Annotated in this window: 48 protein-coding genes and 3 pseudogenes (2 of these 51 cut by a window edge); 29 read left to right on the plus strand and 22 right to left on the minus strand. The window is 63.7% G+C overall.

Features of this window, described 5'->3' with window-relative positions:
* The 4 genes in view from EA798_RS10290 to EA798_RS10305 are tightly spaced (at most 37 nt apart) and all read right to left on the minus strand, a layout consistent with a single transcriptional unit that may run on beyond the window.
* Positions 1-238, minus strand: partial view of an acyl-CoA thioesterase gene (locus EA798_RS10290; protein ID WP_106156253.1) — the 5' portion only. 194 nt of this gene lie to the left of the window's left edge; the window shows 238 of its 432 coding nt (coding positions 1-238); the start codon lies at positions 236-238; the stop codon falls past the left edge of the window.
* Positions 239-275: 37 nt separating this feature from the next.
* Complete coding sequence (locus tag EA798_RS10295) at positions 276-1,439, minus strand: iron-containing alcohol dehydrogenase (RefSeq protein ID WP_122098876.1); 1,164 nt, start codon at positions 1,437-1,439, stop codon at positions 276-278.
* Between the two features lie 24 nt (positions 1,440-1,463).
* The gene (locus EA798_RS10300) at positions 1,464-3,254 is read right to left on the minus strand and encodes an acyl-CoA dehydrogenase C-terminal domain-containing protein (protein WP_122098877.1); all 1,791 of its coding nucleotides are present in this window, start codon (positions 3,252-3,254) and stop codon (positions 1,464-1,466) included.
* A gap of 2 nt (positions 3,255-3,256) precedes the next feature.
* Positions 3,257-4,495: a 3-hydroxyacyl-CoA dehydrogenase gene (locus tag EA798_RS10305; protein WP_122098878.1), complete on the minus strand. Its 1,239-nt coding sequence runs from the start codon at positions 4,493-4,495 to the stop codon at positions 3,257-3,259.
* Positions 4,496-4,597: 102 nt separating this feature from the next.
* Between EA798_RS10305 and EA798_RS10310 the strand changes: the two genes are divergently transcribed.
* From EA798_RS10310 to EA798_RS10345, 8 genes are all read left to right on the plus strand, one after another.
* Complete coding sequence (locus EA798_RS10310) at positions 4,598-5,497, plus strand: LysR family transcriptional regulator (RefSeq protein ID WP_122098879.1); 900 nt, start codon at positions 4,598-4,600, stop codon at positions 5,495-5,497.
* A 187-nt stretch (positions 5,498-5,684) separates the two neighbouring features.
* Complete coding sequence (locus tag EA798_RS10315) at positions 5,685-6,533, plus strand: STAS domain-containing protein (RefSeq protein ID WP_106156263.1); 849 nt, start codon at positions 5,685-5,687, stop codon at positions 6,531-6,533.
* Positions 6,533-6,895, plus strand: a complete 363-nt coding sequence (locus tag EA798_RS10320) for an STAS domain-containing protein (RefSeq protein WP_041015300.1) — start codon at positions 6,533-6,535, stop codon at positions 6,893-6,895. Before EA798_RS10315 ends, EA798_RS10320 begins: the two co-directional genes overlap by 1 nt.
* A complete protein-coding gene (locus EA798_RS10325; RefSeq protein WP_038664278.1) occupies positions 6,892-7,296 on the plus strand; it encodes an ATP-binding protein in 405 nt (134 codons plus the stop codon). The genes EA798_RS10320 and EA798_RS10325 overlap by 4 nt, the downstream gene beginning before the upstream one ends.
* Positions 7,293-8,303: an ATP-binding protein gene (locus tag EA798_RS10330; protein ID WP_122098880.1), complete on the plus strand. Its 1,011-nt coding sequence runs from the start codon at positions 7,293-7,295 to the stop codon at positions 8,301-8,303. Before EA798_RS10325 ends, EA798_RS10330 begins: the two co-directional genes overlap by 4 nt.
* A 4-nt stretch (positions 8,304-8,307) precedes the next feature.
* Positions 8,308-9,168 (plus strand): ATP-binding protein, encoded by an 861-nt coding sequence (locus EA798_RS10335; protein ID WP_276539257.1) that lies wholly within the window; start codon positions 8,308-8,310, stop codon positions 9,166-9,168.
* Complete coding sequence (locus EA798_RS10340; RefSeq protein ID WP_122098881.1) at positions 9,158-11,107, plus strand: response regulator; 1,950 nt, start codon at positions 9,158-9,160, stop codon at positions 11,105-11,107. The genes EA798_RS10335 and EA798_RS10340 overlap by 11 nt, the downstream gene beginning before the upstream one ends.
* A 646-nt stretch (positions 11,108-11,753) precedes the next feature.
* Positions 11,754-11,966 carry a cold-shock protein gene (locus EA798_RS10345; RefSeq protein WP_106156271.1) on the plus strand — a complete coding sequence of 71 codons (213 nt, stop codon included), beginning with the start codon at positions 11,754-11,756 and terminating at the stop codon, positions 11,964-11,966.
* Positions 11,967-12,463: 497 nt separating this feature from the next.
* Here EA798_RS10345 and EA798_RS10350 read toward each other — a convergent pair whose 3' ends face one another.
* The 6 genes from EA798_RS10350 to EA798_RS10375 all read right to left on the minus strand — a co-directional run bounded on the left by EA798_RS10350 (position 12,464) and on the right by EA798_RS10375 (position 17,920).
* The gene (locus EA798_RS10350) at positions 12,464-13,675 is read right to left on the minus strand and encodes an aldose 1-epimerase family protein (protein WP_122098882.1); all 1,212 of its coding nucleotides are present in this window, start codon (positions 13,673-13,675) and stop codon (positions 12,464-12,466) included.
* 128 nt (positions 13,676-13,803) lie between these two features.
* Positions 13,804-14,364 (minus strand): histidine phosphatase family protein, encoded by a 561-nt coding sequence (locus EA798_RS10355; RefSeq protein WP_122098883.1) that lies wholly within the window; start codon positions 14,362-14,364, stop codon positions 13,804-13,806.
* A 119-nt stretch (positions 14,365-14,483) separates the two neighbouring features.
* Entirely contained in the window at positions 14,484-14,906 is a 423-nt protein-coding gene (locus EA798_RS10360) for an HPF/RaiA family ribosome-associated protein (protein WP_003281097.1), read from the minus strand.
* Between the two features lie 128 nt (positions 14,907-15,034).
* On the minus strand, positions 15,035-15,613 hold the full coding sequence (locus EA798_RS10365) for an Sbal_3080 family lipoprotein (RefSeq protein WP_122098884.1): 579 nt from the start codon (positions 15,611-15,613) through the stop codon (positions 15,035-15,037).
* Between the two features lie 41 nt (positions 15,614-15,654).
* Positions 15,655-16,965, minus strand: a complete 1,311-nt coding sequence (locus tag EA798_RS10370) for an NTP/NDP exchange transporter (protein WP_122098885.1) — start codon at positions 16,963-16,965, stop codon at positions 15,655-15,657.
* Between the two features lie 37 nt (positions 16,966-17,002).
* A complete protein-coding gene (locus EA798_RS10375) occupies positions 17,003-17,920 on the minus strand; it encodes an aldo/keto reductase (protein ID WP_122098886.1) in 918 nt (305 codons plus the stop codon).
* Positions 17,921-18,142: 222 nt separating this feature from the next.
* On the opposite strand from EA798_RS10375, the gene EA798_RS10380 reads away from it, so the two are divergent.
* On the plus strand, positions 18,143-18,337 hold the full coding sequence (locus EA798_RS10380; RefSeq protein WP_122099125.1) for a hypothetical protein: 195 nt from the start codon (positions 18,143-18,145) through the stop codon (positions 18,335-18,337).
* A 17-nt stretch (positions 18,338-18,354) separates the two neighbouring features.
* On the opposite strand, the gene EA798_RS20940 is transcribed toward EA798_RS10380, so the two are convergent.
* Positions 18,355-19,143, minus strand: a complete 789-nt coding sequence (locus EA798_RS20940; RefSeq protein WP_420849545.1) for a methyl-accepting chemotaxis protein — start codon at positions 19,141-19,143, stop codon at positions 18,355-18,357.
* Positions 19,144-19,212: 69 nt separating this feature from the next.
* A pseudogene (locus EA798_RS20945) lies at positions 19,213-19,995 on the minus strand (MCP four helix bundle domain-containing protein); the annotation flags it as partial.
* A gap of 529 nt (positions 19,996-20,524) precedes the next feature.
* Here EA798_RS20945 and EA798_RS10390 point away from each other — a divergent pair.
* The gene (locus EA798_RS10390) at positions 20,525-20,872 is read left to right on the plus strand and encodes a hypothetical protein (RefSeq protein WP_147456781.1); all 348 of its coding nucleotides are present in this window, start codon (positions 20,525-20,527) and stop codon (positions 20,870-20,872) included.
* Between the two features lie 54 nt (positions 20,873-20,926).
* Here the strand turns inward: EA798_RS10390 and EA798_RS10395 are convergent, their stop codons facing one another.
* Positions 20,927-22,483 (minus strand): ABC transporter substrate-binding protein, encoded by a 1,557-nt coding sequence (locus EA798_RS10395; protein WP_122098889.1) that lies wholly within the window; start codon positions 22,481-22,483, stop codon positions 20,927-20,929.
* Between the two features lie 231 nt (positions 22,484-22,714).
* On the opposite strand from EA798_RS10395, the gene EA798_RS10400 reads away from it, so the two are divergent.
* The 4 genes from EA798_RS10400 to EA798_RS10415 are packed head-to-tail and all read left to right on the plus strand — an operon-like array spanning position 22,715 to position 27,700.
* Positions 22,715-23,008, plus strand: a complete 294-nt coding sequence (locus EA798_RS10400; protein WP_106156293.1) for a PqqD family protein — start codon at positions 22,715-22,717, stop codon at positions 23,006-23,008.
* Positions 23,005-24,078: an ATP-grasp domain-containing protein gene (locus EA798_RS10405; protein WP_106156295.1), complete on the plus strand. Its 1,074-nt coding sequence runs from the start codon at positions 23,005-23,007 to the stop codon at positions 24,076-24,078. The genes EA798_RS10400 and EA798_RS10405 overlap by 4 nt, the downstream gene beginning before the upstream one ends.
* Before the next feature lie 5 nt (positions 24,079-24,083).
* Positions 24,084-25,514 (plus strand): type III PLP-dependent enzyme domain-containing protein, encoded by a 1,431-nt coding sequence (locus EA798_RS10410; RefSeq protein ID WP_147456782.1) that lies wholly within the window; start codon positions 24,084-24,086, stop codon positions 25,512-25,514.
* A complete protein-coding gene (locus EA798_RS10415; RefSeq protein ID WP_122098891.1) occupies positions 25,514-27,700 on the plus strand; it encodes an urea transporter in 2,187 nt (728 codons plus the stop codon). The genes EA798_RS10410 and EA798_RS10415 overlap by 1 nt, the downstream gene beginning before the upstream one ends.
* Positions 27,701-27,714: 14 nt before the next feature.
* Here the strand turns inward: EA798_RS10415 and EA798_RS10420 are convergent, their stop codons facing one another.
* Complete coding sequence (locus tag EA798_RS10420) at positions 27,715-28,596, minus strand: dienelactone hydrolase family protein (protein ID WP_167462935.1); 882 nt, start codon at positions 28,594-28,596, stop codon at positions 27,715-27,717.
* A gap of 376 nt (positions 28,597-28,972) precedes the next feature.
* On the opposite strand from EA798_RS10420, the pseudogene EA798_RS20950 reads away from it, so the two are divergent.
* Both EA798_RS20950 and EA798_RS20955 read left to right on the plus strand, forming a co-directional pair.
* Positions 28,973-30,127, plus strand: a pseudogene (locus EA798_RS20950) (FIST signal transduction protein); the annotation flags it as partial.
* A 492-nt stretch (positions 30,128-30,619) separates the two neighbouring features.
* A pseudogene (locus tag EA798_RS20955) lies at positions 30,620-30,994 on the plus strand (methyl-accepting chemotaxis protein); the annotation flags it as partial.
* Here the strand turns inward: EA798_RS20955 and EA798_RS10430 are convergent.
* Positions 30,991-32,916 (minus strand): RecQ family ATP-dependent DNA helicase, encoded by a 1,926-nt coding sequence (locus tag EA798_RS10430; RefSeq protein WP_122098893.1) that lies wholly within the window; start codon positions 32,914-32,916, stop codon positions 30,991-30,993. The pseudogene EA798_RS20955 and the gene EA798_RS10430 overlap by 4 nt on opposite strands.
* Positions 32,917-33,222: 306 nt before the next feature.
* On the opposite strand from EA798_RS10430, the gene EA798_RS10435 reads away from it, so the two are divergent.
* Positions 33,223-33,465, plus strand: a complete 243-nt coding sequence (locus tag EA798_RS10435) for a DUF2790 domain-containing protein (RefSeq protein ID WP_122098894.1) — start codon at positions 33,223-33,225, stop codon at positions 33,463-33,465.
* Between the two features lie 75 nt (positions 33,466-33,540).
* Here the strand turns inward: EA798_RS10435 and EA798_RS10440 are convergent, their stop codons facing one another.
* The 3 genes from EA798_RS10440 to hslO all read right to left on the minus strand — a co-directional run bounded on the left by EA798_RS10440 (position 33,541) and on the right by hslO (position 36,958).
* The gene (locus tag EA798_RS10440; protein ID WP_122098895.1) at positions 33,541-34,143 is read right to left on the minus strand and encodes a nitroreductase family protein; all 603 of its coding nucleotides are present in this window, start codon (positions 34,141-34,143) and stop codon (positions 33,541-33,543) included.
* Between the two features lie 164 nt (positions 34,144-34,307).
* Positions 34,308-35,852: a phosphoenolpyruvate carboxykinase gene (locus EA798_RS10445; protein WP_122098896.1), complete on the minus strand. Its 1,545-nt coding sequence runs from the start codon at positions 35,850-35,852 to the stop codon at positions 34,308-34,310.
* A gap of 218 nt (positions 35,853-36,070) precedes the next feature.
* Positions 36,071-36,958 carry an Hsp33 family molecular chaperone HslO gene (gene hslO / locus EA798_RS10450; RefSeq protein ID WP_122098897.1) on the minus strand — a complete coding sequence of 296 codons (888 nt, stop codon included), beginning with the start codon at positions 36,956-36,958 and terminating at the stop codon, positions 36,071-36,073.
* Positions 36,959-37,154: 196 nt separating this feature from the next.
* Here hslO and EA798_RS10455 point away from each other — a divergent pair, with 196 nt between their 5' ends.
* A complete protein-coding gene (locus EA798_RS10455) occupies positions 37,155-37,946 on the plus strand; it encodes a phosphatase PAP2 family protein (protein ID WP_122099127.1) in 792 nt (263 codons plus the stop codon).
* Here EA798_RS10455 and EA798_RS10460 read toward each other — a convergent pair.
* On the minus strand, positions 37,943-38,341 hold the full coding sequence (locus tag EA798_RS10460; RefSeq protein ID WP_122098898.1) for an RNA-binding S4 domain-containing protein: 399 nt from the start codon (positions 38,339-38,341) through the stop codon (positions 37,943-37,945). The two genes, EA798_RS10455 and EA798_RS10460, sit on opposite strands and share 4 nt — an antisense overlap.
* A 101-nt stretch (positions 38,342-38,442) precedes the next feature.
* Between EA798_RS10460 and rimB the strand changes: the two genes are divergently transcribed.
* The gene (gene rimB / locus EA798_RS10465; protein ID WP_106156316.1) at positions 38,443-38,910 is read left to right on the plus strand and encodes a retropepsin-like aspartic endopeptidase RimB; all 468 of its coding nucleotides are present in this window, start codon (positions 38,443-38,445) and stop codon (positions 38,908-38,910) included.
* Positions 38,907-39,812, plus strand: a complete 906-nt coding sequence (gene rimK / locus EA798_RS10470) for a 30S ribosomal protein S6--L-glutamate ligase (RefSeq protein WP_015278644.1) — start codon at positions 38,907-38,909, stop codon at positions 39,810-39,812. Before rimB ends, rimK begins: the two co-directional genes overlap by 4 nt.
* Positions 39,813-39,833: 21 nt before the next feature.
* Here rimK and EA798_RS10475 read toward each other — a convergent pair whose 3' ends face one another.
* From EA798_RS10475 to EA798_RS10485, 3 genes are all read right to left on the minus strand, one after another.
* Positions 39,834-41,165, minus strand: a complete 1,332-nt coding sequence (locus EA798_RS10475; protein ID WP_106156319.1) for an ATP-binding protein — start codon at positions 41,163-41,165, stop codon at positions 39,834-39,836.
* Between the two features lie 76 nt (positions 41,166-41,241).
* On the minus strand, positions 41,242-41,976 hold the full coding sequence (gene ompR / locus EA798_RS10480) for an osmolarity response regulator transcription factor OmpR (RefSeq protein WP_053527126.1): 735 nt from the start codon (positions 41,974-41,976) through the stop codon (positions 41,242-41,244).
* A gap of 114 nt (positions 41,977-42,090) precedes the next feature.
* Positions 42,091-42,477 carry a diacylglycerol kinase gene (locus tag EA798_RS10485; protein ID WP_122098899.1) on the minus strand — a complete coding sequence of 129 codons (387 nt, stop codon included), beginning with the start codon at positions 42,475-42,477 and terminating at the stop codon, positions 42,091-42,093.
* A 215-nt stretch (positions 42,478-42,692) separates the two neighbouring features.
* Between EA798_RS10485 and bcsE the strand changes: the two genes are divergently transcribed.
* From bcsE to EA798_RS10530, 9 genes are all read left to right on the plus strand, one after another.
* Positions 42,693-44,228, plus strand: a complete 1,536-nt coding sequence (gene bcsE, locus EA798_RS10490; RefSeq protein ID WP_122098900.1) for a cellulose biosynthesis protein BcsE — start codon at positions 42,693-42,695, stop codon at positions 44,226-44,228.
* Entirely contained in the window at positions 44,225-44,407 is a 183-nt protein-coding gene (gene bcsF, locus EA798_RS10495; RefSeq protein WP_122098901.1) for a cellulose biosynthesis protein BcsF, read from the plus strand. The genes bcsE and bcsF overlap by 4 nt, the downstream gene beginning before the upstream one ends.
* Complete coding sequence (gene bcsG, locus EA798_RS10500) at positions 44,404-46,029, plus strand: cellulose biosynthesis protein BcsG (RefSeq protein ID WP_122098902.1); 1,626 nt, start codon at positions 44,404-44,406, stop codon at positions 46,027-46,029. Before bcsF ends, bcsG begins: the two co-directional genes overlap by 4 nt.
* A gap of 7 nt (positions 46,030-46,036) precedes the next feature.
* Positions 46,037-46,270, plus strand: coding sequence for a cellulose biosynthesis protein BcsR (gene bcsR, locus EA798_RS10505; protein ID WP_122098903.1), 234 nt, complete (start codon positions 46,037-46,039; stop codon positions 46,268-46,270).
* Entirely contained in the window at positions 46,267-47,001 is a 735-nt protein-coding gene (bcsQ, locus tag EA798_RS10510; protein WP_122098904.1) for a cellulose biosynthesis protein BcsQ, read from the plus strand. Before bcsR ends, bcsQ begins: the two co-directional genes overlap by 4 nt.
* Position 47,002: 1 nt before the next feature.
* Positions 47,003-49,600 carry a UDP-forming cellulose synthase catalytic subunit gene (gene bcsA, locus EA798_RS10515; RefSeq protein ID WP_122098905.1) on the plus strand — a complete coding sequence of 866 codons (2,598 nt, stop codon included), beginning with the start codon at positions 47,003-47,005 and terminating at the stop codon, positions 49,598-49,600.
* Positions 49,597-51,819 carry a cellulose biosynthesis cyclic di-GMP-binding regulatory protein BcsB gene (gene bcsB, locus EA798_RS10520; protein ID WP_122098906.1) on the plus strand — a complete coding sequence of 741 codons (2,223 nt, stop codon included), beginning with the start codon at positions 49,597-49,599 and terminating at the stop codon, positions 51,817-51,819. Before bcsA ends, bcsB begins: the two co-directional genes overlap by 4 nt.
* 6 nt (positions 51,820-51,825) lie before the next feature.
* The gene (gene bcsC / locus EA798_RS10525; RefSeq protein ID WP_122098907.1) at positions 51,826-55,287 is read left to right on the plus strand and encodes a cellulose synthase complex outer membrane protein BcsC; all 3,462 of its coding nucleotides are present in this window, start codon (positions 51,826-51,828) and stop codon (positions 55,285-55,287) included.
* A gap of 97 nt (positions 55,288-55,384) precedes the next feature.
* A protein-coding gene (locus tag EA798_RS10530) for a Tex family protein (protein ID WP_122098908.1) crosses the window boundary here: on the plus strand, positions 55,385-57,671 show its 5' portion. 47 nt of this gene lie beyond the right edge of the window; the window shows 2,287 of its 2,334 coding nt (coding positions 1-2,287); its start codon is at positions 55,385-55,387; its stop codon lies beyond the right edge, outside the window.

Here is a 57,671-nt window from a genome sequence, read left to right on the forward strand (position 1 = left end):
CCGGGTAGGCGATTGACGCAAAGTAATCGCAGGCCGAACTGACCACGAAACCGACAATCTCGCCGCTCTGGATATCCAACCCGCCGTGCCGGATCAGGTAGTTGTTCACCGCCGTATCGAAGAATCCGTAATAGACGACGTTGTTCACGTGGCCGTAGATATCGTTGTCATGCCAGCGCGTGGTGATCGGCTGGAAATGCTGGTAATCACGGCGCAGGTGCTTGGGCTGCTCGGGCATGGTGGCCTCCACGGTGCACAGATTGATGGACGTTCGCTCAATAGGCGGCCTGGTAGATCGCCAGCGCATCGGCCTCGGTCACTTCCCGCGGGTTGTTGACCAACAGGCGCTGCTGCAGCATCGCCTCCTTGGCCAGCTGCGGCAGCATGTCCTCGGGCACACCGGCATCGCGCAGGCGGGTGGGCAGGCCGACACGGGCACTCATCTGCTCGAACTCCTCGATCAGCTGCTCGGCGTAGGTGGACGGATCACCTTTGCACAGCCGGTCGCCGAGGATGATCGGTGCCAGTTCGCCGTAATGCGTGGCCGCCGCGCTGACGTTAAAACGCAGCACCTGCGGCAACACCAGCGCGTTGGACAGGCCGTGAGGAATATGGAAATTGCCCCCCAGCGGATAGGCCAGCGCGTGCACGGCGGCGACCGGCGCGTTGGCGAACGCCTGCCCGGCCAGGCAGGCGCCGAGCAGCATCGCCTGGCGCGCCTCGCGGTTGCTGCCGTTGTGCACCGCCTCGTCCAGATTGGCCGCCAAGAGGCGCAGCGCCTCGCGGGCCAGCAGGTCGGACATCGGGTTCTTCTTCAGCGCACTGGTGTAGGCCTCGATGGCATGCACCATGGCGTCGATACCGGTGGCCGCGGTCACCGCGGGCGGCAAGCCGAGGGTGAGGTCGGCATCGAGCAGCGCCAGATCCGGCAGCAGCAGGGGCGAAACCACGCCCATCTTCGTCGTCTCGCCGGTGGTGATGATGGCGATCTGCGTGACTTCCGAGCCGGTGCCCGCCGTGGTCGGCACCTGGATCAGCGGCAGGCGCTGGCCCTTGGCGTTGCCGACCCCATAGATGTCCTGCAGCGATTGACCGCATTCAGGATGCGCCAGCAATGCCACCAGCTTCGCTACATCCATCGAGCTGCCGCCACCGAAGCCGATCACCAGATCGGCACCGCACGCTTTCGCCTGCTCGACTGCAGCCATCACGATATTTTCTGGCGGATCAGCGATGACCTGATCGTAGACGGCGACCTGCAGCCCTTCCGTCTCGAAGCCCGGCAGGACTTCGTCGAGCAGGCCGAAACGGGTGATGCCCGGGTCGGTCACCACCAGCACCGAGCGCGCCCCGCGCTCCTTGCAGAGGCTGGCCAGCCGGCGCGACGAGCCGGGCTCGCAGATCAATTGAGCGGTTGTGGCAAAGCTGAACGGATGCATCGGTGCCTCCTGTGATCGATTAGCTCAAAACGCGAAGTCGCTTTCCGGCAGCGCCATCAAACATTCGGCCCCACCCTGAATGGCTTCCCGATGCGCACTCGCCCGCGGCAATACCCGGCGCAGGTAGAAATCCGCACTGGCCAGCTTGGCCTGATAGAACGCTTCTTCACCGCTGCCTTGCTCCATCGCATCCTGGGCGCGCGCCGCGGCCTGCAGCCACAAGCCCGCCAGCAGGACATACGCCGAGTACTGCAGGAAATCCACCGACACCGCGCCAATCTCCTGCGGATCGCGGCCGGTCGCGGCGATGATCTCGGCCGTCAGCTCGCGCCATTCGCCGATGCGTGCCTGCACCTTGCTGGCCATGTCGTGCAGCGCCGGCCGGTCGATCTGCCGGTCGCAGACCTCGCTGAATTCTGCCTGCAACGCCGACAACTCCGCGCCGCCATCGCCGAGCAGCTTGCGGCGGATGTAATCCAGCGCCTGAATGCCATTGGTGCCCTCGTAGAGCTGGGTGATGCGGCTGTCGCGCATCAGCTGCTCCATGCCCCATTCGCGGATATAGCCGTGGCCGCCGTAGACCTGCACGCCGAGGCTGGCGACTTCCTGACCCATGTCGGTGAAGAACGCCTTGACGATGGGGATCAGCAACGCAGCGCGCCTGCTCGCCGCCTTGCGATAGCTCGGCTCGGGGTGGCCGTGCTCGAGGTCCAGCTGCCGGGCGCAGTAGGCGGCCAGCATGCGGCTACCTTCGACCAACGTTTTCTGCGTTAGCAGCATGCGGCGCACGTCCGGGTGGACGATAATCGGGTCGGCGACCTTGTCCGGGTGCTGCACGCCAGCGAGTCCGCGCGATTGCAGGCGCTCGCGGGCATAGGTCAGCGAGCCCTGATAAGCCTGTTCGGCAATGCCAAGCCCCTGCAAGCCGACCTGAAAGCGCGCGTCGTTCATCATGGTGAACATGCACGCCAGGCCCTGATTGGGCTCGCCGACGATCCAGCCGGTGGCGCCATCGAAGTTCATCACGCAGGTGGCCGCGCCCTTGATGCCCATCTTGTGCTCGATGGCGCCGCAGCTCAGCGCGTTGCGCTCGCCCGGCGTGCCATCGGCATTGGCAATGAACTTGGGCACCAGCAGCAGGCTGATGCCCTTCACCCCAGCAGGCGCATCCGGCAGGCGCGCCAGCACCAGGTGGACGATGTTCTCGCTCATGTCGTGCTCGCCGCCGGAGATGAAGATCTTGCTGCCGCTGACCTTGTAGCTGCCGTTCGCCTGGGGCTCGGCCCGGGTGCGCAGCAGCGCCAGGTCGGTGCCGGCCTGCGGCTCGGTGAGGCACATGGTGCCGCTCCAACTGCCGCTGACCAGCTTCTCCAGATAGGCATTCTTCAATTCATCGCTGCCGTGCTTGTACAGCGCCAGCACCGCGCCTTCGGTCAGGCCGGAATAGATGCGAAAGGACAGCGACGCACCCATCAGCATCTCGTGGAAGTTGCAGGCCACCAGCTGCGGGAAGCCTTGACCGCCATACTCGGTCGGCCCGGTCATGCTCGCCCAGCCGTTGTCGACGTACTGCTTGTAGGCCTCGACGAAGCCCTGCGGCGTGCGGACTTCGCCGTTTTCCAGGGTCACGCCCTCTTCGTCGCTGTTGCGATTGAGCGGCGCGATCTCGCCGCCGGTGTAGCGCGCGGCTTCTTCCAGCACGCCGTCGATCAGCTCGCGGTCCAGGCCGTTGCCGAGCAACTCGCAATGGCCAGTGGCGTCGAACAGCTCGTGCAGCACGAAGCGCATGTCACGCAGGGGGGCCTTGTATTCCATGCTCAAGCCTCCTTCTTGTAGTCGGCGAAACGCCCGCCAAGAGTGGCCAGGCTGTCGATCAGCTCGGCCGGCTGCCAGTGGGCGCCGTGGCGCTCGGCCAATGCGTTGAGGCGATCACGAATGGCCGGCAGGCCCTGACGATCGGCCCAGGTCATCGGCCCACCGACTTCGGCTGGGAAGCCGTAACCATAGAGGTAGACGGTGTCGATGTCGGCGCTGGATTCAGCCATGCCTTCCTCGAGAATCTTCGCGCCTTCGTTAACCAGCGCCAGCAGGCAGCGCTCGAGAATCTCCTCGCTGCCAATTTCGCGACGCTGGAAGCCGAGGCGCTCGGACTCGCGCTGCACCAAGGCGTCCACTTCCGGATCGTGCTCGGCCTGGCGACTGCCCTCGGCATAGCGGTAGTAGCCCATGCGCGACTTCTGGCCGAAGCGGCCCAGTTCGCAGAGACGGTTATCCACCTGCACCTCGGATTCATCCTGGCCCTTGCCGGCCAGTTCGCGGGCGCGCCATTCCAGGTCGATACCGACCACGTCATACATGCGGAACGGGCCCATGGCGAAGCCGAAGCCCTGCAGCGCGGCGTCCACCTGATGGGGATAGGCACCTTCGAGCAGCATCATCCGCGCCTCGCGCACGTAGGTGGCGAGCATGCGGTTGCCGATGAAGCCCGGGCAGTTGCCGGCGACCACGCTGACCTTGCCCATGCGCTTTCCCAGTTCGGTAGAGGCATCGAGCACGGCTTTGGAGGTCTTCGCGCCGCGGACGATTTCCAGCAGCTTCATGATGTGCGCCGGGCTGAAGAAGTGCAGGCCCACGACCTGCTCCGGGCGCCCGGTGACGGCGGCGATGGCGTCGATATCCAGCGCCGAGGTGTTGCTGGCAAGAATGCCGGCCGGCTTCACGATGCCGTCCAGCTCGCGGAAGATCTGCTGCTTGAGTTCGAGGTTTTCGTAGACCGCCTCGATCACCAGATCCACATCGGCCAGCGCCTGGTAATCCGCGGCCTTGCTGATGCAGGCCCGGCGCGCAGCCGCTTGAGTCTCGTCGATCCGCCCCTGGCGCACGTTGTGCGCGTAGGTGTCGGCCACCACGGACAGCGCCTGTTCCAGCATCTCGGGGTTGTTGTCCAGCCAGCGCACCTGCACGCCGGCGTTGGCCAGGCTCATGACGATACCGCGGCCCATGGTGCCCGCGCCGATCACGGCGGCGGTCTGGATATCGAAGCGGGTTTGGCTCATTGCAGCTGTCCTCGTTGCAAGGCTGGAAAAACTGGAGACCAACCATAGACGAAGACGCTACTATTTTTGAAATTTAGTCTTGTGATGTTTCGGATTCACCGAATGAATATCTACAATTTCGACCTCAACCTGCTTCGCGTGCTCGACGCCCTGCTGCGTGAGCGCAACGTCTCCCGCGCCGCCGAGCGCCTTTCTCTCAGCCAGCCGGCGGTCAGCAATGCACTCAACCGCTTGCGCGAACTGCTCGACGACCCGCTGCTGGTGCGTGCCGGCCGGGCCATGCAGCCGACGCCAAGGGCGCTGGCACTGGAGGCGCCGATCCGCCATGCGCTGCAGCAGATCGAGCACAGCCTGATCGCCGGAGAAGCCTTCGATCCGGCGCGCAGCCATCAGCGTTTCCGCATCGCGGTGACCGACTATGTCGAGCTGGTCTGCATGCCGGCGCTGATGCGGCGCCTGGCCGAGCATGCACCCGGCATCCAGCTGGCGATCCAGCACCTGACGCCGACGCTGCCGGTCGAGGCGCTGGACAATGGCGAAGTGGACCTGGTGCTCGGGCGCTTTCTCGACGTGCCCTCGCGCTTTCACGTCCGTCACTGGGCCAGCGAGACCCTGCAGGTGGCGGTGCGCCGCGACCATCCGCTGCTCACGGCGGGGCTGGATCTGGAGGCCTTTCTACGCCTGCGCCACCTGTGGGTGCACGGCGGCCAGACCCGCGGCATGGTCGATCAGTGGCTGGAAGCCCAGAGCCTCGAGCGCGAAGTCGTCTACACCACGCCGAATTACCTGCAGGCCGCCCATATCGTCGCCAGCAGCGACCTCGCCGCAGTCTTGCCAACGCAGCTGGCCCGCTATTTCGCCACCCTGCTACCGCTGCAACTGTTCGACCTGCCGTTCGACCTGGGCACCTTCGCCCTGGATATCGTCAGCGTCGCCCAGCGGCAGAACGATTCGGCGCTGCAATGGCTGATCGAGCAGATCGCTGCCGTGGCGCCCGCCTGAGCGACTGCACCGAAACCATGCTGCCGTTAGTGCCTATTTGCTACCATTCCCCAGCTTCTTTGTCGGAAATACCTGCAAAGCAACCGAGCTTCGCCCGCTGCGCGGAACATCGCGGCAAGGCGGATATCTACTCTTGCTAATGCGCCATGGTGAACATGGACGATCAAATCAATCTGGAGCTAGACCTATGGCGGCCCTGCTGCAACGCACCATCGACACCATCACTCGCAATCAGGCCGAACTGCTCAGCAGCTGGAAATCCGACCTGCAGAATCTGGGTGGCTACCACAACGTCAAGTCCGAAGAACTGGCCCAGCAGACCGTCGACCTCATCCGTCAGCTGATCAGCGGAACGGCAGATGGCTCTGCCGACATCAATGGTCCGGCCTGGGATGGCATGCGCCTGTATCTGGAGAAGCTCTCGCGCAGCCGCGCACTGCTAGGCATGGATTCGCAGCAGACCGCCGGTTTCATCTTTGCCATCAAGCGCCCGCTGATGACCCTTCTGCAGAGCGAATACGCCAACGAGCCGGCGGTATTCGCCGAGCAGCTGTGGGCAGTATCCGAGCTGATCGACAGCCTGGGGCTTTACACCGTACGCACCTTCCAGAAGACCCGCGAAGAGGTGATCAAGCGCCAGCAGGAAGAACTGCTGGAGCTCTCGACTCCGGTGGTCAAGCTGTGGGACGGCGTGCTGGCTCTGCCGATGATCGGCACCCTCGACTCGCAGCGCACCCAGGTGGTGATGGAATCGCTGCTGCAGCGCATCGTCGATACCGGTTCTGAAATCGCCATCATCGATATCACCGGCGTACCGACGGTCGACACCCTGGTCGCCCAGCACCTGCTGAAGACGGTCACCGCGATTCGCCTGATGGGTGCCGACTGCATCATCAGCGGCGTGCGTCCGCAGATCGCGCAGACCATCGTGCACCTCGGTCTGGATCTGCAAGGCATCGTCACCAAGGCCAGCCTGGCCGACGCCCTGGCCCTGGCCCTGCGCCGTTCCGGCCTCACCGTGACGAAGGCCGTCTAATGGACCGCATACCCATTCTGCGGATGGGCGAGTTTCTGCTCGTCACCATCCAGGTCGACATGCACGACCAACTGGCGATGACCCTGCAGGACGATCTGGCCGAGCGCATCAGTGCGACGTCGGCAAAGGCCGTACTGATCGATATCTCCGCACTGGACATGGTCGACTCCTTCATCGGTCGCATGATCGGCACCATCTCCGGCCTGTCGCGGATCATGGATGCCGAGACCGTGGTGGTCGGCATGCAGCCCGCCGTGGCCATTACCCTAGTCGAACTCGGCCTCGAGCTGCCTGGTGTCAGCACTGCGCTGAACGTCGAGCGTGGCATGCAGTTGCTGCGTGCCCGCGTGGCCGCGCAATGATCGTGCGCAGCAGCGGCAGCCAGCCGGTGCGCCTCGAGCAGGACGTCGTGCTGGCACGGCAGACCGTGCGCAAGCTGACCCAGGAATGCGCCATGCGCCTGATCGACCAGACCAAGCTGGTCACCGCGGTCAGCGAGCTGGCGCGCAATACCGTGGTCTACGGTGGCGGCGGCGACATGGACTGGCAGCTGATCGAGGATGGCGCGCGGGTCGGCGTGCGCCTGACCTTCCGCGACGAAGGCCCTGGCATCGCCGACATCAAGCTGGCCATGACCGATGGCTGGACGTCGGGCAGCGGGCTTGGCCTCGGCCTGACGGGGGCCAAGCGGCTGGTCGACGAGTTCGAACTCGACAGCACGGTTGGTGTGGGCACCCGAATCACCATCACGCGGTGGACATGAACGTTCAGGGAAGCGTTACCCAGGTCCTGCTGATCGAAGACAACAGCCAGATCGGCCATGCCCGCCGGGTCGCCCAGCGCCTGGCCGAACAACACGGCTTCGATGCCACCGATGCCGGGCGCGTTGCGCTGCTGGCCACCGAGCTGGCAAGCAACGTGCTCAAGCATGCCGGACGTGGTGAACTGCATCTGCGCGCGATCCAGGGCCAGGATGGTCCCGGGGTCGAGATCATCGCAGTGGATCGCGGGCCCGGCTTCGACCTCAATCAATGCCTGGCCGACGGCTATTCCAGCTGTGGCACCCAAGGCATCGGCCTCGGCGCCCTGGCACGACAGGCCCAGGTGTTCGACGCCTATTCCGATGGCCGCGGCTCGGTTGTGCTGGCCCAGCTGTTCCCACGCACGGTGCAACCACCGCGGTGGCGCTACGGTGTCAGCCAGCAACCCTTTCCTGGCGAAAGCGCATGTGGCGACGATTGGCACCTGGCCTTCGACGAGCAGCGCTGCAGCGTGCTGGTGGTCGATGGCATCGGCCATGGAGAGCTTGCACAACAGGCGGCACGCGCCGGTGCAACGGCATTTGCCGAGCATCCATTCGACTCTCCGTCCGCGCTGTTCGACAGCATGCATCGCGGCATGAATGGCAGCCGCGGTGGCGCTGCGGCCATCGCGCAGTTCGACAGCCAGCGGCAGGCACTCAGTTTCGCCGGCATCGGCAATATCGGCGCCAGCCTGATCGGCAACGACGGCTCACGCGGCCTGGCTTCGCACCCCGGCATTGTCGGCGTGCGCTTTCGCAAGGCGCATGTCTTCGAGTACCCGCGGGGCGATGCGCGGCTGTTGGTGCTATACAGCGACGGCCTGCAGTCGCGCTGGAACCTGCGCGATTATCCGGGCCTGGTACACCGTCATCCGGCCATCATCGCCACGCTGTTGCAGCGCGACTTCTGCCGCGGCCGCGACGACGTGACCGTACTGGCTCTCAACCTGGAGGCTGCTCGTGACTGACCCTATGCTGCCGGAAAGCGGCGATGCAGACCGCATCGAACTGTTGCGTCAGGAAAACGAGCTGCTGCGTGCCGAGCTCGAAGAAACCAACCAGGGCGTACTGGCGCTCTATGCCGAGCTGGACACCCAGGCCGAGCAACTGCGCCAGGCCTCGGAACTGAAAAGCCGTTTCCTCTCGTACATGAGCCACGAGTTCCGCACGCCACTGGGTTCGATACTCAGCATCACCCGCCTGCTCAGCGACGAGCTGGACGGCCCCCTGAGCCCGGAGCAGCACAAACAGGTGCGCTTCGTCAGCTCGGCCGCCAGCGAGCTGAGCGAGATGGTCGACGATCTGCTCGACCTGGCGAAGATCGAAGCCGGTCGCGTGAGCATCTCGCCGGCCTGGTTCGACATGCTCGACCTGTTCTCGGCACTGCGCGGAATGTTTCGCCCGATCGTCGAAGGCTCGCCGGTGGACCTCATCTTCGAGGAGCCGGTAGGCCTGCCGCGCTTCTACACAGACGACAAGAAGCTTGCGCAGATCCTGCGTAACTTCATCTCCAATGCGCTGAAATTCACGCCGCAGGGCGAGGTGCGCGTATCGGCGCGAATGGAGAACCCGCAGCAGGTGCGATTCGCCGTCAGCGACACCGGCATCGGTATCGCCGCCGAACTGCACGACCGTCTCTTCGAAGACTTTGCCCAGGTCGACTCGCCGCTGCAGAAGCGCCTGCGCGGCACGGGCCTTGGCCTCGCGCTGTGCAAACGCTTTGCCGAACTGCTCGGCGGCCGGGTCGGTGTGGAAAGCGCGCCGGGCAAGGGCTCCGAGTTCTATGTGATCATCCCGTTTGCGATCCAGGCGGAGGAGCCCGATGGAGCGTGACAGCCGCCTGCTGATCGTCGATGACAACGCCACCACGCGCTATGCGATGCGCCGGGTGCTGGAACGCCACGGCTATCAGGTCCTGGAGGCGGGTACCGGCAGCGAAGGCCTGGCGCTGGTCGCCGGTGCCGCGCCCGATGCGCTGATTCTCGACGTCAACCTGCCGGACATGAGTGGCTTCGACATTGCGCGCCAGCTGCGTGCCGATGCGAACACCGCGCTGCTGCCGCTGATTCACGTCTCCGCCGCCTCCATCGAGACCAACGACATCATCACCGGCCTCGATGCCGGCGGCGATGCCTACCTGATCCACCCGGTTGACCCCGATGTGCTGCTGGCGACACTGCGCACCCTGTTGCGGGTGCGCGACACCGAGCGCGCACTGCGCGACAGCGAAGCGCGCTTCCGGGAAATCTTCTTCCATGTCGCCGCCCCCATCGCGGTGCTCGACGCCGACCTGCAGCTGCACGAATGCAATCACGCATTCGAACTGCTGATCGGCGCGGTCAGCCCATCCGCCCCCCTGTCGGCAAGCTTCGCTCCCGGCCAGGAGACGATGCTCGCCGAATTGCGTGCGCACCTGCAGGCGGGCGAACGCTGGCACACGCCACTGCAGATGCAGGTCAACGGCGAGACGCGCGAAACCGAATGGCAGATCTCCCCATACCGCACCCAGGGCGTTGGCCTGGTGTTCGTCGAAGACGTAACCGAACAGCGTCACCGCGAGCGCGCCCAGCGACAGGAGATCGCGACGACCACCAGCCAGCTCGCCCATGAGGTCGCCGAACGGGCACGCACCGAAGAGCAGTTGCTGCAGGCGCAGAAGATGGATGCCCTGGGCAAGCTCACCGGCGGCATCGCCCACGACTTCAACAACCTGCTCACCGGCATCATCACCGGCATCGAGCTGATGAAGCAGCGCATCATCGAAGGCCGTGCGGACAGCGTGCTGCGCTTCGCCGATGCCTCGCTCAGCTCGGCGCGCAGTGCGGCGTCGCTGACCAATCGCCTGCTGGCGTTCGCCCGCAAACAGCCGCTCGATGCGCGGGCGCTGGACCTCAACGAGCGCATCCGCTCACTGGAAGACCTGTTGCGACGCACCATCGGCGAACGCATCACGCTCATTTTCGATTTCACCGACGAGCCCGCCGTGGCACGCGTGGACGTCAGCCAGTTCGAAAGTGCGCTGCTCAACCTGGTGATCAACGCGCGGGATGCACTGCCGGATGGCGGCCATATCCGTATCAGCACGTTCCCATCGGATGGCAGCCAGAAGCCGGAGCTTGCCGCCGGGCGTTATATCGGCCTGTGCGTGAGCGACGATGGCACGGGCATCGAGCCCGGCGTGCTGGACAAGGTTTTCGATCCCTTCTTCACCACCAAGCCCCAGGGCCGTGGCACAGGGCTGGGCCTGTCGAGCATCTACGGTTTCGCCTTGCAGTCAGGCGGCGATGCAAGCATTCGCAGCACGCTTGGCGAGGGAACCGAGGTGACCCTGCTGCTGCCCGCCGCCAACGGCGAACAGGCTGCGACACCCACGACTGCACCCGACGGCGCAACGCGCCTGGTCGGCCATGAGCACGTGCTGGTGGTGGAAGACATGCCCAGCGTGCGCATGCTGATCGCCGAAACGCTTATCGAGGCCGGCTACCGTTGCAGCCAGGCAGGTGACGTGGAGACTGCTCAATCGTTGCTGGAGGCCGACCCGTCGATCGACCTGCTGCTGACCGATGTCGGGTTGCCCCGCCTCTCCGGGCGCCAGCTGGCCGAATGGGCACGCCGCGAGCGCCCGACACTGCCGGTGGTGCTGATGACCGGCTATGCGGAGAACGCATCCAGTCGCGAGGGTTTCGTCGATGAACGCATGGAACTGGTCCTCAAGCCGTTCGAAGGCGCAGACCTGCTGATCAAGATCCGCGCCCTGCTCGACGAAGCCTGATGTTGTCGAGCGGCCATCCGCCGCCGTATCTCGACCTGTCCTTGGCGCATCGCGCGGACAACAAAAAACCCGCCGAAGCGGGTTCTTTCTGACCATTCCGAATCCTTCCGGCTGCCTTCCTGGCGTGGTCGATCATCCTGATCCTGAGCGCGTCCTGCACATCAGAGTGGGGCTAGATTAATCACATCGATGCAGACGCCAAAGAGCCGAAAACTGGGATTCCTGTAAGCCTTTTGCCATAGCGACTCCAGACGGGTCCGGACATCGGCTGGCCGATGCGGCGGGAGTCGACCGGTGGGGCGCTCCGCGCTTGAGATTGTTGTCCGGCAGGCCCTGATCCAGATGCTGATAATTATCAGGCTATCTGCCTGCGGAATAATTATTTCCGCGCCAACAATATATTGATAAATAACAGCTAATTAAGCTCAAGCGCCTTAAAAAACAGATCCACAGCCGTTTAATTCCGAGAAAAGCCTGTACATATAATTATATACGCGTATATTCGCCCCACTGCTTCGCAATTAACACTTCGACACCCGGCATGATGTTTCTCTGTTTCATCTCCTCGGTTCGTTTTGATTCTCGCTTCTCAGTCTCGGCCCTGAATGCTTCAGTGCTGCAGCCTTAAAACACCCTGGAGATACTCATGTCTACTCGTCAAAATGGCACAGTTAAGTGGTTCAACGATGAAAAAGGTTTCGGCTTTATTACGCCGACCAATGGTAGCGAAGATCTTTTCGTCCATTATCGTTCAATCGAAAGCACAGGCTTCAAAAGCCTGAGCGAAGGCCAAGCGGTTTCTTTCATGGCTACCAAAGGCCAGAAAGGAATGCAGGCCGATCAGGTTCAAGTCTGCTAAGACGCCTGATATAAAAAAGCCCCGCTTCGGCGGGGCTTTTTTTCGTCCGTGATAAATGGCACGGCGCTGAATTCGGCTGATTGAAAGGATGACAAGTGGCCGAACAACAGCGGGAACCGGACAAGCCCAGCCGCGCTTACACACGTGACACGGCCAAAAAGCAAAAACCCGCCGAAGCGGGTTTTTTCTGACCTTTCCGAAGTCCCTTCGAGTGCCGTCCTGGCAATGGTCGATCTTCCTGATCCTGAGCGCTTCCTGCGCTTCAGAGTGGGTGTAGATTAATTACATGCCATGCTTGGCAGAAGTGGAGAACGTCGCAGCTTCTTGTAAGCCTTTCGCTATACCTGTGCACCAGGATCCCTTGCGCACTGACTATCGGCCCTTCAGCAGCGCCGGGGCCCCTTAAGCAGAGCCATCGACAGCCATTCACGTAGATTTTCCTGGCGCCCGATCCCCTGACGGGGGACCGGCAGGATAAAGGTCCGGCTGATGGCGTATTAGTCCTTGTTGAGATCAACCAGCGGGGTCTTGCGTGTCTCCGTATCGCGCCCGCCCTGCAACGCTTCGATCTGTTTGCGTGCCTTGTCTACCGCGGCGCTATCGGCCAACAGTTCGTAGTGCACGCGGAAATGCTTCTGCTCGCCCGGTTCGATCTTCGGCACCAGCCCGAGCGGCCGCTGATAACGGCGGTTGTAGGAATAGCTGGTGCCCGGCTCCAGCCCGGTCACGTAGCCCTGCTTCTCGGTATCGGTGTTCTTCCACAGCGAGAACACCGGCAATTCGCCGGTATTGAAGCCCACACTGACGCCAAGATTGCCGGCCTGGTTGTGCAGCATGGTCAGGGTATCGCCCTGCTCGTCCGCATAGGGCACCACGTTGAAGACCGTCTCGTCATAATCCTTGGTCGGGCCGCCGTAGCGCTGCCAGTCATTCAGCTCTTTCGCGGCACGGGCATTGAAGGGTGAGACCTGTTTGACCGGCGCAACGAAGCGTGCGCCCTCCTCCAGCAGCGGCGTGCCGAAGTTGGTGTGGTACAGCGCCTGATATTCCTTGGCGTAGTCACCCTGGTTGGTCAGCGTGTCGTGCAGCGAGAAACCGGCACGACCCGGCTCGGTGCTGAGCTCGGTGAGAATCGCGAAGTCGAGTTTCTTGAACGCCTTTTCCTGCAGCTCGCCCCGCAAGCGAATGGCATGGGGGGGCTTTTCATCGATCTGCAGCACCACCCGCGAGGCCGGAATATTGGCCGCACGGCCATGCAGCGTGAGCAGTTCGCCATTGTCTTCGCCCGGATGACCGACCCACTCGAAGCCGCAGCGCGTGACCAGCTCGTTGAAACCCTCCAGCCAGCCCAGCCCGCCACGCCCATTGAGCTCGATAAAGGCCGGATTGACCACTTCATCCACCGGGGAATCCCAGCCCAGGCGAACGTCGCCCGCGACGGCTTCCAGGACGTTCATGCCCCGCGTGGGCACAACGGTCATGCGCATGCTGCCATTGTCGATCTCGATCAGACTGACGCCTTCCTGCCGGCCGCCATGCAAGGTCCGCATGCTGACCGAAAACGGCTTTGGCGCATCGATACCCAGCTGCTCGCTGGTGACGCGCCAGTTTTCCGCGGGTTTGTCGTGGTCGATCAGCACCTGTTCCCAGGCCATGGCAGGGGTGGCCAGGCAGATGCCCAGGCCGAGGAGAAGCTGCAAACGCATCATGGATATTCCTTTGTTGTTTTGACTCCTGCTCAAGGTAGCTGAAACGTTTCATCTGGCAAGCCAAAGCGCTTTCCGATGACGAAAGGTGATTACAGGCGGGTGCGACGCGGGAGCTCAGGGGCCAGGCCTTACGCCTTGGTGTAGCGACTCGGCTGCCAGTAGCCGGTCAGCAGCGGCAGCGCGGGACCACGCCAGCCGCGCTGACGGAGCTGCCGGGCGATCAGCGCATTCATGATCTTGTGCCCCATCAGCAGCACGCTGTCATTGGCCTCGGCCAGCTCGATCAAGCGATCAGCCGCTGCGCTGGCACGCCGGGTGGATTCCCGGATGTGCTCGGTATGGCTGGCGAAGCCCATGAACCAGGCTGCACGAAACGCCAGGCGCCAGAAGCGCGACGGCAACAATGGCAGGCCCCAGTCCGGATACGGCAGGTGCGGTTCGGCGAACAGCGGATCGGGCAGCTCACAGCAGTCGCAGTCCAGATACGAGCGTGATTCGATGCAGCGCTGCAGGGAGCTGCAGACGACGATACCGACCGACTCTGCCAGCGCGACCAGGCTGTCCGGGCGCTCGGCGGCGACGACATCGGCAGCGTTGTAGCGCTCGACCCAGGTCTTCATGCCTTTGGGCGTGCTCCAGCGCGCGGCGCCATGGTCGGGTCTGCCGTGCCGCACAAGAATGATCTGCATGAGCGTCAACCGAATAGGAAACGGACAGGCCAGGCGGGCTTGCTTCCGCTACGGCTTGGAGAGGATGTAGCCAGGAAATTTGAAATGAATCGCCCCGGCAAACAGCCGGGGCGACGGCATCACTTGTCCAGCTCGTCCTGCTTTTCCAGGAATTCCTCCTCGAGCATCGCATCCTTGACGGCCTGCGGCTGTTCATCGAGCAGTGGATCATTCAACTCACCGCTGGACAGTACGCGGGTGTCCAGCTTGCCCATCAGATTTGCCAGCGCATGCTGCATCTTGTCCGCCGCTCCATCGACCGCAAGCTGCAACGATTCGGCCTTGTGCGTCACGGACACGGCCTGATGGCCCTTGGGCCGCGCCTCGATCTGGCAACGCTTGTCATCGGCGCCTGCCTTCTGCGCGTTTTCATCACTGATGTGGACTTCGACACGGGTGAGGAAGTCGTCGAAACGCTCGAGACGATCCTCTACGGTCGAGCCGACCCACTCGTGCAGCTCGACACTGCCGGGAATATGGTTGCTATTGACCTGAACATGCATACGACTACTCCTGATAGATGACGTACCTACTAGGGTTCGAGGCATACGCGGCTTCGAGGTTCAGGTGCTTCGTCCGGTTACGAGCGAGTCGGGCTGCAGGTCGCAAAAAAGCGGGTTCTTCAGGTCGCTCAATCCTGCATCAGTTCGTGGTAGCGCTGGCGGTACTGATCGTATGGCAGGTTCTCACTCATCAGCTGCTTGAGTTGATGCTGGCGATAAGCAACTTTGCTCAGAGGCACTTCTACCGGGTTCTCTGCAACCGCACCGAGGCCCTGGGCGCCGTGAGGGAATAGCTGATGGGTCAGTTCGGCGATCTTGTCCTCGGCGCTGATGAACTTGTCTGGTCGTCCGCCGCCCCAGCGAGCGTCATACTCCGCCTGGCCTACCTGGCGGCCATTTTCATAGACGCGAATGTCGGCATAGCTCATATACAACAGCAAGTCCCAGCGCCATGTGCCAGTGTAGGCAGTGCTTAACGGGCAGCTCGTCGGGCTGCTGCCCGCAGCGAGCTGCCGGGTCGTGAAGCCCTTGTCTCGAAGCAATTGCTGATAAGTCGTATTGAAGCCGGCACGGAGTCCGACAGCCGGAATGGTGCAGATCTCGGGCGCAAGCTCGGCCGAAAGACTGGCAGGAGTGACGGTCTGCTTGATACTGCAGCCGGTTATGAAAAGCATGGCGAAAAGCACTGGCAGCGGCGCGGCGCGCATATTGACGTCCTGTCTAGAACCAAAGAGACGGCATTGTGCCATCAAGCAGAATGACGAGTCTTGTCGGTTCGCTTGCTGGCCCGATCCGCCTGGCCGCCAAGGAGCCAGCCCACCACAGCCCATACCGCTGCACAAAAGGCACCGACCAGCGCGACCAGCCAGGCGCCATGACCGAGGCTGTCGAGCAGGCTCTTGGCCCAGCCGCTCAGAGCATCGCCGCCGCGATAGACGACCGTGTCGATGAAGTTCTTCGCCTTGTACTTGCTCTCGGCATCCAGCGGGGCAAAAAGCATTTCGCGGCCGGGACGGACGAAGGCGTACTCGCCGATGCGGCGGACGATCATCACCGCGGCCAGTACGGCAAACGTCGGTGCCAGCGCCAGCCCGATGAAGCCCAGGCAGACGAGTGCCGGCACGGCAGCGAGCAACACGCGCACGCCAAGCCGCTGGGCGATCCGTCCAGTAATGAACAGCTGCGACAACAGCGCGCCGGCCTGCACCACGAAATCGATCGCGCCAAACACGCGTACCTGCTCGGCGCGGTCAGGGAACAGCTCGGCAACCAGCCGTGCCTGCTCGAAATAGAGAAAGGTACTCGCCGTGGTCAGCAGCAGCACGAATGCGGCAACGCCGAGCAGGTAGTTCGAGCCCAGCACCCGGGTCAGGCCGCTGAATGGATTACCGGCAACCGGGCGTTTCGGGCTCTCGGCATGTTCGGCACCGGGACGCCCGGCGCCCAGCACCTCGCGCCACGCCATCAGGTAGTACTTGATGGCCACCGCGGCGACCAGCAACAGCGCTGCCAGCAGCATCAGACCAAACTGTCCTAACACACCCACCAGCAATGCACTGAGCGCTGGCCCGAGCAGCCCGCCAACGCTCGCTCCGGCCGCGATGAACGCGAACAACCGGCGTGCCTGGGGCGCGTCGAACACGTCGGCCATCAGGCTCCAGGCGACCGACACCACAAACAGGTTGTAGACCGATATCCACACGTAGAACACCCGCGCCAGCCAGATGCTGTCGCGCAGCAGGAAGAACAATCCGGCGAACAGCAGCAGATTGATGCAGAAGAAGCCGTAGACCCAGTCGATGTAATGAATCCGCGCGACACGCGAGTTGAGCCAGGCGAACAGCGGGACCGCCACCAGCATGGCGACGAAGGTCGCCGTGAACAGCCAGTGCAGGTTCTCGACGCCGCCCTGAATGCCCATCGACTCGCGAATCGGCCGCAGCATGAAATAGCCGGCAAACAGGCAGAAGAACAGGCCAAAACCGGCCAGCGCCGCGCGCAGTTCGCCGGGACGGGCATTGATCGAGGCTGCACAGCGCGTGGCTAGCGACGTGGACATCCGACCTCCGGTAGATGGCAGACGGCTGCCGCGGCAGTCAGCGGAACGCTTCGACGATCAGTTGCCGCTGACGCTGATCCGGCAGCCGGCCCTGACCGGCGAGCAGGTTGTCGGCCATGTAGCGCGGGTTCGAGGTGGCTGGAATGACCGCCGTCACCGCCGGCTCGGCGAGGATGAACTTGAGCAGCAGCTGCGCCCAGGAGCTGGCATCGATCTCCGCAGCCCAGGCCGGCAACGGCTTGTCCCTGACGCGGGAGAGCAGATTGCCCCGGGTGAACGGCCGGTTGATCAGCGTAGCGATGCCGTTGTCGGCACAGTACGGCAGCAACTGTTTCTCGGCGTTGCGCTCGCTGACCGAGTAGTTGAACTGGACGAAATCGACCGGCTCCTGCTTCAGCGTTTCCAGCAGACGGTCATGCGCGGACTCCAGATAGTGCGTCACGCCGATGTAGCGCACCCGCCCCTCCTGCTTGAGTTCACGCAGCAGGCCGAGCTGGGTGCCGGTGTCCTGCAGGTTGTGCACCTGGATCAGGTCGATGGTGTCGGTCTGCAGCGCCTCGAAGCTCGCCTCGATCTGCGCCATGCCGCGCTCACGTCCGCTCGACGATACCTTGCTGGCAAGGAAGACCTTGTCGCGTTGACCGTGACGCTTGACCAGTTCGCCGACGACCCGCTCGGCATTGCCGTAGCTCGGCGCAGTGTCGATCAGCGAGGCACCGCCTTCGATCAGCACGCGCAGCACCTCGAGCAGGCGCTCCATCTGTGGGTCGCCCAGGCTCGTATTGTGGGTGATCGATGTACCGAGTCCGATTACCGGAAGCGCCTCGCCGGTGGAAGGGATCTCGCGTCGACGCAGCGCCTCGGCAGCCCGCACCAGCGACGGCAGCAGCGGACCGAGCGCCAGCAGCGCTGCGGCCACGGCTGAACGTTGAATGATCTGGCGGCGCGTCGGCATGGGCGGAGTCTCCGGTCGGTTGCGGTATCGACCTCTGAGTATGGTCGAGTCATTGCGCGATACCGGCCCGGCGACGTACGGAGCTTTTCCTGATGTTTCAGAGCGACGCGAGGTATACGGAAGCGACGCCGCAGTAGTGGCAATATGCCTCTGTTTGCGCTTTACTGCGCCGCTTCCGATGCCTGCTGCGTTGACGGCAGCTTGATAACTGGCGAGACGAGCATGTCCTGCAACCTACCCCAGTCGCGCCAGCCGAGCCCCGACGGCAAGGCACCTGCGGCGTCGCGCACGCCCCGTGCACGCTTCTGGCTGAGCAGCCTCTGCTATGCCGTCGGGCTGCTGCTGGTGTTCATTCTCAGCCTGCTCCTGCTGCCGCACGACAGGGGCCTGGGCCGGCTGCTGTGGGGCTCGCTGTAGCGGCAGCATGCCCGGCCTCAGGTGCGGAAACGGCCGACCAGTTCCGCCAGCGTTTTCGACAGCCCGGACAGCTGCTGGCTGGCGAGCATGCTCTGCGAGGAATAAGTGGCCGCCTCGTTGGACAGATCACGGATATCGGTGATGTTGCGCGCGATTTCCTCGGTGACGCTGCTCTGCTCCTCGCACGCGGTGGCGATCTGGGCGGCCATGTCGTTGATGCGCTGCACCGACACGGAGGTTTCCGCCAGCACCTGATCGACGCCCGAGGCCCGCTCGACACTGTCTCGCGCCTTGTCGCTACCGGTCTGCATCGCCTGCACCGCCCTACCGACGCCACTCTGCAGGCGTTCGATACGCGCCTGGATATCCTTGGTCGAATCCTGCGTGCGCGCGGCCAGCGCCCGCACCTCGTCGGCCACCACGGCGAAACCACGGCCCTGCTCACCGGCGCGCGCGGCCTCGATGGCGGCGTTGAGCGCGAGCAGATTGGTCTGCTCGGCGATGCCGCGAATCACTTCGAGCACCGCGCCGATGCTGGCGGTTTCCTCGGCAAGCGCACCGATGGTCTGCGACGCGCCTTCGACCTCCTGGGCCAGCTGGCGGATCGACTGGATAGTGCTGCTGACCACCGACGCGCCCTGGCGTGACTGCGTCTCCGCCGCACGCGCGGCGTCCGATGCGTTCTGCGCATTGAGCGCGACTTCATGCACGGCTGCGCTCATTTCGGTAGCCGCCGTCGTGACCTGGTCGACCGCAGCGTGCTCGCTGCTGATCAACTGATCGTTGGTTTCAGCCATGGCAGCCATGCCGCGTGCAGCGGTCTCGACCTCGCCCGTAACCCGGCCGACCTCGGCAATCAGCGGCTGCAGCTTGTCGAGAAAACGATTGAAGGCGCTGCCGAGCTGCCCCAGCTCATCGGCCGAACGCACTTCCAGGCGGACGCGCAGATCGCCGTCACCGTCCGCGATCTGCGTCAAACGCTCGAGCAGCCGACGCATCGGATGCAACACCACCATCGGCAAACCCAGTATCAACAGCACACAACCAATCAGGCCGATTACCAGTACGGCGCCCTGCTGCCTGGCGGTGGCTGCACCTTCAGCAATGGCCTCCTTACCTTCGCTCTCAGCAGCGGCCTCCTCGAGCTCGCCCAGCTTGTCGATGGCATCACGCATGGTATCGAAGCGGGCCTCACTGTCGCCGAAGCTCAACGCACTCGCGGCCTGGAGGTCGACATCGACCTGTTCGATAACGCGCTGGGATACTGCCGCCCACTGCTGAAAGCCCCGATTGAACTGCTCGACCAACGCCAGTGCCTCCGCACCGGGCTGCATGGCCGCGTACTTTTGCACCCGGTCATAAGCCTGCTTGAGATTCTCCGCGTGAGTCGCCTTGAGCGCCTGCGCATGCGCATGCGCTTCGGAGTTACCGCCGAGCAGGCTTCGCTCAGCGACGAAGGCCTGATAAAGGTCACGGTCGGCATTGAGCAGCAGGCCGATAGCGGGTAGATGTCGCTCGGTGAGCACTTCGCTGGAGTCCGCGACGCGCTCGATGCCACGCATCCCGAAAGCCCCCATCAGCACCAACAACAAGGCCAGCGCCACGATGGGCAGGGTTATTTTCCAGCGAAAGCCTAGGTCGGTAAAAAAACGGGGCATGATGTCGCTCCTGCAGGACGCCTATCCACACTATCGGCAGCAACGCCTGCGGCACCATGCCGCCGGTCGACAATCGCACGACCGCGGGCAATGACCTGATTACATCTCAGCAGCCACCGGCGCACATTCAGGCGTGCATCGTGCCGGCCATGAAATGGCATGCGCTTGAGTCTGGTCAGTGAACTACAGACGCAATGGCCCATAGTGGGGCTATCGTCGTTCGAACGGACATACATGCATGGTTGGGTTCATGGCTTCAGCACCGCAGACAGCGCTGCGCATGATTGCGCTGGGCCTCGTGCTTGCGCTCCCTGGATGTCAGAGCCGGCCACCGTCGGCAGTGTGCTCGGGCTCGGACTACTACTTTCCCATCGATAGCTTTCCCAGACATTACCCAGCCTCTGACGAAGAGCGCCGGCTGTGGTACTCGATGCCCTTGGCGCGCATCGGGGAGCCGTCGCTGTCCTGCGGCCACGCGGCTGAAGCACAGAGCTACCGACTGCTTTGGCTCAACAGTCAGGGACATCCCGTGGCGATCCGCATCACACGCACGGGCGATGTGATCATGCTGTACGCATTCCAGTTGTCCGGCTGGGGCGGCACCGACCCAGGCAGTCTGACCGGCTATACCCACAGACGGCTCGATAACGGTGACTGGATCAGGCTGCAAACGGCATTGAAGAACGCCGAGTTCTGGCGTCTTCCGACCTCAGGCAATCTTTACGGCAGCCACGGCGGGCAATGGGTGATTGAAGGCAATGATCGCGGACGCTATCACCTGGTCGACCGCTGGAGTCCGGCTGCCGGGCCCTATCGCGCTTTGGGAGACCTGTTCTTCGAGCTGTCCGGCTGGATCAAACCCTATCCGAACCAGTGATCGTCCATGAACGAACAAGGCCCGCCGAAGCGGGCCTTGTTCGCGCAGCCAGGGCTACTTCTCTTCGTGAGAAACACCCCAGTAGAACTGCATCGGCGAAGTGATTCCCTGCAGGTCAGCACGGAAGGCGACAGGCTCGAAGAACTGGCCCAACACGCCGAACGCACCGATGTCCCACAGCCGCTGCTGGATGCGCTCGGCCAGCGCGGCCTTCTGTGCACCGGTCGCTTTTGCCGCTGCAGCACGCAGCTGCTCCAGTTCGGCGTCTTCCGCCCAGCCATACCAGCCAGCCTTGGCGTCGCCGGAAAATGCGATGGCCGAAGTATCGACGAGGTCCGCGGCGTTCCACCAGGTGTGGAACATGCTCCAGCCTCCGTCAGCGACCGGAACACGACGCTCACGCTGCTCAAGCATGGTGGCCCAGTCCATGTCGCGGACCTGCACGGCCATGCCCAGCTCCTGCAGCAAGTCGGCTGTCACCCTGGTGAATGCCGCCATGACTGGCATATCGGTTGGGTTGAGCAACACGACGGGCGTACCGTCATAACCGGCATCCTTCAGCGCTTGTTTAGCCGCCTGGAGATCGCCCGTCTTCATCACCTCACTGCCCGCTTCGTTGGCCAGCGGCGTTCCGCAAGGGAAGACCGAGTAACAGTTGCGCCAGTACCGCGCATCACCCAGCGCCGCGGACATGTAGGCGTCTTGCTGCATCGCCATCAGCACCGCTCGGCGAACACCGGCATTGTTGAAGGGGGCCTGCTGGTGGTTGAAGCGCGCCATGGCGACGTTACCCAGTGGGTCGGTCGAGGCTACGGTAATGTCCTCGTTGCCTTCCATCAGGGACACCAGGCTGGTCGATGGCGACTCCACGTAGTCAACCTTGCCATCGATCAATTTGCGGACTGCATCTTCCTGATTCGGAAAATACTGCCACTTGACGACATCAACCATGGGCACCTTCGCCCCCGCCGCCAGTGAGGAAGGATTGCGCCGCGGTACGTAGTCCGGGTTGCGGACATATACCGCCGTGTCTGCGGTCTTCTGGCTCGCCTTGTAGATGAACGGGCCCGAGCCGATAGTTTCGGTAATTGGGGTAAAGGCGTCAGTCTGCGCAATACGCTTGGGCATCATGAATGGAACGTTTACCGAAGCCTTTGCCAGTGTTGGAACAATACTCAGATCCGGCTCTTTCAAAACAATGGTGAAAGTATGCTGATCATCGGCTTTCAAACTTTCAATATTCTTGAACAACTGCTGGCCATTACCGTCACGCTGAGCCCAGCGCTGTAATGATGCAACGCAATCCTCCGCTGTAACCGGACTACCATCGTGCCACTTCAAACCTTCCCGAAGTGTAAACGTCCAGGTTTTCAAGTCACTTGATGATGTCCATTTCTCCACCATTTGCGGTCGCGGCGTCAGATTCTCGTCAAGTGCGAATAACGTGTCATAGATCATGTAGCCGTGACTACGCGTGACATAAGCAGTACTGGTGACCGGATCAAGGCTGGTGAGCCGTGCGTGGGAAGCCACGACCAGTTTGTCCGCGCAGCCACTGAGCAGCACGGCGGCAGCCAAGGCAGATAAGGTGAACAGTTTTCTGTGGATCATGCCGGCCTCCTGAGCCTGTCCAAAAGACCGCCTACTGGCGCTCCAAATTTTACTTAAAATATAGATACTCTCTTTTCTAGCCGACAAGCTGATCCGGATCAAGCTTTTCAAGCGCAACAATGAAAACTACGAACGCATGACAAAAATCAATTCTTGTCTTTTTTTTTAGTCCGTATAATGTTAACCACATCTATTCATACCTTCGGCGCAACGCCTTATTAGGCAATTACCATGAGCAATCAGATCCCGCCGGCAGGCGAATCGGCAAGCCGACTGCGCTTCTATGGCGACGAGTTTGTTTTTGATGTTGTTTCGGGAATGTTTTTCCGACTAAACCCTGTCGCTAGTTATATGTTGCGCGCGCTCGATTCCGGGGCCAGCCCTAGCGAGCTGCCGCACTTGCTTGTAGAGCGTTATCGTCTGGATAACGCAACAGCAACCCGCGATGCCCAATTGTTCATAAACAATCTTGCGGCAATGGAACCCCTGGATCGGCTTTTCGACACCAAGGCGGGCAGATCATGACCAGCGTCGCAATTACCGGCCTCCATCGTGGCAATAACCCACAGCCGGGCGCAGCCGTAGCCGCCGGACTGCGTCGTAGCTTTCCGGACGTTCGAATCATCGGCCTGTCTTACGATCCGCTCGAGAGCGGGTTGTATTGCCATGACCTGGGGCGCCCCGATGCGGCGTACCTGATTCCGTTCCCTGGCGCCGGTGCACAGGCCACGCTGGATCGGCTGGACGAAATACTCGCCCGCGAGGCCATCGATTACATCATTCCGTGCCTGGATTCGGAGCTGGACAACTACATAGAGCTGCAACCGGAGCTGCACAAACGTGGCATAGGCTGCCTGATGCCGACCAAGCAGGCGCTCGACGATCGAGCCAAGGCCAATCTCTACGATTTCTGCAGCTCGCTCGGCGTGCCGACGCCGCGAACCCTGGCAGCCAATGATCCGGATACGCTCGCTGCGCTGGCATTGCAGATCGGCTATCCGGTCTACGTGAAGGGCCGCTTCTACGAGGCGCATCTGGCGACAACACCCAAAGAACTTTATGCCGCATTCGACGAAATCATCCGCGTCTGGGGCGGCCCGGTACTGGTGCAGGAGATGGTGGTCGGCGAGGAATACGACATCGTCGGCCTGGGTGATGGCCAGGGTGGTCTGATCGCATCCTGCTCGATCAGAAAGATGCTGCGGACATCGGCCGGCAAAGGGTTTGCCGGTGTGGTCATTGCCGACCCCGAGCTGGACGAGCTTGTTGCCCGTTTCATCGGTGCGTTGCGCTGGGCGGGCCCTTTCGAGCTGGAGTTCATCAAGGTGCCCGGCAGACCTCACGCCTTGTTCGAAATGAACCCCCGTTTTCCAGCCTGGGTGGATTTCCCTTCCCAGGTCGGCTGCAACCTGCCCGCGCGACTGCTGGAGCAATTGCAGAATCTTCCTCCGCGGCCGTTAACCAGCTGTAAGCCGGGCCAGATGTTCATACGCCACAGCATCGACGTCGTGACCGATATCGCCGACGTCGCCCAAATGACCATTACCGGCGAACGCGCCAGCGTAACAGCCGACGGCCAGCCAACCTCAAGGTGATCCACGTGAGCCACGATTACTCCCAACCCATGATCAGCGGTGAACTGGGCAGCAATAACCCCAACGCCGCAGTGGACCGCAATTACTACGCGCGTGGCATGCACGTTCCCGCACTCTTCGAGATAGACGGCAACCCCATCCCCGCGCTGGTTGCCGAGTTCGGCTCGCCCTTGTTCGTTTTTTCCGAGCACGCCCTGCGCAACAAGGCGCGTCACGCCCGCGAAGCGTTCAAACGACGCTATCCGAAAACCAGCTTCGCCTGGTCGTTCAAGACCAACAACCTCAACAGCATCTGCAGCATCCTGCGGCAGGAGGGCTGGATTGCCGAGGTGGTTTCCGACTTCGAGTATGAGAAGGCCCGGCAGCTGGGCTTCGCGGGCTCGGAGATCATCTTCAACGGTCCCTACAAGCCACGCCACATACTTGAACGGGCGATCGACGAAGGTGCTCTGCTGCACATCGACAACTGGGATGAGCTCAGCCTGATCGAAGAGCTGACGAAGGACCGCAAGCAGCCGCTGGATGTCGGCATTCGGGTCTGGCTGGATGCCGGTATACGGCCGGTATGGTCCAAGTTCGGTTTTGCCCTGGCCAACGGCGAGGCCGAACGGGCAGCAACACGCATCGTGAAGAATCCCAATCTCCGGCTGCACACCCTGCACACGCATATCGGCACCTACATCCTTGCGCCGGAGGCCTACCGGACCGCTACGCAGAAGCTGCTGGCACTGCGCGACGCCATCCATGAACGTCATCATCATCAGATAGAGTGTCTCGATCTGGGTGGTGGTTTTCCCTCCAACAGCCTGCTTCACGGGATGGCCGGCCCGGCTGAACAGGTCGTGCCGCCAATCGAGGCTTACGCCGACGCGATCACCGAGGTGTTGAACAGGCTGCCGGAAAAGAAACGACCACTGCTGCGTCTGGAGTCCGGGCGCCACATCGTCGACGAAGCAGGCTACCTGCTCACCAGCATCGTGGCAGTCAAGGGTATGCATCGCTCCCGCGTCGAAGCTGAAAGCCTTTCCGCACGGGACTACAAGGAACAACTGGTTCTCGGTGAAGATCCGAAAGTCAGCTATGTCGCCGACGCCGGCATCAACTTGCTCTACACCGCTGCCTGGTATCGCTTCGACGTCCGCCCGTCTCGCCTGGTCGCAGCTGCTCCGGTGCCATCGCGTATCTATGGGTCCCTGTGCATGGCCATCGACGTCATTCGCGAACAGGTGGACCTGCCACCGCTCGAGCTGGGGGACGTACTCAGCATTCATCCAGTCGGCGCGTACAACGTCAGCCAGTCGATGCAGTTCATCTCCTATCGACCGGCGATCGTGCTGATCGATGAAAACGGCACGCCGGAGCTGATCAAGCCTGCCGAATCGCTTGACGATGTACAGCGCCTGGAGCGTTTGCCCTCACGGCTGGCGGCCAACTGATGGACAGCGAATACGCCGGGAGCGGGCCGCGAAGCGCATCGCTGCGCACGGCTCACCGCTTCACAACGCCCCTGGTTTCCATCCTCGGACCGGCCCTGGGTGGCGCCTTCATGATCCCGCATCCGTGGATCGGTGCGCTGCTCTGGCTGGGTCTGTTTCAGAACTTGCGGTTCGCCGCTTTCGCGTTGTTCGGCGCGGTACTGGCCGAGGGCATCCTGCGGCTGTTCCAGATCCGCGACCACTCCACCGCCGAGGGCAACCTCAAGGCCAACGCCCTGCTCTCGGCAGTGGCTGCAACCTGGCTGACCGAACACTCCGGGCTCGCCGTCGAAGCGCAGATTCTGGTGGTGACCTGCACCGTCGCCGCCACGACGATATTGGCGACTGCAACCCTGCGCCCGCTCGTCAAAGCCGGGCTTCCACCGCTGGTGGTCGCCTATTGCGTGGTTTCGGTGCTTCTCTTCGCCATCTTCCCGCACTGGACCCTCTCGGGCGTGACGGCGATGCAGTGGTGGCCGGTACCCGAAACGCCCCAGCAATGGCTGATCACCTATTTCCGCACATTGGGCGCCCTGCTGTTCTCACCGACCCTGGGCGTAGGCATCATCATCGCGCTGGCGATCCTGCTCTGGTCGCGCCTGGCGTTCGTGGCCGGCACCCTGGGCTGGATCGCCGGAATCATCACGGCCACCCAGCTCAATAAGCTGGGCGTGGTGTTCTACTGGATGCCAACGGCCTACAACTTTTTTCTCGCGGGTGCTGCTCTGGGAGCCATCTTCCTGGTCCCCAGCCGTATCAGCCTGCTCTTGGCAGCGCTCGGCGGAGCCGCGGCCGCTTTGCTGGCCGCGGGCTTTCAGCATCTGTCGCCCTACACCGCGATCGGCTATCTGCCGCTGGCATCGGCTCTGGCGATCTGGGTGGCGCTCAGCGCCGTAGGCGTCACCGAAAACTTTCTCGTGCGGCGCAATCGCACCACGCACCTGCCCCCGGAAACAGCCTGGCAGCGCCTGGACTACTGGTCGCGTCGCAGCGGCAGGGGGCCTTTCCTCATCGTGCCGTTGTGCGGCAAATCGCGCATCACCCAAGGCGAGAACGGCCTGCTCAGCCACGTCGGGCCCTGGCGCCATGCCCTGGATTTCCAACCCGTAGCGGTCGTCGAGCCGGGCCTGTACGACGGTATGGTCATGGCGCCGGCGTCCGGCTATGTCGAGCGCATCCATGACGGGGTCAGCGACAACCCGACGGGCATCTGCAACTACGCCGATAACTGGGGCAACTTCGTGATTATCCGCCTTGATCAGGGTGGCCGGGCATTACTGGCACACCTGCAGCAGGGCTCGATCCTGGTAGGCCCCGGCGCACGGGTCGAAGTCGGCGCATTCATTGGCCGGATCGGTAATTCCGGGCGCTCGCCAACTCCACACTTGCACCTGCAGTGCCAGCCAGGCGCTGATCCGAGCGGATCGACCATACCGTTTCAGCTGGCGAATTTCCTCTCGGCACCCGATGTCAGCCAACCGTTTCAGCATTGGCATTCGGCGGCGATGCCGCCGCAGGGAAGCCTGATTTCGCCGGCACCAGCCAACCCTGCCGTCCAGGCGTTGCTGGCCAGCGCTGCACCGGGCATCGCCGTGTGGAGTATCGAGACGGAGGGCACGGTGCCCAATATCCTCGGCCATCAGGGCGACACCGAGCGGGTGAGCGTCACGCTGGATGCCGCAGGTCAGCACCTGCTGCGGGGCGATCGCGGTGGCATGATGACCGTGCACCTGTCACCTGACGCATGGCGTGTCGGCGAAGTACAGAAGAACTGCTCAGCCCTGCTCTGGCTGCTGGCTCTGGCAGTACCGTCAGTACCCTACGCCGCCACGCCGGGAATGAAATGGGATGACCTCGCACCGCTGTTGGCATCACGCCTGCGCGGCAGCCTGCCGCTGTTTCTGGCGCCCTATCGTTCCAAGCCCTTCGTGCGGGTTCGTTGTCATTGCATCGCAGCACCGGACAGTGAAGGGCGTGGTCTGAGCATCATCAGCGAGACGAACGGCTCGCTGCCCTGGTTACCGACACGTGTGCAGTGCCGCCTGGATCGCCTGTGCGGCCCTGTATTCCTGCAGGCCGACTTCCCCCATGGGCGGATCACTTACACACTGATCTCGTTCGAGCCAGGCCTGCCCTTCGGGCGCTGAGCGGTGCTCAGCGCTCAGTTGGCGAGCGCCACGTCACGACCGCGCCGTGCCGCATAAGCCAGTTGCTGTTCCCGGGTGAGGTTGCCAACCAGGAAGCGCAGCATGCGACTCCGGCTATCCACGGTCGCCGCCGGATCGCCTCCGACCCGCTTGCCCTGAAAGCTCTGCGGCGGAATATCCAGATCGAACGAGTGAGCAGCATCTGGATAGACCTTCACCTCGAGCGCGGCGCCTTTTCCACGCACCCCCTGGCACTCCCGCGCCGGGACCCAGTTATCCTTCCCACCCGCCAGGATCAGTAGGGGTGCGCTGAGTTCTACACTGGAACGGCCCAGCTCACCGCACCATGGGTAATAGGCCACCACACCACGAAAGGCTTTCTGGCCATCGCCGTAGTGCTTCGGTGCCGATGCCTTAGCCGCTCGAATGGCGACCGCCCCACCATTACTCTGCCCCATCAGGAAAATATTATCCGCAGCCACGAAATCCTGCTGTGCAAGATAGTCAAGTGCGTCATAGGCATCGTTGGTCCGGTATGTAAGTGCTTTATATAACGCTGGATTATTCGAACACAGTTTTCCGCCACTAAAATTGCGAGGACCGAAACTATCCAGATTCAGCACGACAAAACCCTGATCACGCAGGAATTCGGCATGGGTCTGCAAACCATGACGCACCGGGGCCTGCCAGCCACCGCATCCGTGCATCAACACAATGGCAGGAAACGGCCCTGCGCCTTCCGGTATGAACAATTCACCTTGAAGAAAGAGCGACTTCGCGGTGTGCGGGTCGCTGGCCTTGAGCTTTATCGTACTGTATGCCTGCGCAGCGATTGGAAATGCGAAGACCAACGCAAGAGCACAAGCAGAACGAACCAAGCGAATCATAGCGGTCATACTTTCACTCCAAATAAAACAGGTATACATACTTTAATTATAGCTGATCCGGCCAACTTAATTTAAAAGCGAAAAGCAACAACTATTCCTTTTATTATGCCACTTACACTAAAATCAGACGCAACTTAAAAAGATTTAAAATCCAAAGATCAATAACTATCGGAACTAAACGGAGCTCCGGCAACGTGATCAGCCACCTACTTTCGTACAGCAACCATTGAGGCATGGTCACGCGGGCTGACACTCGCTACGGTCTCTTCGTTGTGGCAAGCCGCCAGACGGTATTAGTGCAGTGCCGGTCGCTGCCGATAGCTTTTCTATTCGATGACCACGCGCGACGCTGCGCTACCTGCCGACCAGCATGAGAGTGATGACCATGTCCCTGTTTTCCCGTCTCAAGGCCGGCACCGGTGCCGGCGTAGGTGTTCTCAGCCTGCATGTCAGTGCTCGGCAGCTGGCGGCAGAACTGGCCGGGCTCCGCTTCGAGCCGACGTACATCGCGGGCTTTGTCTCGCCGCATGTCGACATCGATTCGGTGGCCCAGCAACTGCGTCAGCGCTTTGGGCACGCGACCATAAGCCTGTGCAGTACCGCTGGCGAACTGTCCAGCCAGAACAGGCAGCTGTACTGTGCCACCAGCGGGCAATGGGACGGCGTGGTGCTGCAGCTGTTCGACGCCAGCGTCATCGCCAGTGCCGAAGTGGTGCACGTACCATTGGGCAGCGAGGACATCCGCGGCAATGGTCAGCGCCTGCCGATGGCTGAACGCATCGCGCGGCTGACCGCCTCGATCAAGCGCCTGCAGGTATCGATGAAAATCGACTACCGCGACACCCTGGCCAACATATTCTTCGACGGCCTCTCCGCGTCGGAGTCGTTCTTCATGGAGGCGCTGTACGAATCCGGCCGTTTCCCCTGCCTGTTCGTCGGCGGCTCGGCAGGGGGCAAGCTGGATTTCCAGAAAACCCAGCTGCATGACGGCCAGCGCAGCTACCAGAACCACGCGCTGATCGTCTTCCTCAAGTGCGCACGGGACGTACGCTTCGGCGTGTTCAAGAGCCAGAACTTCGAGCCCACGCCACTCAGCCTGAACGTGCTCAGCGCCTCGCTGGAAGACCGCTATATCAGCCAGGTGGTCGACTCGCGCGGCAACATCCGAACGATGGTGCAGGCCCTCTGCGAGGCCCTCAAGTGTGCGCCCCAGGAGCTCGAGCAGCGGCTGGCCGACTACTCATTCGCCATCCGCGTCGGCGAGGAAGTCTTCGTCCGATCGATCTCGCAGATCGACTTCGCCAACGAACGTGTGCATCTGTTCTGCGACGTCGCCCCCGGCGAGGAGCTGATCATGGTCAAGCGCACCCCGCTGGCCGAAACCACCCGCCGCGACTATCAGCAGTTCATGCGCAACAAGCCCGGCAAGCCGCTGGTGGGCATCCTCAACGACTGCATCCTGCGCCGGCTGAACAACGAGCAGGCACTCGGCGGCATGGACCCGGTGTTCGATGACGTACCGGTGGCCGGTTACTCGACCTTCGGCGAGATCCTCGGTCTCAATCTCAACCAGACGCTGACCGCGGTGTTCTTCTTCCGCACCAACGGCAAGGACGAGTTCCACGACGAATACACCGACAACTTCATCGCCTATCACGGTGAGTTCAAGGCGTTCTTCCTGCGCCGGCAGATCAAGAAGCTCACCGGTCTGAGCCAGGTGGTGGTCAAGCAGATCGAACAGTTCAAGCGCCAGGACTACAGCAGCGCAGTGGACATCAACGGCCTCGACGAACACATCCGCCCGGTGTTCCGTGGCCTGGCCGACCTTGGCCAGGTGCTGTCCCAGGCCGATCATGAGCGGCAATCCATGTCCGAACAGCTGAGCCAGTGCGCCAATGAGCTGCACGGTTCGATGGACGACCTGACGCTGAACATCAACCAGCAGGGCACCGTCATCGAACAGGCCGGCAGCTCGGTCAAGCAGATGGTTCACCAGGCCGACGAGGTGGTCAGCAGCGCCCGCGACCTGGCGCAGTCGAGCCAGCGCATCCAGTCGGTGGTGCAGACCATCCAGCAGATCGCCGGGCAGACCAACCTGCTGGCGCTCAATGCCGCGATCGAGGCGGCACGCGCAGGCGAGCAAGGCCGCGGTTTCGCGGTGGTGGCCGACGAGGTGCGCAAGCTGGCCGAGATCACCGGCAAGAATGCGGAGGAGATCGGCACCGACATCGATCGCCTGGCCAGCGAGATTCGCGCGGTGGCGCAGCATATCGAGACCCAGTCGGCCGGTGTCGGCTCGCTGACCGGACTGCTCGATGCGCTGGAAAATTCGAGCAACCTCACCGCCGGCACCTCACGCCAGACCAAGGGAGTCGCCGACCGGCTGATCGGCCTGACCGCGCGCTAACCAGCCAGGCGCGCGCGAACCTCGGCGTAGGAATAGGCCTCCAGCGAGGCGAAACCGGGGAGCTGGCGCGCCTTGAGCTTGGTGAACACCGGCACGCTGATGCCGCAGAGAAAGCGCGTCAGGCACTCGGCGCTCGGCGCACCGCCCTTGAGCTGCGTGTAGCGCTGACTGAATTCGGCGCAGCGGGCGGCCAGGTCGAGCTGCTCCAGCGGCGCCAGTGTCGGCGGTTCCGGCAGCTTCGCGACCTGTCCGTTGCAGACCGAGCAATGCCCACAGCGCTGTGGAGCCTGGCGATCACCGAAGTAGGCGGCCAGCCGCTGGCTCAGGCATTCGGCGGATTCGAACAGGGCCAGCATGTTGTCGATGCGAGCGATCTCGCTGGCTTCGTGCTCCTTGAAGTAAGCGTGCAGCTCGCCACTCAGGGCCTCGGCATCGAAGCGCTGATCGAGCAGCGCGTAGACCTCGGTCATCTGCTTGCTCTCCAGCTCGATCCAGCCCTTCTCCTGGAAGTATTCCAGCGCCTTGACCACCCGCGCGCGGTCGGCGCCGTGCTGCTCATAGAGCACATCGAAATCCAGCGTGCACCAGGTCCGTGCCCGCGCCGAGCTGTGCACGATGGCCTCGACGAACTGCCGCCGCTCGCCTTCGAATTTCGCCACCAGGGCCTCGGGCTCGAGCAGGTACTTGAAGCGGTACTCGGCGAAATAGGCGAAGCGTGGCGCGATGATGCCGCGCAGCTCCAGCTGCACCAGCAGGGTTTTCAGCGGCAACTGGCGGATGTTGCTCTGCTCCGACAGCTGGTTGAGCATCAGCTCCCACTGCCCGCCAGCGCCGGCCTGCAGCAGCTCGTCGAGGACACAGCGGATGCCCTCGCGTCCCGGCGTATCGCCGTAGACGAAGCTCTGCAGCACGCTGAGGCTGTCGCGGTTGGCCAGCACCAGGCAGTCGGACGGCTGCCCATCGCGCCCGGCACGGCCGATCTCCTGGCTGTAATTCTCCACCGACTTGGGCAGGTCGTAGTGCACCACATTGCGGATGTCCGCCTTGTCGATGCCCATGCCGAACGCGATGGTGGCGACGATGCAATTCAGTTCGCCGGCCATGAAACGCCGCTGGATCGATTCACGCAGCTCGTGCGCCATGCCCGCGTGGTAGGCGCTGGCCGGAAAGCCCCGTTGCGCCAGGTGTTCGGCAATCTGCTCGGCGGTCTTCTGCTGGGTGACATAAACGATGGTCGGTTGCCCCGCCCTGTCCGTCAGCCATTCCACCAGTCGGCGCTGCTTGTTGAAGCCGCTGACCGGCTCCACCAGCAGATTGAGATTGGGTCGGTAGAAACCGGTGGTCACCACGTCATCCGCTGCAATCGAGAATTTGGCCTGCATGTCGGCGATCACCGGTGGCGTCGCCGTGGCGGTCAGCAGCAGCACCTGCGGAATGTTGAACTGACGCTGGTAGTCGGGGAGCTTGAGATAGTCCGGGCGAAAGTTGTGGCCCCACTCGGAGATGCAGTGCGCCTCGTCCACCACCAGCAGGGAGATCGGCACCTGGCTGATGAAGTGGCGGAAGCGCTCGTTCTTCAGCCGCTCCACCGAGATCATCAGGATCTTCAGCTCGCCGGACTTGGCTCGGGCCATGGTCTGGCTCGTCTGCTCGCGGCTCTGCGCCGAGTCGATGCTGGCGGCGGCAATGCCATGGCGGTGGAGGAACGCCAACTGGTCCTGCATCAGCGCCAGCAAGGGTGAGACCACCAGGGTCAGGTGCGGCAACAGCAGCGCCGGCAGCTGGTAGCACAGGGATTTGCCCGAGCCGGTGGGAAAGATCGCCGCTGCCGAGCGCCCGGCCACTACGGCGCGAATGGCCTGCTCCTGGCCTGCGCGGAAGCCGTCGTAGCCGAATGTCTGCCTGAGGGTCTGTTCGATCATGCGGCGGCGCTCCTGTGACGGGAGGCAGGAGGGTAACAAAAGACAGCAGAGGGTACTGCGCATCGACCCGCCTGGCGCGCCGAACGTGGACCAGGCGCGACACCACCGGATCCTTGGGGACAGCCCAGTGGCGGAACGGCCAGGCATTTCCGTCAATCGCACGGATTGGAATCCGCAATTACCGTTAGGCGCCTATCTACTTCTACGATGCCTGGGCTCCTGACAACAAGCACAAGCGACGCCGGGTCAGGTGATCCGGCAGGCAAAAACAGGACGGATCTATGAACCAGAACAGGATGCCCCGCGATGCGTGCAACCCTTATTGCCACTGCCCTGCTGTTTACCTCTCTGGCCCAGGCTGATGATGCCAAGGCGCAGCCCTACACCTACGGCACCCGACTGGATGTCGCCTCGGTGCTGTCGGTGAAGATCAAACCGACCCCCTACTGCGAGGTGACCGACGCGGAGCTGACCTATCGCGATTCCACCGGTACCGAACGCAAGCTGGCCTACCGGACGCTGTCAGAAGCCTGCAGGAACCAGAACTGAGCGCCACGGACAGGGATCGATAGGTCGAGGCGGGAGCACGCAATGCGCCCTCCCGCCCGGCCTTGCTGAGCGCGATCAGAAGCGATCGCGGATGACCACCTCATCGAATGGTAGCTTGCCAATGCGCGGCTTCGGCTCGGCGGCACGCTTGCCCACCGCGACCATCAAGGCGATCACATGGTTGTCCGGCAGGTTGATCAGCTTGCCGACCGCATCGAAATCGAAGCCATCCATGGGGCATGAGTCGAGCCCCTTGGCCCGCGCGGCGAGCATCAATGTCTGCGCCATCAGCCCGCAGCTGCGCATGGCTTCGTCACGCTGGACCTGCGGCTTGCCTCGGTAATAGGCGTCGATGGCGCCAGCCATGAAATACTGCACCTCGCTTGGTGCACCGTCCCAGACACGGCGGACGTTCTGTTCCCAGCTGTCGACCTGGGCGCAGATCACCACCAGCATCGAGGCATCGGTCATCTGCGCCTGGTTCCAGCCCACCTCGCGGATCTGGGCGCGCAGCGCCGGGTCGCTGACCTCGACGAACCGCACATGCTGCAGATTGAAGGCAGAAGGCGCCAGCAGCGCCAGCTGCAGCAGCTCGTCCTTTTCTTCACGGCTCAGCTGAAAGCTTGGGTCGTAGACCTTGACGGCGCGGCGAGTACGAATGGCTTCTTCGGTATGCATGGCGAGTCCTCACGGGAGAAAGGTGGCGCCATGCTAAGGGGGTCGATCGATCGAATCCACGGGACTCCACCGATCACGATCATCGAGTCGCTCGATGCGTTTCCGGTGCTGCATAAACGCAAAAGCCGCCCGAAGGCGGCTTTTTCGATGACGCAGCAGGCAGCTTAGAGCTGCGGACCGGCGTTGCGGATGGCGTCGGAGACGTCGAACTTCTTGAAGTTCTCGACGAACTTCGCCGCCAGTTCCTTTGCAGCCTGATCGTAGGCGCTCTTGTCGGCCCAGGTGTTGCGCGGGTTCAGCAACTGGGTATCGACGCCGGCGACGGCCTTCGGCACGTCCAGGTTGATGATCGGCAGGTGCTCGGTTTCGGCACCTATCAGCGCGCCGCTCTGGATCGCCGCGATCACCGCACGGGTAGTCGGGATGTTGAAGCGCTTGCCGACACCGTAGCCACCACCGGTCCAACCGGTGTTGACGAGGTAGACCTTGGAGCCGAAGCCGTTGATGCGCTTGATCAGCAGCTCGGCGTACTCGCCAGCCGGACGCGGGAAGAACGGCGCGCCGAAGCAGGTGGAGAAGGTCGACTTGATGCCGCTGCCCGAACCCATCTCGGTGGAACCGACCAGTGCGGTGTAACCGGAGAGGAAGTGGTAGGCGGCCTGCTCGTTGTTCAGGATCGACACGGGCGGCAGCACGCCGGTCAGGTCGCAGGTGAGGAAGATCACCGCATTCGGCTCGCCACCGAGGTTCTTCTCGGAACGCTTCTCGACGTGCTGCAGCGGGTAGGCCGCGCGGCTGTTCTGGGTCAGGCTGGCATCGGCGTAGTCGGGCAGACGGGTACGCTCGTCGAGCACCACGTTCTCCAGCACGGCACCGAACTTGATGGCCTTCCAGATTACCGGCTCGTTCTTCTCGGACAGGTCGATGCACTTGGCGTAGCAGCCGCCTTCGATATTGAACACGCGGCCAACGCCCCAGCCGTGCTCGTCGTCACCGATCAGGTAGCGGCTCTCGTCGGCCGACAGGGTGGTCTTGCCGGTACCGGACAGACCGAAGAACAGGGTGGTGTCGCCGTCTTCGCCAATGTTGGCGGCGCAGTGCATCGGCAGCACGTCAACGTCCGGCAGCAGGAAATTCTGCACGGAGAACATGGCTTTCTTCATTTCACCGGCGTACTGCATGCCGGCGATCAGCACCTTCTTCTCGGCGAAGTTGATGATCACACAGCCATCGGAATTGGTGCCGTCGCGCTCGGGAACGCACTGGAAGAACGGTGCGTTGAGGATGCGCCACTCGCTCAGGCTGGCCTGGTTGAACTGCTCCGGGGTGATGAACAGGCAACGGCCGAACAGGTTGTGCCAGGCGGTCTCGGTGGTCATCTTGACCGGCAGGTAGTGCTCGGGATCGGCACCGACATGGACATGGGAGACGAAGCTGTCGCGCTCGGCGATGTAGGCTTCGACGCGATTCCACAGCGCTTCGAAGTTGCCCGCCGGGAACGGACGGTTGATCGGGCCCCAGGCGATCTTGTGCTGGGTGCTCGGCTCTTCGACGATGAAGCGGTCAGCCGGAGAACGACCCGTGCGGTGCCCGGTCTTCACCACCAGAGAGCCATTGGCGGACAATTCGCCCTCTCCGCGCTTGACGGCTTCTTCAATCAGTTGAGCGGTGCTGATGTCGGTGTACACGGCGTTGGTGGCTTGCGTCATGAGTGTTCCCGTCGGCCCTGGGCCGATTCCTCCATGCTGTTGTAGCCCGCCAAAGAGCGAACTACATCGAAAAAAGTGCGCGCGATTATGCCAGATAATGCGCCGCGCTGGGTATGAGGCCGTGATGGCCAAATAGTTCATTACCTGGCTACCGTTCCACCCCCGCCTCGTTCCCATCCCATCAGCACCAACGGCTGACAGGTGCGCAGCCGCTGACTTCAGTGACGAGTGTCCGATGGGCTGTCGCTGCCACCCCCGGCGAACAGCTGGGCCACATCGGCAGCGTCGTAGGTGTATTTCTCGTTGCAGAACTGGCAATCGATACTCACCGCCCCGCCCCGCTCGGCCACGAGCTGCTGCGCATCTTCCTCACCCAGGCTGATCAATGCACGAGCCGAGCGCTCGCGCGAACAGCTGCAGCGGAAACGGATCGGCAGTGCATCGAACAGGCGCAGTTGCTCTTCGTGATAGAGACGGTGCAACACCGTCTCGCCATCCAGGCCCAGCAACTCTTCGGCTGTCAGCGTATCGGCAAGGGTACGCAGGTGCTGCCAACTGGCGTCGCGCTCCTCGGCATCCCTGATGCGGTCGGCCGGCAGCTGCTGCAACAGCAATCCACAGGCGCGACGGCTGTCGGCATTGAGCCAGAAGCGCGTCGGCAGCTGCTCGGAAGCGGCGAAGTAGTTGGTCAGGCATTCCGCCAGATTGACGCCATCCAGATCGACGATGCCCTGATAGCGCTGACCATTGGCGGGGTCGACGGTGATCGCCAGCATGCCTTCGGGCATCAGCTCGCCCAGGGTGGCACCAGCCTGGATCTGCTCGGCATGGTAGCGGGCGATACCGCGCACATCGCGGGCGCTGGAACACTCGACCATCAACAGGGGCACGGCGCCGCTGGAGCGCGCCTGGAGAATCAACAGCCCGTCGAACTTGAGCGTGCCAACCAGCAAGGCAGCGGCAGCCAGCAATTCGCCAAGCAGCTGAGCGACGGGTTCCGGGTAGCTGTGCTTGGCCAGGACATGCTGGAAGCTCTGGTCTAGCGTGGCGATCTCGCCGCGAACATCGGAATCATCGAAGAGAAAACGCTGGGTCTGGTCGGACATGCCGGGGCTCGCAGGAAACGGCGGAGGAAGCGGCGATTTTAGGCACAAAGCAAGCGCGGACCAAGGGTGACCGCCGGATGGCTGCCCGAAGCCCGCCGAAGCTGAACCGCGGCTGAACGGCTGGCAGATGGCCAGGACAGGCGCAATGGCGCGCACTACCATCGCGCGCCATCGAAATCCGCAGTCGAAATCAGCCATGTCCTTGAATACCCCGCAGGCCCGCTGGCGCCCGCTGCCATTGCTCGCCTCGCATCTGTTCGCCGGGCTGCTGTTGCTCAGCTGGCTATGGCCGACCACCCGGGCGTTATGGAACGCCGTCGACCACGCAGTGTTTCACCTGCTCAACGGCTCGCTAGGGGCTGTCGGATGGTGGGACTGGCTGTGGGCACTGAGCAGTATTCGCGTATTCGACATTCTCGTCGGCGCGCTGCTGCTGACCCTGCTGATTCGCCGCGACTGGCTGTTCGCCCAGCACCAGCTGCGCCCGGCGCTATTCACCTTCATCGGCTTGTTGCTGGTGCTGCTGGTCATCCGCGTGCTGGTGACCAAACTGGCCAGCCACTTCGGCTGGCAGCATGCCAGTCCGTCGCTCGAGATCCCCGCTGCTTACCACCTGAGCGATCACTTTCCGCTGCTCGAGCGGGTGTTCGAACTCAAGGACCGGTCCAGCCGCAGCTTTCCTGGCGACCACGCCTCGGTGCTGCTGATCTGGGGCCTGTTCATGGCGCTGTTTGCCCGTGGCGCACGGCTCGCCGTGGTGCTAGGCGTCACGCTGCTGTTCATGCTGCCGCGCCTGGTCGCCGGCGCGCACTGGTTCAGCGACGATTTCGTCGGCGGCCTGCTGATCGCCGCGCTGGCACTCGGCTGGGGTTACTGCACGCCGGTCGCCGCGCATATCGCGGCACTGCTGCAATGGATCGCCCGCCCGCCGATGCAGCTTGCCGGCAAATTACCGCTGCTACGACGGATGGCTGTGCTGCGTTACTAGCCAGGTTTGAAATCGCGCAGCAGCTGGATCTGCCGGCGCTGCTTCTTGCTCGGCCGACCATCCGTCTGCATGCCCAGCGCGCCCGCCTTGCGCTGGGCCGCGGCGTCCTCGCGCGCGGCCAGGCTCTGTGGCGTCTCTTCATAGAGCATCTGCGCCTCGGGTGCACCGCGGCGGACAGCGGACAGCGCACGGATGACCACCGTTCGCTCGTCGAAGCCGATGCGAATCACCAGCTCGTCACCCAGCCTGGGCTCCTTGCTGGGCTTGCAGCGCTCGCCGCGACAGTGCACCTTGCCACCCTCGATGGCAGCCTTGGCCAATGCGCGGGTCTTGAAGAAGCGCGCGGCCCACAACCACTTGTCCAGGCGCACCTTGTCGTCGTCTTTTTCAGCCATCTTCCAGCTCTATCTCCTGCACGTCGTTCTAGGGTGTTACAGACGGATGCAGTTGTCATGCGCGCCGACTAGAATGCCGGCAAAATCTTCGGACGCCCCCATTGAAGAGACTCGACCCCCATACCGTGATCGGTCTGCGTGAGTGGATCGCCCTGCCGGATCTCGGTGTGGTGGGCCTGCGCGCCAAGGTTGATACCGGCGCCAGCACCTCGGCACTGCACGCTACCGACATCAGCGAATTCGAACGCGATGGGCAGCGCTGGGTTCGCTTCACCGCGCACCTGGGCACGCTGGTGCAGCGCCGCCATCGCTGCGAGGCGCCGCTGGTCACCCGCAAGCTGATCAAGAGTTCCAATGGCCAGGTCCAGACCCGCTACGTGGTGCGCACCCTGCTCGCGCTGGGCAGCCATGTCTGGCCGGTGGAGTTCACCCTGACCTGCCGCAAGACCATGCGCTACCGCCTGCTGCTCGGCTCCAAGGCGCTGATCGACGGGCAATGGCTGATCGATCCGTCGCGAACCTACATCCAGGACAAACCCCAGATCCTCACTTCCTCCGGTGCTCAATGAAAATCGCCGTGCTGTCGCGCAATCCGCGCCTGTATTCCACCCGACGCCTGGTCGAAGCCGGTCAGCAGCGGGGCCATGAGGTGGTGGTGATCGATACGCTGCGCGCGTACATGAACATTGCCAGTCACAAGCCGCAGATCCATTACCGCGGCAAGCCGCTGGAAGGGTTCGATGCGGTGATCCCGCGTATCGGCGCCTCGGTGACCTTCTATGGCTGCGCCGTACTGCGCCAGTTCGAGATGCAGGGCGTATTCCCGCTCAACGAGTCGGTCGCCATCGCCCGCTCGCGCGACAAGCTGCGCGCCCTGCAATTGCTGTCGCGCCGCGGCGTCGGCCTGCCGGTGACCGGCTTCGCCCACTCGCCGGACGACATTCCCGACCTGATCCGCATGGTCAACGGCGCCCCGCTGGTGATCAAGGTGCTGGAAGGCACCCAGGGCATCGGCGTAGTGCTCTGCGAAACCGAGAAGGCTGCCGAGTCGGTGATCGAGGCCTTCATGGGCCTCAAGCAGGACATCATGGTGCAGGAGTACATCAAGGAAGCCGGCGGCGCCGATATCCGCTGCTTCGTCGTCGGCGACAAGGTCATTGCCGCGATGAAACGCCAGGCCAAGCCCGGCGAATTCCGCTCCAACCTGCACCGCGGCGGCTCCGCCAGCCTGATCAAGATCACCCCGGAAGAGCGCATGACCGCCATTCGCGCGGCCAAGGTGATGGGCCTGAACGTCGCCGGCGTCGACATCCTGCGTTCCAACCACGGACCGCTGGTGATGGAGGTGAACTCCTCGCCGGGTCTGGCCGGCATCGAGGAAACCACCGGCAAGGACGTCGCCGGGCTGATCATCCAGTACCTGGAAAAGAACGGCGGTCCGCACCTGACCCGCACCAAGGGCAAGGGCTGACCACCCAGCCCTGCGTGCCGGCTACTCCGCCGGCTTGCCCTGCACCGCATCGCGCGGCAACAGCAAGCCCAGCGGCAGGCTGACCCGCGCTTCCAGGCCACCGCCCTCGCGGTTGCGCAGCTCGACGATACCGCCGTGCTGCGAGGCGATGCGCTTGACGATCGCCAGGCCCAGCCCGGCGCCCTGCCCGCCACGGGCACGATCGCCGCGAATGAACGGATTGAAGATGCCTTCCAGCTCGGCCGGATCGACCCCCGGGCCACGGTCCAGCACGCTGAGCACCACGTAGGGCGCGTGCTGGTCGCCAGAAACATAGGCAGCCACTTCGACGCCGCCACCGGCGTAACGCAGGGCGTTCTCGATCAGGTTCACCAGCAGGCGCTTGATCGACACCCGACGCAAGGCGAACGGTGGCATCGGTTCGACGCACAGACGCACGGTTTCCTGCTGCTGATTGTAGGGCGCAACCACTTCACGGATCAGCTCGCCGAGGTCGGTGGTTTCCACCGGCTCGTCGCTGCCGTCGCGGACGAAGGCAAGGAACTGGTCGAGGATCGCGTTCATGTCCTCGACGTCGCGGATCATGTCCTCGGTCAGCTCGTCGTCACTGCTCATCAGCTCCAGCGACAGGCGCAGGCGCGTCAGCGGCGTGCGCAGGTCGTGGGAAACCCCGGCAAGCATCAGCTCGCGCTCGCGACCGGCCTGCTCGACGTCTTCGGCCATCTGGTTGAAGGCGCGGTAGACCTCGGTCATCTCGCTCGGCGTGTCGCTGATCGGCAGGCGGACGCGCCGGCCCTTGCCGATCTGCCGCGCGGCGAAGACCAGCCGCTTGAGCGGCAGGTTGAGCTGGCTGACAAAGATCCAGGCCGCGCCGGTGGACAGCAGGCCGATCCCCAGGAACCAGCCAAGCACGCTCCAGATGCGCTGGCCACGCAGCGGATAGGCATAGAGCGGCACCTGTACCCAGTCCGGCCCCAGATTCGGCGCGCGCACCCAGATCGCCGTGGACGGCTGGATGCGCACGCGCACCTCGGTATCGTCGCCCAGCTCGTCACGCATCTGACGCTGGAAGATCTCGGTATAGGGCCAGTGATACTCGCTGCGCGGCACGTTCTGCTCGGCCACCAGCTGCAGGCCGGCGGCACGGCCGATGCGGTCGCGGTCCTCCAGATCGGCGGCCCAGTAGGCGCGCAGGGTCAGCGCCGCCCCGTGGCTGTACTGGCGGTCCACCAGCACGTCCTCGTTGGTCATCAGATAGACCAGCGTGAGGACCTTGGAGAACAGCACCACGATCAGCACCATCCACAGGGTGCGGGCGAAGAAGCTTTGCGGGAACCAGAGCGGAGTCTTCATGAAAAAGCGGCGGCACGCCTCGGGCTGCGGGTAACGAGGCTATCGCGCCCGCAGCCGGTGGCACGCCGAGGTCGACTCACTTGTTGCCGTCCGGCACGAACACGTAACCCACACCCCAGACGGTCTGGATGTAGCGCGGTTTGGACGGGTCCGGCTCGATCAGCCGGCGCAGGCGGGAAATCTGCACGTCGATGGAGCGCTCCAGCGCATCCCACTCGCGACCGCGGGCGAGGTTCATCAGCTTGTCCCGGGTCAGCGGCTCGCGGGCGTGCTGCACCAGCGCCTTGAGCACCGCGAACTCGCCGGTGGTGAGCATGTGCACCTCGTTGCCCTTCTTCAGCTCGCGAGTCGCCAGCGACAGTTCGTACTCGCCGAAGGTGACGGTCTCGTCTTCGCTGGCCGGGGCGCCGGGCACCTGCGGCGCCTGCCGACGCAGCACCGCACGGATGCGCGCGAGCAGCTCGCGGGGGTTGAAGGGCTTGGCCAGGTAGTCATCGGCACCCTGCTCCAGACCCTGGATACGACTGGCCTCGTCGCCCTTGGCGGTGAGCATGATGATCGGGATCTGGTTGTTCGCCTCCCGCAGCCGGCGACAGGCGGACAGCCCGTCCTCGCCCGGCATCATCAGGTCGAGCACCACCAGCTGGAACAGCTCGCGGCCGAGCAGGCGGTCCATCTGCTCGGTGTTCTCCACGGTACGGACGCGGTAGCCCTGCTCATCGAGAAAACGCTCAAGCAGACGCCGCAGACGGGCATCGTCATCGACGATGAGGATCTTTTCGCCTTCGTTGGCTTGCGCAGTGCTGCTCATGGAAACTCCCAGATGGTCGACGGCGCATTATTGCGCAGTGTGGATCGGCCCTACTGACAGCCATTGTTAGCAGATTTTTCGCGCAACCGTCTCGCTCCGGGCGCCTAGCAGACTTCAGAGCAGCACGGCAAGCCAGACGACGACAATGGAAACCAGCCCGACGAGCTGAGCCGCACTGCCCAGATCCTTCGCGCGTTTGGACAGAGGATGGATTTCCAGCGACACCCGATCGACCACCGCCTCGATGGCAGAATTGACCAGCTCGATGGCGAGCGACATCAGCAGCGGCAGGACCAGCAGGGCGCGCTCCACAGGCGTGCTGCCAGCCATGAAGGCAACGGGTATGAGCACGCAGGCAAGCAGAGCCAGCTGACGAAAGGCCACCTCATGCCGCCAGGCCGCGGCGAGGCCGGCAAAGGAATAGCCGGTCGCCTTGGCAATGCGCCCGAAACCTGGCTTGCTCTTGAAGGCGGACGCCTCGTTGGTCGTTTCGACTTTCATCTATCACCCGCTCGTTAGTGACTGCCCATCCGGCTCATGACCGGTCATCGACACCCACTGTCGAATGCTGGACATTCTTGATATCATATTGATATCAATCAAGGACGATTCGGTTTCCGACGAACAGTCATGTGGCGGTTTAAAGCGTCCAAGCGCCTAGCCGAAACACTGTTCAGGACGCTACAGGTCGCGCCCGAAACCACCGTAGGTGACTCTTGCTTCTTTTTCGCCCAAACCAGCAGCTCCCGACCCCGCTCGGACTGAACGGTATCGAATGGCCGATTTTCGCCCTCAATGAGGGATGCCTGCATTGGATCATGGCGGAAAAAGCGAGCGATGCGGCACTGCTGACCCGGCAAGCCATCGGGAACATGGAAGCCAGCAAGCGGGCCGCGATGATAGCGGATGCTGGCCGTCAGCAACACGTCCTGGCCGATCTGCCGACTGACGCGGGCCCTGGCGAACTGTTGGTTCTGACCCTGACGCCGGGCCACTTCGAAGCGATGCTGCAACGCCTGGATTCCGAACTGGATCGCTCGGGCAACATGCGCGCCCGGTACATCCTGCTCAACCTTCCCACCCAGGCCTGGGAGCGCCTTGCAGCGCCGCGCCTCTCAAGCTGGCTGACGCGGATCGGCGCCTGGCTGCTCAAGCGTGGCGCGACACTGCTGATCGTCAGCGACGGCGTCAGCGACGCCCTGAGCGAGCGCTTGCTCCGACTCAGCCATTGCCTGGCCGGTTTCGCCTCGCTCACTCAGATGCCGTCCGGGACCCGTCTGTATATGCATCACTGGCAAAGCGAGCGCGGGATGACCAGTGCCCGCCAATTCGCCCTCCGCCACCAGACCGACGGGTTCCAGTTGTCGGGCGGAGAGCTCGGCGAGGTGCTCGAGCACCCCGATCAGGGACGTTTCTATGCGGAACGCAGCGTGCTGGAAGGGGTGCACAACCTATCCACGCAGTGGCGCCTGTTCGAGAGCAGAGCGGCCCTACTGGCGCATGCCGAAACCGCCAGGGCAGCGAGCATCATCTTCGCGATCACCGATAACGAGCAGGTCGACGAGCTGGCCCATCAGCTCAATCGGTTGCGTCGTACCTGCGGCAACCAACTGAAGCTGGTCATCCGGGAAACGGCGCCCTGCCTGCGCTATCGGGACGAACAGCTGCTGCTGGCCGGTGGCGCGTCGCTGGTCGTGCCTTTCGGCACCTCGCTGCCACGCTTCCTGACGATGGTCGAGAGCGCTCAGGGGCATATCTGGCAGCGCCAGCTGAGCGACATCGATGCCAGCCTCGACAAGCTCAAACCGCTTCCCCTGCGTGGCCAACTGAGCCCGCGCCGCTTCGCCGAAGCCGCCCAGGAAATGTGGGCCGGCAGCGCAACGGGCGAGATCATCCATCAGCTGGTTCGGCTGCAACCCGTACCCGGCCTGAGCCTGGAGCAGGTGCTTGGCCAGGCTCATCTGCGGCGTAACGGCGACATCGCCTGCATCGTAGACAAAGCGCTGTATCTTTTTCTTTTCGCCTGCCGCGCGGAATCGCTCGAGGCGGCGCTGGACAACATCTTTGGCGTCACCTGGCAGGAGCTGTTCCTCGGCCTCGAACAGCTGGCGGATCTCGAACCCCTGTCCGACCCCGGCTTCCACGGCGAAAGCTTGTCACTGCCCGGCAACGAAACGCTCGTCAACGAGCCGGCACCAGATCGACAGCTTCAACCACGCCCCCTGACCCTTTCGCTGGTGACGCAACCATGACGCTCGAGCAACTCCTTGAGGTCGCCAGCCTGTTCCTGGCGATCGGCATCGGTATCGGCTGGTTGCTGACCCGGTACGGCCCCACGGCGCTGCGTGCATTCGATCGAATGCTTCCGCCCCGCTACCTGAAAAGGACAGCGATACGCCGTCGCTCCACTGGATCGGGAGACTTGTCATGAATGCGCCGGAGCGGCTGATCGTACCCGCGCCCCCGGTTACCCGCTGGCCGGGCCTGGGTGTGTGGAATCTGTATTTTCTGCTGAAGTTCCTGTTGCTGGGCCTTGGCCTGCTGAATTTCCAGGCACTGCCGAATCTGGTGTTCGCGGCGTTTCTGGTCGCGCCCCTTCCGGGCGCCTCTTGGCGCGTCGTGCGGCAGCTGATCGCGATTCCCGTGGGTATCGCGCTGCTGTACCACGACACCTGGCTCCCCCCGTTCGACCGGTTGCTGGCACAACCGGGGGTGCTGGATTTTTCCCCCGCCTATCTCGTGGAGCTAGCCGGACGCTTCGTCGACTGGACCGTGCTCGGCCTCTGCGCCTTGCTGGTGATTGGCTACAGCTACCTGGAGAACTGGATTCGCCTGTCCACGATCTGCCTGGGCGGCCTGATCTGGCTGAACCTGGGCAGCATTCCGCTGCTGGCATCACCACCGCGCGCAGACGCCGCCCCCGCCGTGGCGTCCGCACAAGGCAACGACGCACCGCTGGTTCAGGACAACGTGGCGCTGGATACCTGGCTGGAGAGTTTCTTCCGCACCGAGGCCACGCGGCAGACGCAGTTCCCCCTGCGCAGCGAGCAAACCGCGGCGTTCGACGTGCTGTTCATCAATGTCTGCTCGTTGGCCTGGGACGATCTGGACGCGGTCGAGTTGCGCGACAACGCTCTTCTCAAACGCATGGACGTCATCTTCGACCGCTTCAACTCCGCCACCTCCTACAGCGGGCCGGCAGCTATCCGGCTGCTGCGCGCCAGCTGCGGTCAGCCCCGACACCAGGCCCTGTACGAACCAGCGCCGGAACAATGCCTGCTGTTCCAGAACCTGGCCAACCTGGGTTTCCACGCCGAAACCCTGATGAACCACAACGGCAAGTTCGACGGCTTCGCCGGGGAAATCGAAGCCCAGGGCATGCCCCAGCCGGTGCTGGCAAGCCAGAAATTCGCGCGTGCGCTGGCAGGCTTCGACGGCTCGCCGATCGCCGGGGATTTCGACGTGCTCAACGGCTGGTGGCAGCGCCGTCAGGCATTGCCGGAACCCCAGGTCAGCCTCTTCTACAACAGCATCAGCCTGCACGACGGGAACCGCATCGTCGGAGCGGATGGCAATGCCCAATCGGCGGCGTACCGGCCCCGCGCACAGCGCCTGCTGGATGACCTCAACCGTTTCATCGACGAGCTGGAGCGCAGCGGTCGGCCGGTCGCCTTGCTACTGGTACCCGAACACGGAGCGGCGTTGCATGGTGACCGCATGCAGATCGCCGGCATGCGCGAGATCCCCCGGCCATCGATCACCCAGGTGCCCGTCGGCCTGAAACTGATCGGGATGGACGCCCCCCACGGCACGCAGCCCCTGCACATCCAGCAGCCAACGAGCTTCCTGGCGCTTTCCGAGCTGGTTTCCCGGCTCTACGCCGCCCGTCAGCAGGGCAGCACCCCGGACCTGGACGCGCTGGTCGCTGACCTGCCGCAGACCGAGCTGGTCTCCGAAACGGCCGGCGCACAGGTGATCGAGCGCGCAGGAAAACCGTACGTACGTCTCAGCGGCCAGACCATCTGGCTTCCTTATCCGAACCGGTTCGAGTAGCACGCTTATGGAATCGCTGGTCCTGTCCTCGCAACAAGACGATGTCGACAACCTGAAACGCCACCTGGGCATGCCGAAGTTCGGCTATCAGGACATCTCCGCGTCGCTGGCACTGGACAAGGCAGTCCAGCGCTGGCCCCTGCTGAGCGAGCTTTCCGTCGTCGCCCACCTGAACAGCGCGCTCGACAGCGTCTCGCTCGAGAACACCAGTGCGGCCGTGGCCAGCAGGCGTCCGGCATGAAGCAGCTCGTGCTGCGCGGTGTGCGCGGCGGAATCGGCGCCACCTCGCTGCTGGCCGGCCTCGGCATCGCCCTGCATGAACAGGGCGAGCGGGTACTGCTGGTCGATCTCAGCCCGGACAACATGCTGCGCCTGCATTTCAATGTCGACGTTGCGCACGCCGCCGGCTGGGCACGCGCGCAATTGAAGGCAGCGCCCTGGCACGAGACCGCCCTGGAACTGCTTCCGGACCTGCACCTGTTGCCGTACGGCGAGCTTGGCGGGGCGGAGATTTCCCGGATTGAAGGCCAGCTCTGCGCGGATTCGACCTGCTGGGCGCATCGTTGTGGCTTGGTCGCACACAACTACGACTGGGTGCTGTTCGACCTGCCCCAGCGGCTGCCGGGCCATCGCGCAGTTGTGTCGGAAGCGAATCGGGCCGACGTGCTGATCGATCTGGCTACACCCGACCCCGGATGCCACGTGCTGCTGCAGCAGCGTCCACGACCGGATGCGGATCTCCTGCTGATCAACCGCTTCAATCCGGCCAGCCAGCTGCAGCGCGATCTGCTGATGCTCTGGCGTAGCCAGCCGAAGAGCAACCGGCAACCGCATCTGATCCACGAAGACGAAGCGCTGCCGGAAGCCCTGGCGCACAAGCTGCCGATAGGTCATTACGCACCGAAAAGCCTGGCCGCCAGCGACCTGCGCAGCCTGGCGCTCTGGTGTCTGGCCCAGCGAGCGAAGTGCTGATATGCCCAACCCGCTGAGCTACTACCAGTACATCCGCTATCGGCGCGGTGCCAGCCCGATTGCCGCGTTGAGCTGGCTGATCGCCTACATGGCAGCCTGGCTGCTGCTGCGCCTGGATGCCCCTGGCTGGCAGTGGGTCATGGCCGAGCGCCGCAGGCTGTATCCGCACGTCGCGGGCAAAAGGCCCACCGCCGGCGACCCGCTGCGGATCGTCATCCAGAGCATCTGGCTGCTCGTCGCCCGCGCGCCCCGGTCCGCGCCGGCGCGCTCGCTGGGCGATAGACTCCGCTCGACCTGGCAGCGACTGCGCAGCATCGCGCAGCAGCTGCCCAGGCCGCCGCGCCTGCGGCGCAGGCGGCCGTTCGACCTGCCTGGCTTGCGCAATGCCGAAGCGCGCGTCGGACGGGCCGAGCGCTGGCTTTCCAGCCTATCGAAACCCGTCCGCTATGCGTTCAACATCGCCATCGGCGCACTGGCCATACTGCTAGGCATTCTCTGTATCACCGAACCGTTCGGCTATACCGCGCAGGTCACCTTCGTGCTCCTGCTCTGGGGCCTGGCCCTGCTGGTCCGGCGCATCCCCGGGCGCTTCGCGGTGCTGATGCTGATCGTGCTGTCGGCCATCATTTCCTGCCGCTACCTGTGGTGGCGATACACCGCCACGCTGCATTGGGATTCCTATTTCGACCTGGCGTGCGGCATCACCCTGCTGGTGGCGGAGACCTACTCCTGGATCGTCCTGATCCTCGGCTACGTGCAGACCTGCTGGCCGCTGGATCGCAAACCCGCCCCGCTGCCGGAAGACAGCGGTAGCTGGCCGTCGGTCGACCTTTTCATCCCGACCTACAACGAAGATCTCTCGGTCGTGCGCACCACGGTGCTCGCGGCGCTGGGCCTGGACTGGCCACGCGACAAGCTGAACGTGTACATCTGCGATGACGGCCGCCGGGACAGTTTCAAGCAGTTCGCCGAGGAAGTCGGCGTGGGCTACATCGTCCGCCCGGACAACAAGCACGCCAAGGCAGGCAACCTCAACCATGCGCTGACCGTGACCCACAGCGAGCTGATCGCCATCTTCGACTGCGACCACATACCCGTGCGTTCCTTTCTCCAGGTCACCACCGGATGGTTCCTGCGCGATCCGAAGCTGGCGCTGGTACAGACGCCGCACCACTTCTTCTCGCCCGATCCGTTCGAACGCAACCTGGGCTCCTTCCGCCGCAAGCCCAACGAAGGCGAGCTGTTCTACGGCCTGGTGCAGAACGGCAACGACATGTGGAACGCGTCGTTCTTCTGCGGATCCTGCGCCGTGCTGCGCCGCGACGCGGTGGAAAGCATCGGCGGGTTCGCGGTGGAAACCGTCACCGAAGATGCCCACACGGCGCTGCGCCTGCATCGTGCCGGTTGGAATTCCGCCTACCTGGGCACGCCGCAGGCGGCGGGGCTGGCCACCGAAAGCCTTTCGGCGCATATCGGCCAGCGGATACGCTGGGCACGCGGCATGGCGCAGATTTTCCGCACCGACAACCCGCTGCTCGGTCCGGGCCTGACGATCTTCCAGCGCCTCTGCTACGCCAATGCGATGCTGCATTTTCTCGCGGGCCTGCCCAGGTTGATCTACCTGACGGCACCGCTCGCGTTTCTCCTGCTGCACGCCTACATCATCTACGCGCCGGCGCTGATGATCGTGCTCTACGTGCTGCCGCACATGATTCATGCCAGCCTGACCAGTGCCAGAATGCAGGGCGAGTACCGGCATTCCTTCTGGGGCGAGGTGTACGAGACGGTACTGGCCTGGTACATCGCGCGGCCCACCACGGTGGCGCTGTTCAACCCGGGCAAGGGCAAGTTCAACGTCACGGCCAAGGGCGGGCTGATCGATCACGATCAGTTCGACTGGCGCATCGCGCGCCCCTACCTGGTCCTGGCGGCCTTGAACGTGGCCGGTCTCGGATTCGCCGTCTGGCGCCTGTTCACCGGCCCGGCCAGCGAAATCGGCACGGTTCTGGTCAGCTCCGCCTGGGTCATCTACAACCTGCTCATCATCGGCGCCGCGGTAGCGGTCGCATCCGAAGTCCGGCAGATACGTCGCGCCCACCGTGTCATGGCCCAGCTGCCGGCCTCGCTGAAGCTCGCCAACGGTCACGCCTACCCCTGCACGCTGCTGGACTTCGCCGAAGGCGGTGCGGGCCTGCAGATCCCGCCGGGGCTCAAGGTGGAGATGGATCAGCCGGTCTCCCTGATCCTCCAGCGCGGGGATCGCTCGTTCATGTTTCCTGGCCAGGCCTCGCGGCAGATTGGCGAGCGCCTGGGCATCCGCCTCGACAACCTCGACCTCGCGCAGCAGATCGACCTGGTCCAGTGCACCTTCGCCCGGGCCGACGTCTGGCTGAATCGCCATCAGGACTTCGAGACGGACCGCCCGCTGCACAGCTTCATCGAAGTGCTGCGTATCGGTGGGCGCGGCTACCACCGCCTCTACGAACAACTGCCGAGCGTCCTGAGCACCCCCCTTCGCCCGTTTCTTCGGTTAGCCGCCTGGCTACTGAGCTACTGCCCCCGTACTCCAGCCTCTAAATCCCTGGTAACCCCGTCATGATCACCCGAACCTATTTCCGGACGCTGCTCACCGCCTTGCTGTGGGCATTCAGCGCTGCCGCCTTCGCTGAGCCGAGCCTCGACGCCGACAGCACGCCGCCGAGCTGGAACTCCAGTCGCAGCTTCAGCGACCTGGGCCGTCCCCGCGACCAGTTGCTGCTTGGCATACGCAACGCGGAGCAGGTTGAGTTCCGCCTGCGTCATGACCGGATCGCCACCGCTGCCACCCTGCACCTGGACTACACACCATCGCCGGCGCTGATCCCGGTGCTGTCGCACCTGCGCGTGTACCTGAACGATGAGCTGATGGGCACGCTGCCCATCACCCAGGAGCAGATCGGCCAGCGTGTTCGTCAAGAGCTGGCCCTGGACCCGCGCCTGCTGGGCGATTTCAACCGGGTGCGGATCGAATTCGTCGGCCACTACAGCGATGTCTGCGAAGACCCCGCGCACAGCGGCCTGTGGCTGAACCTGGGACGTCAGAGCCGGGTCAGCCTGCATGAGCAGGCGCTGGACGTCACCGGCGACCTGGCCTGGTTCCCGCTGCCCTTCTTCGACGAGCGCGACACTCAACAGCTCAATCTGCCGGTCGTCTTTACCGGCACGCCGACCCTTGGCGAGCAGCGGGCCGCAGGCATTCTCTCGTCCTATTTCGGCAGCCTGGCCGCCTGGCGAAGCGCGACCTTCCCGGTGTTGTTCGATGCCCTGCCGTCGACGCAGGACCGTCCGCAACCAGCGCTGGTGTTCGCCACCAACGACCGTCGCCCATCGTTCCTCGCCGAGCATCCAGCGGCGGACGGGCCGACCGTCGAGCTGATCGACCATCCGCAGGACCGCTACAGCAAGCTGCTGCTGATTACCGGCCGTAACGACGACGATCTGGTTGTCGCGGCGACGGCGCTGGCACTGGATCGCGGCCAGCTGCGCGGAAATCGGGTTCGCCTGGAGCAGGTCGAACCGCCGGCACGCAAGCCTTACGACGCCCCCAACTGGATCCGCACGGACCGCGCCGTACAGCTCGCCGAGCTGATCGACTACCCGCAGCAACTGCAGGTAAGCGGCCTTCAGCCCTATCCCATCACATTGGATGTCAACCTGCCGCCGGACCTGTTCGTCTGGCGCAACCAGGGCATCCCGCTGCAGACGCGCTATCGCTATACACCACCGGTGACGACGGACGAGTCCCGCCTGAACATCAGCGTCAACGATCAGTACATCAGCAGCATCCCCCTGCAGGGCAGCGACAGCCGCAACAGCGTGGAAAACCTGCGCCTGACCGTTCTCGCCTCGGACTCCACAGCCGATAGCGAAAAGCTGCTGGTGCCTGCACTGAAGATGGGCATGCGCAACAAGGTGCGCTTCGAATTCAACTTCGCCAGCAAACTGGGCAACGCCCAGCGCGATCGTTGCCAGACCTACCTGCCGACCAACATCCAGGCCGCCATCGACGAGCAATCGACGATCGATCTGTCGGGCTATCACCACTACATGGCCATGCCGGACCTGAAGGCCTTCTCGCGCAGCGGCTTCCCCTTCAGCCGGATGGCTGATCTTTCCGAGACCCTGGTGCTGACCTCAGTCCAGCCCGACGAGGCACAGGTCGGCACCCTGCTCGATACCCTTGCGCTGATCGGCGCTCATACCGGCTACCCGGCATTCGGCGTGCGCATCACCGACAACTGGAGCTCTGCGGCGCAGGCCGACGCCGACCTGTTGCTGCTGGGCCCTCTGCCCAATGAGCTGGTCAACGATGCCTCCCTGCCGTTCCTGCTAGATTCGCCACGCAGCTGGTTGCAGCACGGCGCTGCCGGCACGGACGAACGGTCCGCCGGCGGCAAGCTGGGCATGAGCGCCAACGGTCCTCTGGCGGCGGTCGTCGGTCAGCAGTCACCCTTCAACGCCCAGCGCAGTCTCGTCGCCCTGCTTGCCTCGACGCCGACGGATTACGGCTTGTTGCGCGATGCGCTGACCGACTCGGGCAAGCAGGAAGCCTTCGCCGGCGCCGTTACCCTGATTCGCACCAGCGGCGTCAGCAGCCATGTCGTGGGCGAACCCTATTACGTGGGCAAGCTGCCCTGGTGGCTGCTGTTGTGGTTCCACCTTTCCGCACACCCCGTGCTGCTGGCGTTTCTGGCCGCAGCCAGTGTCGTGCTGTTCGCCATCGTGCTGTGGCGGGCCTTGCGCTGGGCTGCCGGGCGCCGCCTGAGCGATGCCGGGTAATCCACCATGCGCAAGCCCCCGCTTCTATTGCTCGCGGCATTGCTGCCGATCTGGAGCCATGCCGAGATCCCGGCCGATCGTGCCGAGCAGGCCCAGTGGCTGCTGGCACAGGTACATGCCGCCGAAGCCGTCAACCGTGACGAGCTGGTTCGTGACGCCCTGACACGGCTGCAACGTGTCGCGCCCAGCCATGCCCAGGCAACGCTGGCGCAGATGCGGCTTGCCTTGCGCCAGCGAGACCTGCAGCAACTGGCGGCGCTGCAGCAGAACCTGCAGCAGACCGCTGCTGGTAGCGAGGCCGAGCGAACCGGGCGGATGCTCGTAGAGCTGAGCAGTGAAGCGGGCCAACAGCGCCTGCAGCAGGCCCGTCTGGCAGCCCTGGCTGGCCGGCCGGATGACGCGCTGCAGGGCTTCAAAGCCCTCTATGGCGACCAGCCACCGACACTGGAGCTGGCCGTCGAATACTGGCGCCTGCGCAGCGCCCAGCCAGGGCAGCGCACGTCGGCGATCGATGCGTTGCGCCGCCTGGACGACGAGTACCCGGGCAACCCCCAGCTACGCCAGTTGCTGGCGAATCTGCTGTTTGCCGATGGGCAGGACAAGGCGGCGCTGGCATTGCTGGCCGAGTTGGGCCGAAACCCGGTGGCGACCGACGCTGCGGCACAGCGGGAGTTCGAGTACCTGGCTACCAGGCGGATCGACGATAACGGACCCAAGGCCTGGAAGGCCTTTCTCGAGCGTTATCCGAACGGGCGCTTCGCCAGTGACGCCCGGCAACACCTGGAGCGGCAGCAGCGGTTGCTCGCCGACCCGCTCTGGCGGGCCGGCCAAGAGGGCCTGCGCTTGCTCGATCAGGGCCAGGACGAAGCCGCGGAAGCCAAATTCCGCCAGGCCTTGCGCGGCTACCCGAAGGACCCCGAACTGCTCGGCGGCCTGGGCCTTGCCCTCATGCGCCCCGGTCACCGCCCGGAAGCCCTGGTGTACTTCCAGCGAGCCAAGAACAACGAGGCCGACATCGACAACCTGAGCAAGTGGAGCGACCTGATCGACTCGACCCGTTACTGGCTCACCCTCGAGCAGGCCGACCAGGCACTGGAACAGCAGCGGACCCACGAAGCGGCGGCGCTGTATACCCGTGCGCTCAGGCAACAGCCCGATAGCCCCTTCGCCGCGCTCGGTCTGGCCCAGGTCGCCGAAGCCGAAGGTCGCACCGCCGAAGCCGAAACCGCCTATCGGCGCCTGCTTGCGCGTGACCCGGCCAACGGCGGCGCGATCCGCGGGCTGGTGCGCCTCTATCGAGCAGAATCCGCGGAGCGCGCGCTGGCATTCATCGAAACCCTTGCTGCACCCCAGCGCCAGGAATTCAACGAACTGCGCAATGCTTTGCTCCTGGCTCGCTATCAGCTACAGGCCGACCAGGCACTGGAGCGCGGCGACCAGGGTGCGGCGAGCGAGGCACTGCGCCAGGCTCGCAAGCTCGATCCGAATGACCCGTGGCTGACCTACCGCCTGGCCAACTCACTACGTATGCAGGGCGCCTACTACGAGGCGGACAGCACCTTCGATGACTTGCTCGCGCGCAAGCCCGGTGATCCGACCACACGCTATGCACATGCGCTCTACCTCGCCGCGGCCGAACGCGATGCCCAGGCCCTGGCCAGCCTGCAGCAGGTCAAGGCGAGCGACTGGAACGATGACATCCGCGCGCTTGCGACGCGTGTCGAGCGGCGCGAATTCATGTCGCGCGTAGCCAAGCTGCGCGCGGCAGGGCGCGAAACCGCGGCCGCCGAACTGATGCAGCAGCGCCTGCGCAGCCATGGAGACTCGGTGGACGACCTCCTGCTGTTGGCCGACTGGGCGGTGGAGCGCGGCGAGCCAGGCGCGGCACAGTCCTATCTGGCACGCGCGCTGCGAATCGATCCGGAACACGCCGCGGCACGACTCGCCCAGATCGAGCTGCTGCTCGCCGCGGGACAGGTGAACGAAGCCAGCCAGGCCCTGCGTGACGCACCGCCACAGTTCGGCAACGACGAGCCGAACGCCATTCGGCGCCTGGCCAACAGCTGGGCGGCGGTCGGCGAAGTGGCAAAGGCCCGGCAGATGCTCGAGCAGCTGGAGACTCAGGTCGAGGAGCCGGACCCGCTGCTGCGCCGCGATACGGCACGTCTGCTGGCCAGGACCGAGCCGGACCGTGCGATGGGTTACTACCGCAAGGCCATGGTGGATGCCGAACTGGTGCCGGAAGGCGCGAGCGACGCCGATCTGACCCAGGCTACCCGCGAGAACGAAACGGACGACTGGCTGATCCGCAGCCTGCGCAGCGATGTGGCGAACCTGCACCAGCAGCAGGATGTCACCGTGACGCTGCTGCATGACCACGGCTGGCGCAACGACGACGGCACCCCGGGCATCTCCGAACTGCTGACCGACACGACGCTGTTGCACGTGGAATGGCCGGCAGCCAATGGGCGCAGCTTTGTCCGCGCCGAGCGGCTGGCACTGGATGCCGGCAAGCTCGAAAGCGACGCCCCCTTTGGTACCTGCGCGTTCGACAACGGCAAATGCGCGGACCAGCGTCAGCAGGCCGAAGCCGCGGTGCTGGCCGGCGGTTGGCGTGACGAGCGCTGGGAAGCCGATCTGGGCCTGACCCAGGGGTTCGAGATCAATAATGTCTACGGCGGTATCACCGGCCGCGGCGACGCCGGGCCCTTCGGCCTGTCGCTCACTGCTTCGCGCCGGCCGATGAGCAATTCCCTGCTGTCCTATGGTGGCAGTCGCGACCCGGTGACAGGCGAGCAGTGGGGCGCCGTGACCGCGAACGGCAGCAGCCTTGGCTTGAGCTGGGACCAGGGCGGCGCGCATGGCGTATGGGCCTCGCTGGGCTATCATTGGCTGCTTGGCGACAACGTCGCGCGCAACAATCGCACCACGGCGATGACCGGCTACTACTACAAGCTGGTCGACAGCCCCAGGGAGCGCGTGCGTACCGGCCTGACGTTCATCCACTTCGGTTACGACAAGGACCTGAGTGGCTACACCCTGGGCCAGGGCGGCTACTGGAGCCCGCAGAACTACAACTCCATCAGCGTGCCGGTGAGCTATGCCTGGCGTAACGAAGACTGGTCCGTGCTGCTGGAAAGCAGCGTGGGCTGGTCGGTATCGCAAAGCGATGGCGGCCCGGACTACCCGCTTGGCTCGCACCGACGCCGGCTGGAAGTGCTCGATCCGGGCCTCGCCAACAGCGCAAGCGAAGGCTCGACCAATCGCGGCATCAGCTATCGACTGCAGGGATTGTTCGAACGGCGCCTGAGCGATCATTTCGTCCTGGGCGGCGGCATCAGCCTGCTGCAGAGCAAGGACTACGCCCCCAGCCGCGCGCTGCTCTACCTGCGCTATAACCTGATGCCCTGGCGCGGAAACCTCCCTCTGCCGGTCGAACCTCTGACGCCATACGCGGATTTCCGCTGACGAAGCGGTCGTCCTGACCGACCCAGCTGAAGCGGGCGCAGTTATACTTGCCCGCTTTTCTGGCCGGCCGGCCGTCATTCCGCCCGCAGGACACCACATGGACAGCATCAATTCCCGTATCGCCAACGAGCTGGGCGTGCGCCCGCAACAGGTCGCCGCCGCCGTGGCGCTGCTCGACGAAGGCTCCACCGTTCCCTTCATCGCCCGCTACCGCAAGGAAGTCACCGGCAGCCTCGACGATACCCAGCTGCGTAACCTCGAAGAGCGCCTGCGCTACTTGCGCGAGCTGGACGAGCGCCGCGTCTCGATCCTTGCCAGCATCGAGGAACAGGGCAAGCTGACCCCCGAGCTCAAGCGCGAGATCGACCTCGCCGACACCAAGACCCGCCTCGAAGACCTCTACCTGCCCTACAAGCAGAAGCGCCGCACCAAGGGCCAGATCGCCCTGGAAGCCGGTCTCGGCGAGCTGGCCGATGCGCTGTTCGGCAATCCCGAGCTCGCCCCTGAACAGGAAGCCGAGCGCTTCATCGACGCCGAGAAGGGCTTCGCCGATGTGAAGGCCGTACTTGAAGGTGCCAAGTACATCCTCATGGAGCGCTTCGCCGAAGACGCCGACCTGCTGGCCAAACTGCGCGAGTTCCTCAAGCACAACGCCACCCTCAGCGCCCGCGTGGTGCCGGGCAAGGAGAACGAAGGCGCCAAGTTCAGCGACTACTTCGAGCATGACGAAGTGCTCAAGAACACCCCTTCGCACCGTGCGCTGGCGATCTTCCGCGGCCGCAACGAAGGCATCCTCAGCGTAAGCCTCAAGGTCGGCGATGAAGTGCCCGGCAGCATGCACCCGGGCGAAGGCATGATCGGCGAACGCTTCGGCATCGCCAACCGCGGTCGTGCCGCCGACAAGTGGCTGGGCGAAGTGGTGCGCTGGACGTGGAAGGTCAAGCTCTACACCCATCTGGAAACCGATCTGCTCGGCGAGCTGCGCGACAAGGCCGAGGATGACGCCATCGGCGTCTTTGCCCGCAACCTGCATGACCTGCTGCTCGCCGCGCCGGCTGGCCCGCGTGCGACTCTGGCGCTGGACCCGGGCCTGCGCACCGGCTGCAAGGTCGCGGTGGTCGACGCCACCGGCAAGCTGCTGGAAACCGCCACCGTCTACCCGCACGCCCCGCGCAACGACTGGGACGGCACCCTGGCGATCCTCGCCAAGCTGTGCGCCAAGCATGCGGTCGACCTGATCGCCATCGGCAACGGCACCGCCAGCCGCGAGTCGGACAAGCTGGCCGGCGAGCTGATCAAGAAGGTGCCGGGTCTCAAGCTCACCAAGATCATGGTCAGCGAAGCAGGCGCCTCGGTGTATTCGGCTTCGGAACTGGCGGCCAAGGAGTTTCCCGATCTGGACGTGTCCCTGCGTGGCGCTGTGTCCATTGCCCGCCGCCTGCAGGACCCGCTGGCCGAGCTGGTGAAGATTGACCCCAAATCCATCGGCGTCGGTCAGTACCAGCACGACGTCTCCCAGCTCAAGCTGGCGCGTTCGCTGGACGCAGTGGTCGAGGACTGCGTGAATGCCGTCGGCGTCGATGTGAATACCGCTTCCGCTGCCCTGCTGGCGCGTATCTCCGGTCTCAACTCGACGCTGGCGCAGAACATCGTGCAGTTCCGCGATGCCAACGGTGCGTTCAAGTCGCGCAGCGAGCTGAAGAAGGTACCGCGGCTGGGCGACAAGACCTTCGAGCAGGCCGCCGGCTTCCTCCGCGTGATGAATGGCGAGAACCCGCTGGACGCCTCGGCGGTGCACCCGGAAACCTATCCGCTGGTCAAGCGCATCGCTGCCGATACCGGGCGCGATATCCGCTCGCTGATCGGCGACTCGGCGTTCCTCAAGCGGCTCGATCCGAAGCAGTTCACCGATGAGAGCTTCGGCCTGGTGACCGTCAGCGACATTCTCCAGGAGCTGGAAAAGCCCGGCCGCGACCCGCGCCCGGAGTTCAAGACTGCCGAATTCCAGGATGGCGTCGAGAAACTCAGCGATCTGGAGCCGGGCATGGTGCTCGAAGGCGTGGTGACCAACGTGACCAACTTCGGTGCCTTCGTCGACATCGGCGTGCATCAGGACGGTCTGGTGCACATCAGTGCGCTGTCGGAGAAGTTCGTCAAGGACCCCTACGAGGTGGTCAAGGCCGGCGACATCGTCAAGGTCAAGGTCATGGAAGTGGACATCCCGCGCCAGCGCGTCGGCCTGTCCATGCGCATGAGCGATACGCCCGGCGCCAAGACCGATGGGCCGCGGGGCGGACAGTCCCGTGGAGCTGGCGGACAGCCACGCGGCAACGCGCCGCGCAGTGAGCGTCATGCCAAGGAAGACAAGCCGGCACCGGCCAACG

Source organism: Pseudomonas songnenensis (genome assembly GCF_003696315.1).
Taxonomy (GTDB): domain Bacteria; phylum Pseudomonadota; class Gammaproteobacteria; order Pseudomonadales; family Pseudomonadaceae; genus Stutzerimonas; species Stutzerimonas songnenensis.

Coding starts and splice junctions, on each gene's coding strand:
- EA798_RS10295 (WP_122098876.1), bottom strand. CDS start 1,439: ATGCATCCGTTCAGCTTTGCCACAACCGCTCAATTGATCTGCGAGCCC.
- EA798_RS10300 (WP_122098877.1), bottom strand. CDS start 3,254: ATGGAATACAAGGCCCCCCTGCGTGACATGCGCTTCGTGCTGCACGAG.
- EA798_RS10305 (WP_122098878.1), bottom strand. CDS start 4,495: ATGAGCCAAACCCGCTTCGATATCCAGACCGCCGCCGTGATCGGCGCG.
- EA798_RS10310 (WP_122098879.1), top strand. CDS start 4,598: ATGAATATCTACAATTTCGACCTCAACCTGCTTCGCGTGCTCGACGCC.
- EA798_RS10315 (WP_106156263.1), top strand. CDS start 5,685: ATGGCGGCCCTGCTGCAACGCACCATCGACACCATCACTCGCAATCAG.
- EA798_RS10320 (WP_041015300.1), top strand. CDS start 6,533: ATGGACCGCATACCCATTCTGCGGATGGGCGAGTTTCTGCTCGTCACC.
- EA798_RS10325 (WP_038664278.1), top strand. CDS start 6,892: ATGATCGTGCGCAGCAGCGGCAGCCAGCCGGTGCGCCTCGAGCAGGAC.
- EA798_RS10330 (WP_122098880.1), top strand. CDS start 7,293: ATGAACGTTCAGGGAAGCGTTACCCAGGTCCTGCTGATCGAAGACAAC.
- EA798_RS10335 (WP_276539257.1), top strand. CDS start 8,308: ATGCTGCCGGAAAGCGGCGATGCAGACCGCATCGAACTGTTGCGTCAG.
- EA798_RS10340 (WP_122098881.1), top strand. CDS start 9,158: ATGGAGCGTGACAGCCGCCTGCTGATCGTCGATGACAACGCCACCACG.
- EA798_RS10345 (WP_106156271.1), top strand. CDS start 11,754: ATGTCTACTCGTCAAAATGGCACAGTTAAGTGGTTCAACGATGAAAAA.
- EA798_RS10350 (WP_122098882.1), bottom strand. CDS start 13,675: ATGATGCGTTTGCAGCTTCTCCTCGGCCTGGGCATCTGCCTGGCCACC.
- EA798_RS10355 (WP_122098883.1), bottom strand. CDS start 14,364: ATGCAGATCATTCTTGTGCGGCACGGCAGACCCGACCATGGCGCCGCG.
- EA798_RS10360 (WP_003281097.1), bottom strand. CDS start 14,906: ATGCATGTTCAGGTCAATAGCAACCATATTCCCGGCAGTGTCGAGCTG.
- EA798_RS10365 (WP_122098884.1), bottom strand. CDS start 15,613: ATGCGCGCCGCGCCGCTGCCAGTGCTTTTCGCCATGCTTTTCATAACC.
- EA798_RS10370 (WP_122098885.1), bottom strand. CDS start 16,965: ATGTCCACGTCGCTAGCCACGCGCTGTGCAGCCTCGATCAATGCCCGT.
- EA798_RS10375 (WP_122098886.1), bottom strand. CDS start 17,920: ATGCCGACGCGCCGCCAGATCATTCAACGTTCAGCCGTGGCCGCAGCG.
- EA798_RS10380 (WP_122099125.1), top strand. CDS start 18,143: ATGTCCTGCAACCTACCCCAGTCGCGCCAGCCGAGCCCCGACGGCAAG.
- EA798_RS20940 (WP_420849545.1), bottom strand. CDS start 19,143: ATGGCTGCCATGGCTGAAACCAACGATCAGTTGATCAGCAGCGAGCAC.
- EA798_RS10395 (WP_122098889.1), bottom strand. CDS start 22,483: ATGATCCACAGAAAACTGTTCACCTTATCTGCCTTGGCTGCCGCCGTG.
- EA798_RS10400 (WP_106156293.1), top strand. CDS start 22,715: ATGAGCAATCAGATCCCGCCGGCAGGCGAATCGGCAAGCCGACTGCGC.
- EA798_RS10405 (WP_106156295.1), top strand. CDS start 23,005: ATGACCAGCGTCGCAATTACCGGCCTCCATCGTGGCAATAACCCACAG.
- EA798_RS10415 (WP_122098891.1), top strand. CDS start 25,514: ATGGACAGCGAATACGCCGGGAGCGGGCCGCGAAGCGCATCGCTGCGC.
- EA798_RS10420 (WP_167462935.1), bottom strand. CDS start 28,596: ATGACCGCTATGATTCGCTTGGTTCGTTCTGCTTGTGCTCTTGCGTTG.
- EA798_RS10430 (WP_122098893.1), bottom strand. CDS start 32,916: ATGATCGAACAGACCCTCAGGCAGACATTCGGCTACGACGGCTTCCGC.
- EA798_RS10435 (WP_122098894.1), top strand. CDS start 33,223: ATGCGTGCAACCCTTATTGCCACTGCCCTGCTGTTTACCTCTCTGGCC.
- EA798_RS10440 (WP_122098895.1), bottom strand. CDS start 34,143: ATGCATACCGAAGAAGCCATTCGTACTCGCCGCGCCGTCAAGGTCTAC.
- EA798_RS10445 (WP_122098896.1), bottom strand. CDS start 35,852: ATGACGCAAGCCACCAACGCCGTGTACACCGACATCAGCACCGCTCAA.
- hslO (WP_122098897.1), bottom strand. CDS start 36,958: ATGTCCGACCAGACCCAGCGTTTTCTCTTCGATGATTCCGATGTTCGC.
- EA798_RS10455 (WP_122099127.1), top strand. CDS start 37,155: ATGTCCTTGAATACCCCGCAGGCCCGCTGGCGCCCGCTGCCATTGCTC.
- EA798_RS10460 (WP_122098898.1), bottom strand. CDS start 38,341: ATGGCTGAAAAAGACGACGACAAGGTGCGCCTGGACAAGTGGTTGTGG.
- rimK (WP_015278644.1), top strand. CDS start 38,907: ATGAAAATCGCCGTGCTGTCGCGCAATCCGCGCCTGTATTCCACCCGA.
- EA798_RS10475 (WP_106156319.1), bottom strand. CDS start 41,165: ATGAAGACTCCGCTCTGGTTCCCGCAAAGCTTCTTCGCCCGCACCCTG.
- ompR (WP_053527126.1), bottom strand. CDS start 41,976: ATGAGCAGCACTGCGCAAGCCAACGAAGGCGAAAAGATCCTCATCGTC.
- EA798_RS10485 (WP_122098899.1), bottom strand. CDS start 42,477: ATGAAAGTCGAAACGACCAACGAGGCGTCCGCCTTCAAGAGCAAGCCA.
- bcsF (WP_122098901.1), top strand. CDS start 44,225: ATGACGCTCGAGCAACTCCTTGAGGTCGCCAGCCTGTTCCTGGCGATC.
- bcsG (WP_122098902.1), top strand. CDS start 44,404: ATGAATGCGCCGGAGCGGCTGATCGTACCCGCGCCCCCGGTTACCCGC.
- bcsR (WP_122098903.1), top strand. CDS start 46,037: ATGGAATCGCTGGTCCTGTCCTCGCAACAAGACGATGTCGACAACCTG.
- bcsQ (WP_122098904.1), top strand. CDS start 46,267: ATGAAGCAGCTCGTGCTGCGCGGTGTGCGCGGCGGAATCGGCGCCACC.
- bcsA (WP_122098905.1), top strand. CDS start 47,003: ATGCCCAACCCGCTGAGCTACTACCAGTACATCCGCTATCGGCGCGGT.
- bcsB (WP_122098906.1), top strand. CDS start 49,597: ATGATCACCCGAACCTATTTCCGGACGCTGCTCACCGCCTTGCTGTGG.
- bcsC (WP_122098907.1), top strand. CDS start 51,826: ATGCGCAAGCCCCCGCTTCTATTGCTCGCGGCATTGCTGCCGATCTGG.